This is a genomic window from Marinilactibacillus piezotolerans (genome assembly GCF_900114235.1).
Classification (GTDB): domain Bacteria; phylum Bacillota; class Bacilli; order Lactobacillales; family Carnobacteriaceae_A; genus Marinilactibacillus; species Marinilactibacillus piezotolerans.
Genome location: NZ_FOSJ01000002.1, coordinates 1 through 57,671, shown reverse-complemented (window position 1 = coordinate 57,671; position 57,671 = coordinate 1). Strand labels below are relative to the sequence as shown.

The 57,671-nt window shown below is 34.2% G+C and carries 61 protein-coding genes and 1 pseudogene (1 of these 62 running past the window's edge); 56 read left to right on the top strand and 6 right to left on the bottom strand.

Annotated features, from left to right (window positions below; genetic code table 11):
* The 28 genes from fliI to arcA form a co-directional block, all read left to right on the top strand.
* Positions 1 to 1,172 carry the 3' portion of a flagellar protein export ATPase FliI gene (fliI, locus tag BM212_RS01150; RefSeq protein WP_091895440.1) on the top strand. The gene continues 154 nt to the left of window position 1, outside the view, so the window shows 1,172 of its 1,326 coding nt (coding positions 155-1,326); its start codon lies off the left edge, out of view; its stop codon occupies positions 1,170 to 1,172.
* Positions 1,173 to 1,185: 13 nt separating this feature from the next.
* The gene (gene fliJ / locus BM212_RS01145) at positions 1,186 to 1,638 is read left to right on the top strand and encodes a flagellar export protein FliJ (protein WP_072695017.1); all 453 of its coding nucleotides are present in this window, start codon (positions 1,186 to 1,188) and stop codon (positions 1,636 to 1,638) included.
* A gap of 32 nt (positions 1,639 to 1,670) precedes the next feature.
* The gene (locus BM212_RS01140; RefSeq protein ID WP_091895437.1) at positions 1,671 to 3,107 is read left to right on the top strand and encodes a flagellar hook-length control protein FliK; all 1,437 of its coding nucleotides are present in this window, start codon (positions 1,671 to 1,673) and stop codon (positions 3,105 to 3,107) included.
* A gap of 27 nt (positions 3,108 to 3,134) precedes the next feature.
* A complete protein-coding gene (locus tag BM212_RS01135; RefSeq protein WP_091895434.1) occupies positions 3,135 to 3,569 on the top strand; it encodes a hypothetical protein in 435 nt (144 codons plus the stop codon).
* Entirely contained in the window at positions 3,562 to 3,951 is a 390-nt protein-coding gene (locus BM212_RS01130; RefSeq protein ID WP_091895432.1) for a TIGR02530 family flagellar biosynthesis protein, read from the top strand. The genes BM212_RS01135 and BM212_RS01130 overlap by 8 nt, the downstream gene beginning before the upstream one ends.
* Before the next feature lie 88 nt (positions 3,952 to 4,039).
* A complete protein-coding gene (locus BM212_RS01125; protein WP_091895430.1) occupies positions 4,040 to 4,921 on the top strand; it encodes a flagellar hook-basal body complex protein in 882 nt (293 codons plus the stop codon).
* A 50-nt stretch (positions 4,922 to 4,971) separates the two neighbouring features.
* On the top strand, positions 4,972 to 5,175 hold the full coding sequence (locus BM212_RS01120; protein ID WP_091895427.1) for a flagellar FlbD family protein: 204 nt from the start codon (positions 4,972 to 4,974) through the stop codon (positions 5,173 to 5,175).
* Complete coding sequence (locus BM212_RS01115) at positions 5,172 to 5,975, top strand: motility protein A (protein WP_072695011.1); 804 nt, start codon at positions 5,172 to 5,174, stop codon at positions 5,973 to 5,975. Before BM212_RS01120 ends, BM212_RS01115 begins: the two co-directional genes overlap by 4 nt.
* A 24-nt stretch (positions 5,976 to 5,999) precedes the next feature.
* Positions 6,000 to 6,794: a flagellar motor protein MotB gene (locus BM212_RS01110; RefSeq protein WP_091895424.1), complete on the top strand. Its 795-nt coding sequence runs from the start codon at positions 6,000 to 6,002 to the stop codon at positions 6,792 to 6,794.
* Positions 6,784 to 7,275, top strand: coding sequence for a flagellar basal body-associated FliL family protein (locus BM212_RS01105; RefSeq protein ID WP_072695009.1), 492 nt, complete (start codon positions 6,784 to 6,786; stop codon positions 7,273 to 7,275). Before BM212_RS01110 ends, BM212_RS01105 begins: the two co-directional genes overlap by 11 nt.
* Positions 7,276 to 7,310: 35 nt before the next feature.
* On the top strand, positions 7,311 to 7,703 hold the full coding sequence (locus BM212_RS01100) for a flagellar biosynthetic protein FliO (RefSeq protein WP_072695008.1): 393 nt from the start codon (positions 7,311 to 7,313) through the stop codon (positions 7,701 to 7,703).
* Between the two features lie 18 nt (positions 7,704 to 7,721).
* Entirely contained in the window at positions 7,722 to 8,384 is a 663-nt protein-coding gene (gene fliP / locus BM212_RS01095) for a flagellar type III secretion system pore protein FliP (protein ID WP_091895421.1), read from the top strand.
* 27 nt (positions 8,385 to 8,411) lie between these two features.
* Complete coding sequence (gene fliQ / locus BM212_RS01090; protein WP_072695006.1) at positions 8,412 to 8,675, top strand: flagellar biosynthesis protein FliQ; 264 nt, start codon at positions 8,412 to 8,414, stop codon at positions 8,673 to 8,675.
* A 5-nt stretch (positions 8,676 to 8,680) separates the two neighbouring features.
* Positions 8,681 to 9,439: a flagellar biosynthetic protein FliR gene (gene fliR, locus BM212_RS01085; RefSeq protein WP_072695005.1), complete on the top strand. Its 759-nt coding sequence runs from the start codon at positions 8,681 to 8,683 to the stop codon at positions 9,437 to 9,439.
* Between the two features lie 25 nt (positions 9,440 to 9,464).
* Positions 9,465 to 10,532: a flagellar biosynthesis protein FlhB gene (gene flhB / locus BM212_RS01080; RefSeq protein WP_072695004.1), complete on the top strand. Its 1,068-nt coding sequence runs from the start codon at positions 9,465 to 9,467 to the stop codon at positions 10,530 to 10,532.
* A gap of 24 nt (positions 10,533 to 10,556) precedes the next feature.
* Positions 10,557 to 12,641 carry a flagellar biosynthesis protein FlhA gene (gene flhA / locus BM212_RS01075; protein WP_072695003.1) on the top strand — a complete coding sequence of 695 codons (2,085 nt, stop codon included), beginning with the start codon at positions 10,557 to 10,559 and terminating at the stop codon, positions 12,639 to 12,641.
* Between the two features lie 22 nt (positions 12,642 to 12,663).
* Complete coding sequence (locus tag BM212_RS01070; protein ID WP_091895417.1) at positions 12,664 to 13,380, top strand: sigma-70 family RNA polymerase sigma factor; 717 nt, start codon at positions 12,664 to 12,666, stop codon at positions 13,378 to 13,380.
* Entirely contained in the window at positions 13,373 to 14,140 is a 768-nt protein-coding gene (locus BM212_RS01065; RefSeq protein ID WP_072695002.1) for a flagellar hook-basal body protein, read from the top strand. Before BM212_RS01070 ends, BM212_RS01065 begins: the two co-directional genes overlap by 8 nt.
* Positions 14,141 to 14,274: 134 nt before the next feature.
* Entirely contained in the window at positions 14,275 to 14,598 is a 324-nt protein-coding gene (locus BM212_RS01060) for a nucleotide pyrophosphohydrolase (RefSeq protein WP_072694984.1), read from the top strand.
* Between the two features lie 82 nt (positions 14,599 to 14,680).
* The gene (locus BM212_RS01055) at positions 14,681 to 15,904 is read left to right on the top strand and encodes a CCA tRNA nucleotidyltransferase (RefSeq protein WP_177206263.1); all 1,224 of its coding nucleotides are present in this window, start codon (positions 14,681 to 14,683) and stop codon (positions 15,902 to 15,904) included.
* A 34-nt stretch (positions 15,905 to 15,938) separates the two neighbouring features.
* Positions 15,939 to 18,740 (top strand): helicase C-terminal domain-containing protein, encoded by a 2,802-nt coding sequence (locus BM212_RS01050; protein WP_091895414.1) that lies wholly within the window; start codon positions 15,939 to 15,941, stop codon positions 18,738 to 18,740.
* Between the two features lie 97 nt (positions 18,741 to 18,837).
* The gene (locus BM212_RS01045) at positions 18,838 to 19,311 is read left to right on the top strand and encodes a cell wall elongation regulator TseB-like domain-containing protein (protein WP_072694982.1); all 474 of its coding nucleotides are present in this window, start codon (positions 18,838 to 18,840) and stop codon (positions 19,309 to 19,311) included.
* 40 nt (positions 19,312 to 19,351) lie between these two features.
* A complete protein-coding gene (gene asnS / locus BM212_RS01040; protein WP_072694981.1) occupies positions 19,352 to 20,647 on the top strand; it encodes an asparagine--tRNA ligase in 1,296 nt (431 codons plus the stop codon).
* Between the two features lie 22 nt (positions 20,648 to 20,669).
* Positions 20,670 to 21,386, top strand: coding sequence for a DnaD domain-containing protein (locus tag BM212_RS01035; RefSeq protein WP_245750910.1), 717 nt, complete (start codon positions 20,670 to 20,672; stop codon positions 21,384 to 21,386).
* A gap of 29 nt (positions 21,387 to 21,415) precedes the next feature.
* Positions 21,416 to 22,063: an endonuclease III gene (gene nth, locus BM212_RS01030; protein WP_072694979.1), complete on the top strand. Its 648-nt coding sequence runs from the start codon at positions 21,416 to 21,418 to the stop codon at positions 22,061 to 22,063.
* 194 nt (positions 22,064 to 22,257) lie between these two features.
* The gene (locus BM212_RS01025; RefSeq protein ID WP_091895408.1) at positions 22,258 to 23,529 is read left to right on the top strand and encodes an aspartate aminotransferase type Ic; all 1,272 of its coding nucleotides are present in this window, start codon (positions 22,258 to 22,260) and stop codon (positions 23,527 to 23,529) included.
* Positions 23,530 to 23,532: 3 nt separating this feature from the next.
* Positions 23,533 to 23,853, top strand: coding sequence for a YtxH domain-containing protein (locus BM212_RS01020; RefSeq protein ID WP_072694977.1), 321 nt, complete (start codon positions 23,533 to 23,535; stop codon positions 23,851 to 23,853).
* Positions 23,854 to 24,091: 238 nt separating this feature from the next.
* Positions 24,092 to 25,321 carry an arginine deiminase gene (gene arcA, locus BM212_RS01015; RefSeq protein WP_072694976.1) on the top strand — a complete coding sequence of 410 codons (1,230 nt, stop codon included), beginning with the start codon at positions 24,092 to 24,094 and terminating at the stop codon, positions 25,319 to 25,321.
* Between the two features lie 58 nt (positions 25,322 to 25,379).
* Here arcA and BM212_RS01010 read toward each other — a convergent pair whose 3' ends face one another.
* Positions 25,380 to 25,811, bottom strand: a complete 432-nt coding sequence (locus tag BM212_RS01010) for a DUF2188 domain-containing protein (RefSeq protein ID WP_091895405.1) — start codon at positions 25,809 to 25,811, stop codon at positions 25,380 to 25,382.
* Positions 25,812 to 25,928: 117 nt separating this feature from the next.
* Between BM212_RS01010 and BM212_RS01005 the strand changes: the two genes are divergently transcribed.
* The 3 genes from BM212_RS01005 (at position 25,929) to trmL (ending at position 28,899) form a co-directional block, all read left to right on the top strand.
* Entirely contained in the window at positions 25,929 to 26,768 is an 840-nt protein-coding gene (locus tag BM212_RS01005; protein ID WP_072694974.1) for a methyltransferase domain-containing protein, read from the top strand.
* A gap of 374 nt (positions 26,769 to 27,142) precedes the next feature.
* Positions 27,143 to 28,297: a tRNA epoxyqueuosine(34) reductase QueG gene (gene queG, locus BM212_RS01000; RefSeq protein WP_091895529.1), complete on the top strand. Its 1,155-nt coding sequence runs from the start codon at positions 27,143 to 27,145 to the stop codon at positions 28,295 to 28,297.
* Between the two features lie 92 nt (positions 28,298 to 28,389).
* Positions 28,390 to 28,899 (top strand): tRNA (uridine(34)/cytosine(34)/5-carboxymethylaminomethyluridine(34)-2'-O)-methyltransferase TrmL, encoded by a 510-nt coding sequence (trmL, locus tag BM212_RS00995; protein ID WP_072694973.1) that lies wholly within the window; start codon positions 28,390 to 28,392, stop codon positions 28,897 to 28,899.
* A 43-nt stretch (positions 28,900 to 28,942) separates the two neighbouring features.
* On the opposite strand, the gene argS is transcribed toward trmL, so the two are convergent.
* The gene (gene argS, locus BM212_RS00990) at positions 28,943 to 30,637 is read right to left on the bottom strand and encodes an arginine--tRNA ligase (protein WP_091895402.1); all 1,695 of its coding nucleotides are present in this window, start codon (positions 30,635 to 30,637) and stop codon (positions 28,943 to 28,945) included.
* Positions 30,638 to 30,917: 280 nt separating this feature from the next.
* Here argS and argR point away from each other — a divergent pair, with 280 nt between their 5' ends.
* Positions 30,918 to 31,385, top strand: coding sequence for an arginine repressor (gene argR / locus BM212_RS00985; protein ID WP_091895399.1), 468 nt, complete (start codon positions 30,918 to 30,920; stop codon positions 31,383 to 31,385).
* 80 nt (positions 31,386 to 31,465) lie between these two features.
* Here argR and zwf read toward each other — a convergent pair whose 3' ends face one another.
* Complete coding sequence (zwf, locus tag BM212_RS00980) at positions 31,466 to 32,935, bottom strand: glucose-6-phosphate dehydrogenase (RefSeq protein WP_091895396.1); 1,470 nt, start codon at positions 32,933 to 32,935, stop codon at positions 31,466 to 31,468.
* Between the two features lie 333 nt (positions 32,936 to 33,268).
* Here zwf and BM212_RS00975 point away from each other — a divergent pair, with 333 nt between their 5' ends.
* Positions 33,269 to 34,582 carry a DEAD/DEAH box helicase gene (locus tag BM212_RS00975; protein ID WP_091895393.1) on the top strand — a complete coding sequence of 438 codons (1,314 nt, stop codon included), beginning with the start codon at positions 33,269 to 33,271 and terminating at the stop codon, positions 34,580 to 34,582.
* Between the two features lie 66 nt (positions 34,583 to 34,648).
* Here the strand turns inward: BM212_RS00975 and BM212_RS00970 are convergent, their stop codons facing one another.
* A complete protein-coding gene (locus BM212_RS00970; protein ID WP_091895390.1) occupies positions 34,649 to 35,428 on the bottom strand; it encodes a DUF1189 family protein in 780 nt (259 codons plus the stop codon).
* A 288-nt stretch (positions 35,429 to 35,716) separates the two neighbouring features.
* Here BM212_RS00970 and BM212_RS00965 point away from each other — a divergent pair, with 288 nt between their 5' ends.
* Entirely contained in the window at positions 35,717 to 36,325 is a 609-nt protein-coding gene (locus tag BM212_RS00965) for a superoxide dismutase (protein WP_091895387.1), read from the top strand.
* 263 nt (positions 36,326 to 36,588) lie between these two features.
* The gene (locus BM212_RS00960; protein ID WP_245750909.1) at positions 36,589 to 38,739 is read left to right on the top strand and encodes a peptidoglycan D,D-transpeptidase FtsI family protein; all 2,151 of its coding nucleotides are present in this window, start codon (positions 36,589 to 36,591) and stop codon (positions 38,737 to 38,739) included.
* 94 nt (positions 38,740 to 38,833) lie between these two features.
* Here the strand turns inward: BM212_RS00960 and rpmG are convergent, their stop codons facing one another.
* Complete coding sequence (rpmG, locus tag BM212_RS00955) at positions 38,834 to 38,983, bottom strand: 50S ribosomal protein L33 (RefSeq protein WP_072694965.1); 150 nt, start codon at positions 38,981 to 38,983, stop codon at positions 38,834 to 38,836.
* A 259-nt stretch (positions 38,984 to 39,242) separates the two neighbouring features.
* On the opposite strand from rpmG, the gene BM212_RS00950 reads away from it, so the two are divergent.
* From BM212_RS00950 to BM212_RS00920, 7 genes are all read left to right on the top strand, one after another.
* Positions 39,243 to 39,599, top strand: coding sequence for a helix-turn-helix domain-containing protein (locus tag BM212_RS00950; RefSeq protein WP_072694964.1), 357 nt, complete (start codon positions 39,243 to 39,245; stop codon positions 39,597 to 39,599).
* Positions 39,600 to 39,651: 52 nt separating this feature from the next.
* A complete protein-coding gene (locus tag BM212_RS00945) occupies positions 39,652 to 40,185 on the top strand; it encodes a hypothetical protein (protein WP_091895381.1) in 534 nt (177 codons plus the stop codon).
* Positions 40,186 to 40,286: 101 nt separating this feature from the next.
* Positions 40,287 to 40,628, top strand: coding sequence for a hypothetical protein (locus BM212_RS00940; protein ID WP_072694962.1), 342 nt, complete (start codon positions 40,287 to 40,289; stop codon positions 40,626 to 40,628).
* 141 nt (positions 40,629 to 40,769) lie between these two features.
* Positions 40,770 to 41,474 carry a rhomboid family intramembrane serine protease gene (locus BM212_RS00935; protein ID WP_072694961.1) on the top strand — a complete coding sequence of 235 codons (705 nt, stop codon included), beginning with the start codon at positions 40,770 to 40,772 and terminating at the stop codon, positions 41,472 to 41,474.
* Positions 41,475 to 41,491: 17 nt separating this feature from the next.
* A complete protein-coding gene (locus BM212_RS00930; protein WP_072694960.1) occupies positions 41,492 to 42,469 on the top strand; it encodes an ROK family glucokinase in 978 nt (325 codons plus the stop codon).
* Positions 42,470 to 42,535: 66 nt separating this feature from the next.
* Complete coding sequence (locus tag BM212_RS00925) at positions 42,536 to 43,654, top strand: YqgU-like beta propeller domain-containing protein (RefSeq protein WP_091895378.1); 1,119 nt, start codon at positions 42,536 to 42,538, stop codon at positions 43,652 to 43,654.
* Positions 43,655 to 43,726: 72 nt separating this feature from the next.
* Positions 43,727 to 44,128: a rhodanese-like domain-containing protein gene (locus BM212_RS00920; protein ID WP_072694958.1), complete on the top strand. Its 402-nt coding sequence runs from the start codon at positions 43,727 to 43,729 to the stop codon at positions 44,126 to 44,128.
* A 65-nt stretch (positions 44,129 to 44,193) separates the two neighbouring features.
* On the opposite strand, the gene BM212_RS00915 is transcribed toward BM212_RS00920, so the two are convergent.
* Positions 44,194 to 45,006 (bottom strand): pyruvate, water dikinase regulatory protein, encoded by an 813-nt coding sequence (locus BM212_RS00915; protein WP_072694957.1) that lies wholly within the window; start codon positions 45,004 to 45,006, stop codon positions 44,194 to 44,196.
* Between the two features lie 132 nt (positions 45,007 to 45,138).
* Between BM212_RS00915 and BM212_RS00910 the strand changes: the two genes are divergently transcribed.
* From BM212_RS00910 to BM212_RS00840, 14 genes and pseudogenes are all read left to right on the top strand, one after another.
* Positions 45,139 to 45,561, top strand: a complete 423-nt coding sequence (locus BM212_RS00910) for a Fur family transcriptional regulator (RefSeq protein WP_072694956.1) — start codon at positions 45,139 to 45,141, stop codon at positions 45,559 to 45,561.
* A 241-nt stretch (positions 45,562 to 45,802) separates the two neighbouring features.
* Positions 45,803 to 45,985, top strand: a complete 183-nt coding sequence (rpsU, locus tag BM212_RS00905) for a 30S ribosomal protein S21 (RefSeq protein ID WP_072694955.1) — start codon at positions 45,803 to 45,805, stop codon at positions 45,983 to 45,985.
* A gap of 61 nt (positions 45,986 to 46,046) precedes the next feature.
* Positions 46,047 to 46,493: a GatB/YqeY domain-containing protein gene (locus tag BM212_RS00900; RefSeq protein WP_072694954.1), complete on the top strand. Its 447-nt coding sequence runs from the start codon at positions 46,047 to 46,049 to the stop codon at positions 46,491 to 46,493.
* Positions 46,494 to 46,721: 228 nt separating this feature from the next.
* A complete protein-coding gene (locus tag BM212_RS00895; RefSeq protein ID WP_072694953.1) occupies positions 46,722 to 47,693 on the top strand; it encodes a PhoH family protein in 972 nt (323 codons plus the stop codon).
* Positions 47,693 to 48,166: an rRNA maturation RNase YbeY gene (gene ybeY / locus BM212_RS00890; RefSeq protein ID WP_091895375.1), complete on the top strand. Its 474-nt coding sequence runs from the start codon at positions 47,693 to 47,695 to the stop codon at positions 48,164 to 48,166. The genes BM212_RS00895 and ybeY overlap by 1 nt, the downstream gene beginning before the upstream one ends.
* Positions 48,150 to 48,545, top strand: a complete 396-nt coding sequence (locus tag BM212_RS00885; RefSeq protein WP_091895373.1) for a diacylglycerol kinase family protein — start codon at positions 48,150 to 48,152, stop codon at positions 48,543 to 48,545. The genes ybeY and BM212_RS00885 overlap by 17 nt, the downstream gene beginning before the upstream one ends.
* Positions 48,546 to 48,560: 15 nt before the next feature.
* Complete coding sequence (locus tag BM212_RS00880; protein WP_072694950.1) at positions 48,561 to 48,965, top strand: cytidine deaminase; 405 nt, start codon at positions 48,561 to 48,563, stop codon at positions 48,963 to 48,965.
* Position 48,966: 1 nt separating this feature from the next.
* Positions 48,967 to 49,875 (top strand): GTPase Era, encoded by a 909-nt coding sequence (gene era, locus BM212_RS00875; RefSeq protein WP_072694949.1) that lies wholly within the window; start codon positions 48,967 to 48,969, stop codon positions 49,873 to 49,875.
* Between the two features lie 128 nt (positions 49,876 to 50,003).
* Entirely contained in the window at positions 50,004 to 50,780 is a 777-nt protein-coding gene (gene recO / locus BM212_RS00870) for a DNA repair protein RecO (RefSeq protein WP_072694948.1), read from the top strand.
* A 49-nt stretch (positions 50,781 to 50,829) separates the two neighbouring features.
* Positions 50,830 to 51,318: a hypothetical protein gene (locus BM212_RS00865; RefSeq protein ID WP_072694947.1), complete on the top strand. Its 489-nt coding sequence runs from the start codon at positions 50,830 to 50,832 to the stop codon at positions 51,316 to 51,318.
* 776 nt (positions 51,319 to 52,094) lie between these two features.
* Positions 52,095 to 53,024, top strand: a complete 930-nt coding sequence (glyQ, locus tag BM212_RS00855; protein WP_072694945.1) for a glycine--tRNA ligase subunit alpha — start codon at positions 52,095 to 52,097, stop codon at positions 53,022 to 53,024.
* Between the two features lies 1 nt (position 53,025).
* A complete protein-coding gene (gene glyS / locus BM212_RS00850) occupies positions 53,026 to 55,116 on the top strand; it encodes a glycine--tRNA ligase subunit beta (RefSeq protein WP_072694944.1) in 2,091 nt (696 codons plus the stop codon).
* Between the two features lie 115 nt (positions 55,117 to 55,231).
* Positions 55,232 to 56,085: pseudogene (locus tag BM212_RS00845) on the top strand (ABC transporter transmembrane domain-containing protein); the annotation flags it as partial.
* A 194-nt stretch (positions 56,086 to 56,279) separates the two neighbouring features.
* Complete coding sequence (locus BM212_RS00840; protein WP_091895368.1) at positions 56,280 to 57,515, top strand: transposase; 1,236 nt, start codon at positions 56,280 to 56,282, stop codon at positions 57,513 to 57,515.
* The last annotated feature ends 156 nt before the right edge of the window (positions 57,516 to 57,671 follow it).

Genomic DNA, 57,671 nt, shown 5'->3' with positions numbered 1-57,671 from the left:
CTACTAACAAAATTGTATTAAGTGAAGTCGTTGGGTTTGTTGATGAAACAGTCCTCTTGATGCCGCTAGATGAATTAGAAGGCATTGGACCGGGCTGTCTAGTTAGACCGACAAGAAAAACACTTAAAGTAGAAGTTTCTGATGATATGCTGGGAATGACTTTGGATGGATTAGGTAGGCCGTTAACAGAAAAACAACTTCTCAATGGAAAAATGTATCAAGTCAATCGTTCCTCTCCTGATCCTTTTAAACGAAAGAAAATCAGAAATATTTTAACTACTGGGGTTAAGGCTGTTGATGGATTGCTAACAGTTGGAGAAGGTCAGCGTATGGGGATTTTTGCTGGTTCTGGTGTAGGTAAATCCACTTTACTAGGCATGATGGCCCGTTATTCAGAAGCTGACGTAATTGTTATTGGCTTGATTGGCGAACGTGGTCGAGAAGTTCTGGAATTCATCGATAAAGACTTAGGTGAAGAGGGATATGCCAAGTCTGTTGTAGTTTGTGCAACCTCTGATATGCCTCCACTTGTTAGATTAAAAGGAGCATATGTAGCTACGGCTATTGCAGAATATTTTAGAGACCGGGGCAAGAAGGTTGTATTAATGATGGATTCAGTTACCCGTGTTGCAATGGCACAGCGTGAGATTGGACTGGCAACTGGTGAACCGCCAACAAGTAAAGGTTATACTCCTTCTGTATTTACTACACTGCCAAAATTACTGGAACGTAGTGGTACTTCGCAATTTGGATCAATTACTGCTTTTTATACTGTACTTGTTGAAGGTGATGATATGAATGAACCAATTGCCGATTCGGTTCGAGGCATCTTAGATGGACATATCATTTTATCCAGAAAAATCGCTTCGGAAAATCATTATCCGGCAATAGATATTCCTAATAGTTTAAGTCGATTAATGAAAGAACTCGTTTCCCCAGAGCAAGATGAATTAGCTGGTAAATTAAGAGAAAATTTAACGAGATATTCTGACTCCAAAGATTTAATAGATGTAGGAGCATATCAAAAAGGATCAAATCCTTTAGTAGATCAGGCAGTCAGACTTAATCGACCAATCAAAGAGTTTTTAAAACAGAAAACGACTGAAGAGTATAAATATGAGGAAACATTGGTAGAATTAAAATCTGTATTTTCTGCTCAGCCGCTAAGATAAGGAGAGTTAATATATGCAACCATATCATTTTTCAATGGAAAAAATTTTGGATTGGCGTGAGGATTTAGAAGAAATTGCACGTAAAGAAGTCAAAAATAGTGAGAATCGATTAATGAAGGAAAAGCAGAAATTAGAATCGCTTTTAAAAGAGAGTCGAAAACTGAAAAGTGATAATCTTTTTAAATCAAATATAGATTCTGTTAGACGTCATAGTTTATATAAAGAGATGTTGGATGAAAATATTATTCAACAGAAGCTTGTTATAAAAAATGTTGAAGCACAATTAAGTATAGTAAGAGAAAACTTGGCAAAAGCTAACAAAGATAAAAGGATTATGGAAAAGCTTGAAGAAAAAGAACGCTATGTACATAAAGAAGCAGAGAAAAAAGAAGAACAGAAACAGCTGGATGAAATTTCCACACTGCAGTTTGGAAGAAATTTCACCTTTAATCAGAAAGTTAAATAGAAAAGTTTTTGACATTGAAAGGAGGTGAGAAAATGAACAATCTGATACAAGTTCAACCCAGTAAAGCAACGATTTCGAAGACCGGAAATAAAGAAAAAAAATCAGATGAGAAGATGTTCGTTTCTTATTTAAAGAAACACTCTGATACAAAACAAGAAGCAACGAAAAACAAAAATAATAATAGTGAAGAAAAAAATATCAATAAACAAGAAAATGAATCAACAGAAAAAAATAAAAATCATATTGAGTTAAGTGCTTTAATTCCTCAACTAATCAAAATTTTACAAGAAACTCCTGACGCAGTCGCAAAGCTAGGGAAAAAAGATTTAAAACAAATTATTTCAGTAATCAGTAACTTTGATGAAACAGCAAAACTTACTCAAGAAGAAATCGAACATCTTAATAAGATAGTTGAGCAGTTGAAAAATACTGAAACAAACTCTAATGTAGTTAAATCTATACCAGAGACAAAATCATTTGAAATAAAGAATCAACTATCCAATTCAATAGTTCAAGAAAAAACAATCGAACAATCTGAAATTGCTCAACCTATAAATTCTTCCACATCAAAAATGCAGATGCAAGATTTGGAAACAGAGACTCTACAATTGATTAAACTTTTAAAAAATAGTGAAAATCTATCGCTACAAGATGATGTTGATCTAGTGGGTGATGCAAAGCAAAATAATGACCTTATCAACTACATAAAACAAATCAATTTGGTTGGTAAGCAAGAAAGTGAACCGCCAGTTTTTCAGACAATAGAGAATAGCCAAATAGAGAACGGTTTGATGAAGGAATCTCAGACTACACAACCTATAAATACTCTGGGAGTAGTAGAAGCAGATTCATTATCGGAACAACATTTGGTTAATAACATGGCTTCTGATGGAAAAAGCAAAGAGCATACTCACTCAGATTTAAGGGTAGAAATTGCTCAAACAGACGCTGCAGCGCAAAAAATGGGAACAAATGAGAATACATCAGTTGTCACCAAAGAAAATCCTACGGTTTTGAATAAAGAAGTAGCAGACCGATTGCAAAGTCTGGTAACGGAAAGGATACAAAATCCAGGAAAACCTGAAACGATTAAGTCAACCGTTCAACTAACTCCTGAAACACTTGGAAAAGTAACCATTGAATTAGAAATGATTGACAACAAGTTAGTTGGTAAATTAGTGGTTACATCTGAGGATGCAAAAAGATTGGTAGAACAGCAGTTGAAGAATTTTGGTGGAAACACGGCAGCTCAGTCAATAAAAATCGATAAACTTGAAGTACTTGTTACTCCAGCTCAAGAAGCTTTTGATGCAGCATTCAATTTTTCAGACCAGCAGCAAAGTGACCAGAAATTCCAACAAGCTATAAAAAATAAAAAGCTGTACTTATCTAAAAATGACAAAGAGATAGAAAATGAGACAGCAATCGATACGCATATTATCAAAGGAAGATTAAATGTAATAGCTTAATCAAAAATTTTGAAAGGAGTTTAGGAAATGGATATACCTTCTCAAATGACAATTGGTTCTTTAGAAAACGTAGTACCTGGAGAAGAAACAAAGCAGAATTCAGATTTGGATATGGAACAATTTTTATATATAATTTCGAATGCTATGAGCATGCCCTCACTAGATGGAAGTAGCGGCAGTGGCGGTGGAGAAACTGATTATATCGGTCAGATGGTGCAGTTTGGAATGCTGGATTCAATGCAGGAATTAACAGAAACTATGCAAACTACTATGTTAATGACACAACAACAACAAGCATTAGGTATGGTAGGTAAGCAAGTTTCACTAAAAACAGAGGAAGATCAGTTAGTAAATGGTGTTGTGGAAAAAGTTCGTTTTGATAGTGGCTACGCTACGATACAAGTAGATGGTAAATCATACTCACTCAATAATATAGTTGAAGTTGGGGAAACAAGTGATTGATAAACTTTCTAAATCTATAGAAACTTCACAACAATCTTTTAAAACTAAGCAGCCTTCCATTCAACTAGATCGCAAGTTTGGTTCATTTATCGAAGATGCATTAAAAAATGCCAACACAGAAGCTAAAGTTACCTTCTCTAATCATGCCCAGAAAAGATTAGATCAGCATGGTATTTCTTTAGATCAAACTGATTTGAATAATTTAGAAGAAGCTGTACAAACGCTAGCTGATAAAGGTTCTAAACAATCTTTGATTTTGTACGATGATTTAGCGCTGATTGCAAGTATTAAAAATCGAAAAGTAATCACAGCTTTGAAGTCAGACGAAATGAACGAAGTAACAAATATCGATAGTGCTATTCAAGTTAAAAGAGATGTATAAGCTGGACTGAAAAGAGGCTATTCTCTATTGACCGACTGATTTAGAGACATCTCAAACCACATAAAGGTAAATAATAGGAGGATTCAAAATGTTAAAATCATTATATTCTGGTATCACTGGCATGAAAGGTCAACAAACTAAAATGGATGTTATTTCTAACAACATTGCTAATGTGAACACAACAGCTTTTAAATCCCAATCAGTTTCTTTTCAAGATATGATTTCACAAACAAACGCAGTAGCCCAAGGGCCAAATAATAATGGACGAGGCGGTATCAACGCTCAACAGGTTGGACTGGGTTCACAAGTTGCAGCTACAAATATGCTGATGCAAGGTGGTTCATTGCAGTACTCAGGTAGAGGGTTAGATTTTGCTATTCAAAACGGGGATAATTCATTTTTCGTCGTTAGTGAAAATGGTACTGAAGAAAATGTCAACTATACTCGTGATGGCGGATTTACAATTGACTACGATGGAAACCTTACATCAGCGAATGGATATAAAGTTATGGGATATGTTCCTGCTGGAGGAATGACGCCTGAAGCAGGATACGATAGTGACGATTTACCGACTGCATTAACACCGATTCAAATCAATCAGACTATGAATGGACTTGAATTACAAGACTATAATATCGATAACTCTGGAACAATCATTGCTACATATAGTGATGGAAATACCTATGTTTTAGGTAGAGTAGCCTTGTCAAACTTTGCTAACCCTGATGGTTTAGAAAAAGCAGGTAGTAATTTGTATAACGCAACTACTAACTCAGGTGAGCCACAATTGGGAGGCCCTTCAGATGACGGATATGGAATTATTCGTTCTGGATTTACGGAAATGTCAAATGTTGATTTAGCAACTGAATTTACAGAGATGATCGTAGCGAGTAGAGCTTATCAAGCAAACTCTCGTAGTATAACAACATCAGATGAAATGCTGCAAGAATTGATCAACTTAAAACGTTAATCTAAAAATTAGTTGAATACTCAAGATCAAAAATAGAAAGAGGATATAAAATGATTCTTTTAAAATCTTTAGCTGGAAAAGAATTTTATCTTAATTGTGATCTGATCTATAAGGTAGAAAAAGAGTACGATACTTTGATTACACTGGTTGATCAAAAGACGATTTGGGTTCAAGAGACACCTGAAGAAATTAGAGATAAAGTTATCCAATTTAAAAATCAGGTTTATCGCAATCCATGGGAGGTAAAAGAATGAAACGAAGCTTTACACCTATCATTGGTATGATTGCAGGTATTGGATTGATCATATATGCTATGTCATCCAGTGGTCCGCTAGCAGGATTTTTTGATGTTCCATCTTTGATTATTACACTTTTAGGTTCTTTTTGCGCTTTGATGATTAGTTTTCCGATTGAAACGATGAAAAAAATTCCGAGTTTAGTAATGAAATTAATTATTGCACCAGATAACGATCGAGTAGCTTTAATAGATAAGATTATTGAAATCACAAAAAAATCTAGAGTTCAAGGAATCTTATCAATCGAAGGTGATATTAGTGAACTGCAGTATCCATTACTCAAATATGGGCTGGAAATGGTTGTTGATGGAACAGATGAGGATACCATTAAAGAACTTATGACTGTGCAGCTTGAACAAACTGAAAATAGACACTCTGTAGGGCAAGAAATCTTTAGTAAATGGGGAGAATATGCTCCGGCATTTGGGATGATTGGTACTTTAGTTGGATTAATTGCCATGCTTGGTGATCTTCAGGATCCTTCACTAATTGGTTCTGGAATGGCAACAGCCTTACTGACAACTTTGTACGGAAGTTTTCTGGCGAATATCATATTCATTCCTTTGGCTAAAAATCTTGAAATGCAGACTGATAATGAGTTGAAGACAAATGAGATGATTCTTGAAGGGGTACTTGCTCTTCAAAAAGGTGAAAATCCTCGAGTAATTGAACAGAAACTTCAAAGCTTCATTTCACAGAAAGACCTTAAAGCTGCTAAACAAGAAGACGAAACAGTAGCAGCAGTTTCAGAAAAATAAAGATGCAGCAAATGAGGGAATCCTATGGCAAAAAAACAGAAAAAACCTAAGTCAAGTGGAGCGCCTGCTTGGATGGCAACTTATTCTGATCTGATGTCTTTATTACTAACATTTTTTGTTCTATTGTTTTCAATGTCAGCAGTCAGTGAAGAACAATTCAGAGCAGTAGCTGAGTCACTTCGAGTTGCTCTGGCAGGAAGCAGTAATGATTCAATCCTGGAAGAAAATGGTAGTACCATCACTGATCTTAATACTGCTGATATGGAAGATATTGATCAAGCTGATCCAGAAGATTTAACGGTAGAAGATATTGAAAGTGCTGAAAATTCGAATGTGATTCCGCAAGAAGTACAGGAATTATATGAGACAGCAAATGAATATATGGCTGAGAATGGAATAGAATCTGATTTAACGATCACTCGTGATACCGAAGGCGTTTATATAGACATTCAAGAATCTATATTATTTACTTCAGGTAGCGCGGATATTACATCCTCTGGAGAAGAAACGTTAAGTAAATTATCAGGTTTATTTGATCTCTTCGATAATAAGATAGTGGTTGAAGGATATACGGACAATGTACCGATGAATACTTCTGAGTTTCCCTCAAACTGGGAACTTTCTACTGGTAGAGCAGTTTCAGTATTGCGCTATTTAAGTGAAGAAAGGGGAATTTCTCCAAGTAGATTATCTGCAAAAGGATATGGTGAACATTCTCCTTTAGTACCTAATGACTCTGATGCCAATAGAGCACTAAACAGAAGAGTAAATGTAATTATTATGTATGAAGATAGAGAGGAAGTAGAATATGGCGAATAATCCAACAGTAGCAGCCGATACTAAAAATAAGGGCAGTAAAAGCAAAGTTATTATTATTTCTCTAGCTGTTGTTATCCTATTGTTAGGAGGATTTGTCGGATATTCACTACTTAGTGATTCAAGTGAAATACCTTTCATCAGTAAACTTACAGAAGAACCTGAGCCAGTTGAAGTTCAAGTTCCACTAGAAGAATTTCTGATCAATGTATCAGATGAAAATGGTAATGATACAGCAATAGTGAAATTGGAAGTATCTGTCAGCAGTTATGAAGAAGGTGCTGAAGAGCTGATTAATCAAGAAATTGCTAAAGTGCGGGATGCAGTTATTCATGTTGTTTCAAACGAAAGTATCGACACATTGCTGAAACGAGAAAATGGTTCATTTATTATTAAAAATGATTTGAAAAATCGTATAAATGAGTCGTTTGGAGAAGACATTATTGATGAGGTCTATATCACTAATATTCTAACGCAGAATTAAACAGGATTTGACAATACAAGAATAGGAGGAATCAGATGCCAGGTATAGGTATAAGTCAATTTTTACAAATGCTGTTTGCCCTTTTCCTAATCATTATATTAGCTAATTTCTTATTAAAAAGATTAGATAGGATAAATCAAGTACGAAGTAAAGCAATTAAAATAATCGAACGTGTACCTGTTTCAAAAAGTTCCTCCTTATGTATCGTACAAATTGGTACACAATATATGCTGATGAGTTTCAGTGAGAGTGGTAATGAAGTTATTAAAGAATTTTCTCAAAAGGAAAAAGAGGATATTCAAAAGCGAATTCATCAACAAACACAAGATACCAAAAATATAACCGATTTAAAGAAAATAACAGGTGACTTAAAAGGCAAATACGGTCAATTAAAGAAAAAGTATGAAGACTCTTTTAAGCAAGACTAAGAAAGGAATTATCTTATCGTGGAAAATTTAGTAGATGTATTTTCAAATGCAGGTGAATCTTCCGAAGTCATCGATTTGTATCTACTCCTTCTATTAATAGCATTGATTCCTTCTTTCTTAGTATTAACCACAAGCTTTACTAGAATGATCGTCGTGCTTTCTTTTACTCGAAATGCTTTGGGGACACAGCAAACCCCACCAAACCAAGTATTAATTGGACTGGCTTTGTTTCTGTCACTATTTGTAATGCGACCTGTTTATGAAGATGTTAATGAAGTAGCCTTGACACCAATGCTAGAAGGCGATTTGTCCAGGGAAGAAGCATTTATAGAAGCAGAAAAACCAATTAAAGATTTTATGATAAATCAAACTAGAACAAGTGACATAGAGTTATTCGTAGACTTATCTGGAGAAGATTATCCTGAAACACCGCAAGACCTGCCGCTGACAACGATTATACCAGCTTTTTCTATTAGCGAATTAAGAACAGCATTTACAATTGGATTTTTGATATTTATTCCGTTTTTAGTTATCGATATTGTAGTTGCAAGTATCTTGATGTCGATGGGAATGTTCATGTTATCACCGGTCATGATTTCTCTTCCCTTTAAATTATTACTATTTGTGATGGTAGATGGATGGTATTTGGTTGTTGAATCTTTAGTCAGCAGTTTTTATTAATATATAAATTTGAGAGGGTTTTATGATATGACAACACAAAATGTACTAGATGTTTTACAAGATGCTTTTCTCGTGATGCTGCGTGTAGGAGCGCCTGTATTAATCATTGCACTAGTTATTGGTTTAGTTGTCAGTATCTTACAAGCTACTACTCAAATTCAAGAACAAACTTTAAGTTTTGTTCCTAAATTATTTGCTATACTGTTAACGCTAGTTCTGTTGGGTAATTTTATGTTAAACTCACTAGTTTCATTTACTGAACGATTATTCGATATTATTGCCGGGTTATGAATAGTATGATAGATCAACTACAGCACTTTTTACTAATATTAATTCGTATCACTACTTTTATCTCATTGAGTCCGGGATTTTCTAATAAAGCTTTTCCGCAGGTTGCCAAGTTAGGAATATCATTTGCTCTATCATTTACAGTAATGGGATTTATAGATCCAATCCAAACACCATTTACTATAGGATTATTTTTACTGTTGGGAATCAAAGAATTGTTTATTGGTATGGCACTAGCTTACATAACCATTCTCTTCTTTACAGCTGTAGATATTGCAGGATCTTTAGTAGATTTTCAAGTTGGATTTTCAATGGGACAAATATATGATCCTTCTCTTGGTGTGAGTGCATCAAACTTTGGAAAAATCTATTATTGGATCTCAATCGCTATTTTCTTTATTGCTAATATTCATCATATTGTGATTAGAAGTTTAGTAAAATCATTCGAGTATGTTCCTTTAAATCAGATTGTTTTTAATAGTTTTGGTGTTGAAGGAATAGTAAAGTTGTTTGGACATGTGTTTGAAATAGCTTTGAGCTTAGCAATTCCATTTATTATAGTAGCGCTATTATCAGAACTAACCTTAGCTCTAATTTCTAGAACTGTTCCTCAAATCAATGTGCTGATTTTAGGTATACCTATGAAGATATTAGTAAGTTTAGTATTCATGTTTATATTTTTACCTATGTTGATGGAAAATATTTCAGAAATCTTTCCGGAAATGATTAAGTATATGGATGAATTTTTAAATTCTTTAAGTAATTGATTTTTTAACAAGTGAGGTGAGTCTAGTGGCAGAAAAAGATGGAAAAACCGAAAAGCCCACGCCAAAGAAACTTAGGGATGCACGAAAAAAAGGACAAGTACCAAAAAGCCAAGATTTATCTTCTGCTTTATCTTTTGGTATTTTCGCTTTAGCTTTCACTGGACTGGCTACGTATGTATTTCAAAGAGCGTTCGTTTTTTTACGGAATATGCTGAAAAATGGTTTTAACATCCAAAACATACATAATGAATTAGGAAATATTGGATCAAATGCTATCTTATACTTTCTAATTTTATCTGCACCATTCTTAGTTATTGCTTTTCTGACAGCTATATTTGGAAATTTAGCACAAGTCGGTTTTATGCTTACCGGCGAACCGCTCAAACCAAGTCTGAAAAAGTTAAATCCAGTATCGGGGTTTAAAAATATTTTTGGTAAAAAAGCAGCTTTTGGGTTATTTAAAAATTTGGCCAAACTGTTTATCGTAGTAGGTTTTACTCTATATACTTTATATAAATCTGGATTTATGATTATGAATTCGGGGAAAATCGGTTCTCCAAATATTTTTCCGTTAATGATTGAATTAGTTTCCAGACTAGCCTTTAATCTTGCAATATTTTTAGCTGTACTAGGAGTTGCAGATTTTATTTTTCAAAGGTACTCCCATAATAAAGAATTAATGATGTCTATGCAGGAAATAAAAGATGAGTATAAAGAGATGGAAGGAGATCCTCAGATAAAATCTCAGAGGAAAGCCCGCTATAGAGAATTATTAAGCGGAAAAATCTCTGATGTAGATGAAGCAACAGTTCTCATAACTAATCCGACTCACTTTGCAATTGCTATTAGATATGATCAAAAAGTAGATCAGGTTCCAGTGGTATTAGCTAAAGGACAAGACTTGATGGCTTTTCGTATGAAAGAAAGAGCACGAGAAAAAGAGGTTCCAATGATTGAAAATAGACCACTTGCTAGGGCATTGTATAAAGATGTTGAACCAGGTGACCCAGTTCCAATAGAACTTTATCAAGCCATCGCGGAAATATTAGCGCTTGTATTCCAAGCAGAAAAACGTAAGAAAAATAAAATTTAAAAAATCATGAATAGGAGAATCAAGATGAATCAAGCTTCGACATCAACTAAATTTGGAATCAGCAATTATTTAAATATATTCGTCGCTTTTATTGTTGTTTCTATTATCGGAATCATTATGATTCCGATGCCAACTTTCGTCTTGGATCTTTTATTAGTCGTCAATATTTCGCTTGCGATTACAATATTAGTTCTAACCTTGTATACTCATTCAGTTTTGGACTTCTTAAGTTTCCCTACATTGTTGCTGATAACAACTATGTTCAGACTTGGCTTAAATGTAAGTTCAACACGTTTGATTTTGAGCGAAGGAGATGCAGGACAGGTAATTGATACTTTTGCTAATTTCGTTGCGGGTAACAACTACATTGTCGGAGCAGTGATTTTTGTTATTATTGTACTGGTTCAAATGTTAGTAGTAACAAATGGTGCAAGTAGGGTAGCGGAAGTATCGGCAAGATTTACTTTGGATGCAATGCCTGGTAAACAGATGGCAATTGATGCTGATTTGAACTCTGGACTAATTACAGAAGAAGCTGCCAAATTAAGACGGTCTAATTTAGAGAAAGAAGCGAATTTCTATGGTTCTATGGATGGAGCCAGTAAGTTTGTAAAAGGAGATGCCATAGCTGGTTTAGTTATAACAATCATCAATTTGATTGGTGGCATCTTGATTCATTCCATGCAAGGGAGCTATACCATAACAGAGGCTTTGGAGTATTTCGGTAAACTTACGATCGGTGATGGTCTGGTAAGTCAAATTCCCTCATTACTGATATCAGTTGCTTCAGGAATTCTTGTAACTAGAACTTCAAATGAAAAAGCATTCGGTGATACTATTGGTAGGGAATTGTTTAATGTTCCTCAAGTATTATATATCGTTTCAGCTTTAATGGTCATATTTGCAATCATACCAGGATTTCCAATACTACCATTTCTGATTCTTGGAGCGGCCTTAGGTGTTGCTGGATACTTAGTAAATGAAGGGCAGAAACAAGTTGCTGCAGATACAAAAATGCAGCAGCAATTATCTGAACAAAATCAGCCAGTTACTAAAGAAGAAGAATCGGTGGCTAGTTTCCAAGTTGACAGGATTGCAATTGAAATCGGTTATGGTTTGATTCCGTTAGCTAATGAAGACCAGGAATCAAACTTGACTACACAGATTGCTGCAGTAAGGAAACAATTATCTCATGAAAAAGGAATTTTATTAAATCCAATAAGAATTAGAGATAATTTACAAATGGGACAAAATGAATATGTCATTAAAATAAAAGGAAATGAAGTAGCAGCGGGAGAACTGTATCCGGATCGTTATCTAGTAGTAGAACCTGGAGGAGCTTCAGAGGAATTTGATTTTGAGGGTATTCCGGCGATTGAACCTGCCTTTGGGTTAGATGCTCTTTGGGTAACGGCTAAAAATAAAGAAATCGCTGAATTGCACGATTTTACAGTTGTTGATCCGCTCACTGTATTGATTACCCACTTAAAAGAAGTCATCAAAAGCAATGCTCATGATTTACTTGGAAGACAAGAAGTTAAAGAATTGCTTGAGGGAATTAAAGATCAGTACAATGTTGTTATTGATGAACTGATTCCAGATATCCTTCAGCTTGGTGATGTACAGAAAGTACTGCAGCATTTATTACAAGAGGATGTAGCAATTACTGATTTAGAAACTATTTTAGAAACATTAGCTGATTATGGAAGTTCGACTAAAGATCCGGAAACATTAACAGAGTATGTAAGACAATCTTTAAAACGTACTATTGTAAAACCTTTTTTTGATGAAAAAGGAACATTAAATGTTTTAACTGTCCATCCCGATACAGAAGAAATACTAAGTACTAGTATCCAAAAATCATCTGCCGGTTCAATACCTGTCCTGCAACCACAGATTGTTACTCGGCTGTTTGACAGTATTAATCAGCAACATTCAGTTTTAAATGCACAGGGAATTCCGCATGTTCTTCTAACGGCGCCAAAGATAAGAGCTGCAGTTAAGAATCTTATTACCTTTAATTTTCCAGAACTTACAGTAGTTTCATTAAATGAGGTGCCAAACGACTGTCCGATAGAAACTGTTGGGATGATTGAGATTAAAGAATGATGAAAGAAAGGGAGTTTATTAGTTGGAAGTAGAAGATCGAAACGAGATTATATTACAGTATATGCCATTAGTGCATAAAGTAGTTCACTCCATAAATGTCAGAAACAGAGATTATGACCACGAAGACATGGTAAACATTGGAGTGATTGGCTTAATGGATGCTTTGAAACGCTACGATAAAACTCAAAAGGTCCCTTTTGAAAATTATGCTTATATAAGAATCAAAGGTGCAATTATAGATGAAGTAAGAAAAACATCTAGGGTACCTAGATCAAGAATGGCAAAATTGAATATTTATTATAAGGCAAAGGAAGAACTAGAGGTTCAGCTTAAAAGAAATCCTACAGAAAAAGAAATTTGTGAAAAGCTGGAACTAACTAAGAAAGATTTAGAAGGGATTCATGACACAGTCCATCAACTGGCTTATGTCTCTTTGGATGAAGTAATAAATGTTGATTCAGATAACGAAGTAACAATGATGGATGCTATTAATGACCGTAATGAAGCAGCTGTTGATGATACGTTATTAAAAAAAGAACAATCCATTTATCTGACCAATGCAGTTTCAAAATTAAGTGAACGAGAACAACAAATTTTACAATTAATTTATGTTGAAAGATTGAGTATGAAGGAAGTTTCCTATATATTTGATGTAAGTGTTCCCAGAGTTTCTCAGATCCATGGGAAAACACTATTGAAATTAAGAGAGATATTGGAGAGTGAGTACGCTAATGATTAGAGGTATTGACACGTTATCAAGAAGCTTTAATGTTTTATCTGAAAAGCAAAAGAACTTAGCTACTAATACAGCAAATGTAACCACTCCAGGTTATAAGTCACAACAATTATTAACAAGTGCTACAGAACGAGTCGATGTACATAACTATACAAGAGGTCCTGAACTTAATCTACGTAGAGAAACTGGACAAATTACCTTTGGTAATCAATTGGACGAAGCATATCGGGATCTTAGTGGCGGAGCAGTTCAATCTACCAACAATCAGACGGACCTTGCTTTAAACGGAGATGGGTTTTTTACTGTTCAGAGTCCGACAGGAGAAATTTTTTATACTCGAAATGGTAATTTTAGTGTTAATAATCAAAATCAGCTTGTTACTCAAGAAGGGTATACAGTTTTGGGGATACTCCCTGGTGGTGGAACACAACCTATCACTGTTGATTCGGATTCATTCACTGTAGATCAGAATGGATTTGTTCAGACAGAACAAGGTGCGGAACAATTTTTATATATTACCAACTTCGAAAATCAGGCTGCACTGACTAGTGTAGGAGACACTATGTTTCAAAGTGAAGCTGGTATACCTATGGGCACAGGTTTTACAGTACTGCAAGGGCAGGTTGAACAATCTAATGTAGATATGGTAGATGTTATGAGCGATATGATGCAGATTTCAAGAGAGTTCGAAGCGAATCAGCGAATGTTGCAGTCAACAGATGAAACATTGCGTCGAGCAACTCAAGAAGTCGGAAAGGTTTAGGAGGATATTAAATGAGAATACCATATAGCATCAGCAAAATTAGAGAATAATGGAGTGCAATTGGTTAAGATAGATTGATTGTACTCTATTGATTCTTATAATTCTGATATTTAAATGAATTGAGGTGTTTTGTAATGACAGATATTAATAAGATGCAAAATGAAGTTGATGCGTACATAAAACAGTTTAAAGCAGGTTATTTTTCACCTTTAGGTCAGCTTGCAAGGTTAACAGAAGAAGTTGGAGAACTTGCCAGAGAAATTAACCATATACATGGTGATAAACAGAAGAAGACTGAAGAAAGTGAAAAATCTATTGAAGAAGAATTAGGAGATGTGTTATTCGTAATTATTAGTCTAGCGAACTCCTTAAACATAGACTTGTCTGAAGCATTTAAAATCGTAATGAATAAGTTTAATACAAGAGATTATGATCGATTTGAAAGAGTTGAAGATTAGAATATATCTTTGAATTAGTAAAGGAGCGAGCTGGCGAGACACTTCAAGTAATAAGATTGAAGATCGTTGTCGCACGTTTAATATGGTAAACAATAGAATCGAATTAAATAAAGTATTTATTGATGCTCTACCTGTTTTAGATAAGCTTAATACCGCTGGTTTCGAAGCTTACTTTGTAGGCGGTAGTGTCAGAGATGCTTTATTAGGGAAAGAAGTAAATGATGTAGACATAGCAACTAGTGCTTTTCCCCTTGAAGTAAAACATCTCTTTAAGAAGACAATTGATGTAGGAATAGAACACGGTACAGTAATGATTCTATCTGGAAATAATTCTTATGAAATAACGACTTTTCGAACCGAATCAACTTATCAGGACTTCAGACGTCCGGATTCGGTTACTTTTGTGCGTTCATTAAAAGAAGATTTGAAAAGAAGAGACTTCACGATCAATGCTCTGGCGATGGATCGTGAAGGAATAATTCATGATTATTTCAAGGGTAAAGAGGATTTGAAATCCCGGCTTATCAAAGCAGTAGGTATACCAGATGAACGTTTCAATGAAGATGCTCTTCGTATGCTGAGAGCGACTCGTTTTGCATCACAGTTAGATTTTGAAATAGAAGAAAATACTGTTAATGCAATTAAAAAACATGCTCGTCTGCTTGAACATATTGCAATGGAAAGGATTCAAATTGAATTTGTCAAGATGCTTTTAGGAAGGTCAAAAAATAAAGGTCTTATTTATTTTATAGAAACTGACTTATATGTATATTGTCCGGGACTTGATAGACAAGGACTTGAAGGTCTTATTAATATAGAAGAAGATTTTGAGAATGAATTACAAATTTGGGTATCATATTTATTGCTTTCATCTCTAAAGTTTAATCAGCATAGAGGTTTTCTTCGTTCATGGAAACTTTCAAATAAAATGATTCAAGACATTGAAATAGTATATAACACAATTCAAGAGAGACTGCATAAGCAAATCAATGTAAAGACAGTTTACAAAGTCGGAATAAATTTATCACTTGAAACAGAAAAAGTTTTAGATTTATTGGGATATCCTTCTAATCTAGGTTTAGTCGAAAGCACATATAACAGTCTTCCCATCTATTCAAAAAAAGAATTAGCTGTTTCAGGAAGTGATCTCTTAAAATTAACTGATCATAATGCAGGGAAATGGCTTGGAGATTTGTTAGAACAAATAGAACAGGCTGTGCTGGACAAAGAAATAGAAAATGACTATTCTCAAATTTTAGAATGGATAACTGATAAACAATTAATACCTGAACAGAAAGAAATTTAATTTTAATGTTTTTGGTGTTAGAAAGGAGGCTGTTATGAGGGAAAATCAGGTTTATGCTATTGTAGATATAGAGTCAACGGGTGGAAATATAGAAAATGACAGAATGATTCAATTTGCTTGTGTACTTTTAGAAAATGGAGAAATTTTGGAATCCTTCGATACCTATGTTAACCCTTTAAAAAGTGTTCCAAAAAGAATCCAGGAACTTACAGGAATAAGTCCCAAAGATGTTAAGGAAGCACCTTATTTTGAAGATATTGCTCCTGTTCTTTACTCGATGCTTGAAGAAACGATTTTTGTTGCCCATAATGTAGGCTTTGATTTCCAATTTTTAAATGAGGAATTTAAAAGAGTCGGCTTTCCCAAATTAACTATTCCAGCAATCGATACAGTTGAGCTTGCACAAGTTATTTTTCCGACATCAAATAGTTATGCTTTACAGGAAATCGTAGAATGGCTGAATTATGACTTGGATCGCCCTCATAATGCTTTATTTGATGCTGAAGCGACAGCATTTTTACTTAATAGGATGGATGAAAAACTACAAACACTTCCATTAACAACTGTAGAAAAATTAGCTGAGTTATCATCTTATTGTATTGCAGAAACACATCTTTTTTTTGAGCATGCATTAGAGATTATGAAAAATGCACCGAAGGATTTAAGTGAAGATCTTGTGATCGCCGAAGGAATTGCTTTAAAAGATCCTTCTAAAAATTCCAATTATTTAAATGAGAGTAGAAATACATTTTATCCTGAAACTTCTAGTGGCAAAACTGATTTTTTTGATGATTCTTACTTAAAAAGAACAACGCAAGAAGAGATGATGGATACAGTTTATCAATACTTTAGCAAACCTGAAAAGATGGATGGATTAGCTATTGAGGCCTCCTCTGGTTTAGGTAAATCATTAGGATATTTGTTTCCTGTCAGTTTTATTGCCTCTTCAAAGAGCCCTATTTTAATTAGTACTAAAACAACGATTTTACAAAGACAAATGGTAGAAGAAACACTTGCCTATTTAGATCGATTTCTACCATTACCTTTGAAAGTTGCTTCAGTAAAAGGGAAATATCACTATCTTTCTTTGGCGAATTTTGAATATAAAATGAAGCATGTTGATCTTGAGGACATTGAATCGTTATTTTGTATGCGAATTTTAGTTTGGTTAACTGAAACTGTTACTGGAGATTTGGATGAATTAGGTGCTGGAGGAAATAACAGCCACGATTTCTGGACAGATATCAGAATAGGACAAACTGATATTCCAATTCAATCAATTGAAAAGTGGACCGATCTCGATTTTTATCATCGTGCTCAAGAAGCTCTTAAGCATGCTGCTATTATTGTTACAAATCATGCTTTTTTGGTACAAGACTGGAAGAAAAAAGAAAACAGCTTATTTACTAATGTCAAAAAAATTCTGATTGACGAAGCTCACTTTTTCCCTGATGTTGTTCAAGATGCTGCTACAGAGACGATTTCCTACAATTCATTTATATCAATTTTTAAAAGATTTGGTACAATTGAAAAAGAAAATTCTATTATAGCAACTTTGTATGCATTATCTAAAAGAAAGGTAATCAAAGAATATCAAGTACAGTCTATCGAAACGAATAAAGTGCTTTTTGAATCAGAATGGGAAGCATTTATAGATTATTGGCTTGATCAGTTAAACATACCCATAGAAAAAAATTCTCGTGTTATTAAGTGGCAGGAAAATTCTGTTGAGTTTTCTCAATTAAGTCTACCTCTTAAGAAGACAGTGAAAGAATTAACTAGACTAGTATATGAGATAGCCTATGTAGGAAATCATATCGTACAAAAATGCTTAGAAGCCACGGAACAGTTGTCTTCTTCTGAATTGTTTAATATACTTATGTTTAATGATTTTCTAGAAGAAATTACCGATAATGCACGAGCATTTAAAACTGTATTTGACCAGAGCTGTCACGGGGATCATTCTTGGGTTTCTTACTATTCAAAAAATCCAAGCGTTACTTTCAGATTTAATAGAACTAGTCTTTTTATGAAAGATAAACTATTGCATTCACTAGAGCGATATAGTCATGTTCTGTATACTAGCAGTACGCTGTCTTATAATCAGTCAATCGACTTTTTCAAAAGACAATTAGAACTAGATAAACTTGATTTTGTAGAACTCATATCATCTTATCAGTATGAGAAGCAGACTAAAGTATATTTACCTGATAAGCAGTTAGCCGTAAAAGAATCAACTAATGACGATTACCTAGTGTATCTAACTGATTCAATAGAACTTTTAGCAAAAGAAGTAGATGATAATGTACTGATTTTGTTTAGATCTATTGAATCATTGCAAAAGGTTTACCATAACTTACAAAACAGAAAATCACTTGCTGATAAATTAATACTTGCTCAAAATATATCTGGAACTAAGTCTAAACTGATAAAGCAATTCAAAAAGAACAGTAATGCTTTACTTCTGGGAGCTGATACATTCTGGGAAGGGATTGATCTACCAGGAGAATCCTTAAAAATTGTTATTGTTACAAGGCTGCCTTTCGATTCTCCAGAGCTGCCAACAGTTAAAATGCGTCATAAAGAATTGCTGACGCATAATCAAAATCCTTTTATACAAGATACCTTACCTCGAGCTGTTCTCAGAATGAAACAAGGCTTTGGACGTTTGATTCGTTCTGAAAAAGATAAAGGGATCTTAATTATATTAGATAGCAGATACGTTGATTCAAGTTATGCTTCTGTATTTCAGCAATCTCTGCCATCTGGAGTAAAAATCGAACAATTACCTTTAGAGGTTATCTCAGAATCAATCAATGAGTTCCTGAAAGATTAACTTTTATAAATAAGCGAAAGTTTCTAATAATATTTATTTCTAAACCTTAATTTGATATACTTAGATAGTTGAACTTTAAGACTGTGAGGGAAATAAATTGAAAAAATTTTTTATTGGCCTTACCGTATTCTTGATTATGCTGATAATCGGATCAATTGTATTATACAGGAGATCAGTTGCGCCATACAATAACTCTAAAGAAGAAGCTTTTGAATACGCAATTGCTCATTCTGACATCATTACACCTGAAGAATTTTATTGGTATAACGATACCGAAACGTTTTTTACGGTTGTTGGAAAGACTGAGGAGGATACTGAACTTGTTGTATTGATTAATCAAGATAACGGTGATGTGACTTCTATTCCAATAGAAGAAACAATATCTAAACAATCAGCCATTCAAAAAACACGCGAAGCTCGTCAACCTGATAAAATTTTGGAGGCTCGTATTGGGATGGATAATAACATACCTATATGGGAAGTTAGTTACCGGAATGAAAATGGTCGTTTGGGTTACTACATTCTATCTTTAGAAGATGGCGAATGGTTACGAACTATAGATAATATATAAATAAACTATTAAATAGCATTTTGGATAAGGAGATTAAACAGTGGAAAAAATTAGAATTATTGAAGCTTCTAAACATATAGGCGAAATGGTAAGAATAGGAGGATGGATTTCAAATAAACGTTCAAGTGGTAAAATCGCATTTCTTCAGTTGCGTGATGGATCAGCATACTTTCAAGGCGTAGTGGTCAAAAGTGAAGTTGAAGAATCTATATTTGATTTGGCCAAAAGCCTTACTCAAGAATCTTCTGTCTGGGTAACTGGAATTATACAAGAAGATACCCGTTCAAAATTCGGCTATGAGATCCATGTAAAAGAAATTGAAGTAATCGGTGAATCTAAAGATTATCCTATTACGCCTAAAGAGCACGGCACTGAGTTCTTGATGGACCATCGCCATTTGTGGTTACGTTCATCTAAACAGCACGCTATTATGCAGATTCGTAATGAAGTGATTCGTGCGACTTATGAATTCTTTAATAATGAAGGTTTTTTGAAAGTCGATCCACCAATTTTAACAGGGAATGCTGCAGAAGATACTACAGAGCTTTTCCATACACAATATTTTGAATATGATGCTTTCTTATCACAAAGTGGACAGTTATATATGGAAGCTGCTGCAATGGCTTTAGGAAAAGTATTTTCTTTCGGTCCTACATTTAGAGCAGAAAAATCTAAAACTCGTCGTCATTTGATCGAGTTCTGGATGATTGAACCAGAGATGGCCTTCATGGATCAAAATGAATCTTTAGAAATTCAAGAAAAATATGTTGCTTATCTTGTCCAAAATGTTTTGGATAATTGTGATATGGCATTAGATATTTTAGAGCGAGACAAAGAACTATTAAAAAAATATACAACATTACCTTACCCACGGATTTCTTATGATGAAGCAGTAGATTTACTTCAGAATAACGACTTTGATATCGAATGGGGAGAGGATTTCGGATCTCCACAAGAAACATTTATTGCAAATCAATACGATCAGCCAGTGTTTATCTTGAACTATCCAAAAGCAATTAAACCGTTTTACATGAAGCCTCATCCAGATAGAGATGATGTAGTATTATGTGCAGATATGATTGCTCCTGAAGGTTATGGAGAAATCATTGGAGGAAGCCAGCGTGAAGATGATTATGAAGCTTTGCAGACTCAATTAGAAAAACATGGTTTAGATATCAAAGACTATGACTGGTATCTAGATTTGAGAAGATATGGTAGTGTTCCGCATTCTGGATTTGGTTTAGGTTTAGAAAGAACAATTACTTGGTTATCTGGAACTGAACATATTCGCGAAGCCATTCCGTTTCCACGCTTATTGAACAGAATCTATCCGTAAGGTTATAAAATAATATGAAAGGGTGAGACCGTTGAACGAAGAGTTGTTTAAAGAGTGGTTAAAATCTGGACACGTAACGATTTCTACCCTTTTATTACAGACTTACAAACAGCTTGGTCTTACAAATGATAATCTGGTATTTCTGATCCAGTTAAAATCATTTGTTGATCAAGGTGAAGGGTTCCCGAATATTAATGTGATCGCTGATAGAATGAAGATTTCACGAGATGATGCATTTAAAGAAGTCCATGCACTTATTAATAAAGATGTTTTAACGATTGACACAAAAGTAGATGAAGATGGTAAAAGTAAAGATGAATTTTCCTTTGATCTTCTGTGGGAAAAAGTACTGCTTTGCTTAAAACAAAATGATAATGACAAAGCACGAATGCAGACAGAGATTGATTCTAAAGAATTATATCAACTATTTGAAAAGGAATTCGGCAGGCCTCTTTCACCTATTGAAATCCAAACGCTTAATATGTGGATTGATGAAGATCATTATAAACCAGATCTTATCCAAATGGCTCTAAGAGAAGCGGTGTTAAGCCAAGTTTATAGTTTGAAATATATTGATCGCATTTTATTGAGCTGGGAAAAGAAAAATATCAAAAGCAAAGAACAAGTTGAAAAAGAATCAAAACAGTATCGTAATAAGAAAGTTCAAGATACCATCCCGACTAATCAGCCTTCTAAGCCTGTTCCGATGTATGACTGGTTAAAAGAATTTAAAGACTGATTTACTGATTATCCAGCAAGGGGGATTAGATGTCAGACAAAGAAAAATTATTAACGAGCAAAGAGACTGTTGAATTAATAGAAGCTATGGGAAAAATATTCCCAGATGCAAAAGCCGAATTAGTTCACAAAAATTCCTTTGAATTATTGATATCTGTTATATTAAGTGCTCAAACAACAGATATCTCTGTCAATAAAGTCACTCCTGCATTATTTCGGGAATATCCGACTCCCGAACTTTTGATGGAGGCCCCACTTGATGACATTATGAATAAAATTAAAACAATTGGTTTATATCGAAACAAATCAAAATTCATAAAAAAATGTTCTAGAGAATTAGTTGAAAATTTTGGAGGAGTAGTCCCTTCTACGCATAAAGAATTAGAAAGTCTCTCTGGAGTAGGACGAAAAACTGCGAATGTAGTTATGAGCGTTGCTTTTGATAAACCAGCTATAGCTGTAGATACACATGTAGAAAGAATCAGCAAGAAATTTAATATTTGTTCTCAAAAAGCTACTGTCAGACAAGTCGAAAATACTTTAATGGAAAAACTCCCTGAAGATCTTTGGAGTATAGCACATCATCGTATGATATTTTTTGGTCGCTATCAATGTCCTGCCAGAGCACATGATCATAATGTATGTATAGAGAAGATAAAGCAGCAAATTAAATCTTGATTTAAAGATAGAGCAGTTTGTTTGCTCTGTCTTTTTTTAATATTTAAATAGTTTAGAAATGAGATAATTATAGTATCAATTCGGATTAATGGTTTACATTTCTCAATAAAGTAAGCTATACTTTGAAGTAACCTATTAATATGCAAGAATAAGAGTGCTCAACATAACTTAGCGATAAATGAGGGACTTAATATATGAATAACAAACAGTTGGACTCAAGATTAGAACAAGTTCGTATGCAATATAATCTTTATAAAAAGCGTCCATTTGATATAAATATGTCAAGAGGAATACCTTCCAGAAAACAACTAGAATTATCTAGTGCTTTATTAAATAAATTGGAATTGCCCGACTGGATGAGTGAAGATGAACAAGATATTCGTAATTACGGAGGTCTGCTAGGCATTAGAGAAGCGAGAAAGCTCTTCGGCGACATTTTAAAAACTTCTATAGATGAAACCCTAGTAGGAGGAAATTCCAGCTTACAGCTGATGTATGCAGTACTTGTGATGCATATGTTCACAGGGGATAATAAATGGAATAAAGAAACAGTAGTAAAGTTCCTATGCCCAAGTCCTGGTTATGATCGTCATTGGGCAATGCTCGAAAGGCTTGGAATTGAAATGATTCCAGTAGAATTAACTGGAGAGGGACCTGATATGGAACTTGTTGAAAAGATTGTTTCTCAAGATTCATCAATCAAAGGAATATTTTGTATCCCAACTTATAGTAATCCAACAGGAGAGACTTATTCTGATGAAGTGGTAGAAAGATTAGCACAAATGCATACTGCAGCTGAAGATTTTTTGATTATGTGGGATAATGCCTACGCTGTTCATCATTTAAACAACGAGCACGAGGAAGCACAAAGTATACTGGAGGCTTGTAAAAAAGCTGGAGTTCCGAATCGTCCTTATATGTTCGTTTCTACTTCAAAGATAACTTTTCCAGGAGCTGGTGTTGCTGCTGTGGGAGCATCAGAGAAAAATATACTTAGATTAGCAGAAGAACTCAGCACACAAATCATAAGTTTTGATAAATTAAATCAGAAAAGACATGTTCTTTTTTTAAAAGATTCTAACACGATTCAAGCCTTGATGGAGCAGCATGCAAAAATTTTAAAACCGAAATTTGATTGGATTCAGTCTATTTTTAAGGCTTATTTTACTGAAGACAGGGAAAAATTTATTAGTTGGACTAATCCTAATGGTGGTTATTTTGTTCATTTAACAACGATGGATGGCTGTGCAGCCGAAATAGTAGACAGAATGGGTGAAATTGGAATACAATTAACACCAGCGAACGCAACATATCCATATGGAATCAATCCTTTAGATAATAGTATTCGGCTGGCTCCGAGTTTTATAGAACTTGATAAATTGGAAGTCGCGCTAGAAGCATTATGTACCTGTATTGAATTAGTTACACTAGAAAAATATGGAGAAAATTTTATAGGAGGCGAATAGAAAATGTCAAAAGGAAGTTTTGGCTTCGGAATCGCACTTGGAAGTGCATTGGGAGTAGCAGCAGCTTACCTGCTCGCTAAGCAATCAGGAGAAGAACTGCAGCAGAAGTTTAAAGAGAAAGCAGATGACTCAAAAAATAAACTGGTGATTAAACTTGATAATATGGTAGAAAATGCTGAGATCAAGTTTTCTGAAAAAATGACAGATAATGAATTTTATAATCCCCCTGTAGAGTATGAGGCAGTTCCTGAAACCGTCGCTGCTCCTCCAGAACATAATGCTCTGGAAGATGATCCGGTAACTAGTTTAGATACTCAACTTTAAAACCGGTATTTTTATTAATTAGCTTATGAAAATAGAGAAACGTCAGGATAATATAAAATAATTCCTTTTGATTATTCCTGATTTCTCTATTTTTTATTGTTTAAATTATCATATTGCAGTATAAAAATCCATATTTCTAATATAAATTGAATTTTTTACCAATTAGTTAATATGTTTGTTTTTCATTTAAAAAGTCTTTATTATTATATCTATGAGTGTATACCCTAGGAGGACAAACATGAGCTTGAACATTAATGTAACATCTGAAATATCAAAATTGAATTCTGTATTGTTGAAAAGACCGGGGCGTGAAGTTGAAAACCTTACTCCTGATACAATGCATGGTTTATTATTTGATGATATCCCTTATTTACCCATAATTCAGCAAGAACATGATGCTTTTGCAGACGTGCTTAAAAATAACGGTGCACAAGTATACTACCTTGAAAAGCTTGCTGCAGAAGCAATAGAGCACTCTAAAAATAAAGAAAAAATTGTTCAGCAATTTATAAATGAGTCCAATATCCATGAAAAAACTATTGCTGATGAATTAACTGGCTATTTATTTTCTATGGATACCCAGTCTATGGTAGATAAAATCATGGCAGGAGTGCGTAATGATGAAGTAGACATTCATTCAACTTCTTTAGCATGGAGCGCAGATCATCAAAAAAAATCATTATTCCTAATGCAGCCAATGCCTAATTTATATTATACACGCGATCCTGCAAATATTCTGGGTAGTGGAATTTCTATCAACAATATGACTTACACGGCTCGTAAACGTGAATCTTTATTCATGGAAGTAATTGTTAAATATCATCCTGATTTTAAAGATTCCGGGCTGAATATCTGGAGAGATCGTATGGTTTCCACTTCTATTGAAGGAGGAGACGTATTAGTACTGAGTGATGAAGTATTGGCTATTGGTATTTCTCAAAGAACAAGCGGACGTGCCATAGAAGAATTGGCTAAAACGCTTTTCTCCAGTAATAGCACTTTCAAAAAAATATTAGCTATCGAGATTCCACATGTTCGAGCTATGATGCACCTGGATACAGTATTTACAATGATCGACACCGATAAATTTACGATTCATCCGGGTATACAGAGTCTAGATGGAAAAATGTCAGTATATATTCTTCAACCAGGAAAAGCTAAAGATGAAATTGATGTTACGCACCAGACTGATCTTTCAGCAGCTTTAAAAGCAGCATTGAATCTGTCAGAGATTGCATTGATTCCTTGTGGTGGAGGAGATGCTATTGCTGCACCTAGAGAACAATGGAATGATGGCTCAAATACTTTAGCAATTAAACCTGGAGTAGTAGTCACCTATAATCGCAATTATGTTTCCAATGAATTAATGAGAGAACATGGAGTAAAAGTTCTGGAAATCCCATCAAGTGAGCTTTCAAGAGGTCGTGGTGGCCCAAGATGTATGAGTATGCCATTATCTAGAGATTAGTTAATAAAAAGCAGGGAAACTCAGTAATTGAAGAGTTTTCCTGCTTTTAATCTTAGTATCAATCTTGTTTCTTGCCATCTTTTGTATACCTAATTACGTTATTATTTTTATTCTGAGCAATTTCTTTGGCTCTATCAACGGCATCTTGTTTATGTTCAAAAGTTGAATCAGGCCTTTTAGCGCCTTTTGTCTTTACTTTCCATTCATTCTCTTCAAAGTAGACTTGAACATCATTATCGAGCAAGTCTGAATTGCTATCATCATCATGTTTATCACTTTTCTTGGGATTTTCTTGATGTTTGTAGGATCGTATCTCCTTTTCTGAAGCATCATTATACCATTCTTTAGCTTGGCTGATTGCAATAGGAATTGCACGATCTTCAGGATAGTTACTATCCAACAGTGCATTTCCAATATCAATTGCTTTTTTACGCACAACATCATCTAAATTCTTCATTGATGCTGGATAGTCATTTGTATTCCATGGCATGTAAATCATCCTTTCTTATTTTCTAATTTCGTTATATCATGAATTAGACATCACTACTAGAATATAGACTTGTAATGAGTAAAAAGTATTAGAAATTATAGAATGAAAGAGGATCTAATGAAAAAAATAGAAAAAGCAAAAATGTTTATAAATAATCATTTACACTTATTCCAATGCCCAGTTTGTAAAAATCAATTTATTGATATCAAAGGATATCAACTCACATGTTCAAATCGACATTCATTTGATTTTTCAAAAAAAGGTACACTGCACTTTCTGCTCAAACAATCACAAAATGAATATGATAAAGATATGCTACAATCCAGAAGATTAATTGCGCAAGAGGGTTTATGGTATCCTGTTCTTGAAAAAGTAATTTCGGTAGTGAACAATAAAAACGGTGTCCATCTGGATGTAGGGTGTGGAGAAGGATCTCATTTGCATCATTTAATTCAAAAGGGACTAGGTGGTACAAATATAGGGTTTGATATTTCTAAAGATGCTATACAATTAGCTGCTGCAGAATATACAGATGCCTTCTGGTGTGTAGCAGACCTAGCACAGTCACCGTATGCTTCGAATGCTTATGACACAATATTCAATATTCTTTCTCCATCTAACTATGGAGAATTTGACCGAATTCTGAAATCAGGCGGTCAAGTAATTAAAGTTGTTCCAGCAGAAAAATATTTAATTGAAATTAGAAATTTTGTTGGTAAAAATAATACACCCTATTCTAATAAAGAAGTACTAGATAAATTTTACCAGCATTATCCTCAGGCTGATAGAATAAGTATTAGTTACGAGCATAATTTAAATTTCACTATGTGGAAACATTTGCTTAACATGACTCCCTTAAGCTGGAATATTAATGATTCGATTAAAGAAAAATTAATTTTAGAACCATTTAAAAAAATTACGGTAGAAATGGAAATTTTGATAGGAACTAAAGAATAATGTTTTTTAGATTAAAAATAATCTCTAAGTTTAGCTTTTTTCTAAAATGTAAACCTATTTACGAAAATTTCACAATATTGTTAATATTTCCTTTGTTTTCGAGATTTTATTTGTATAGCGCCTTGCAATGCGTATAGTCCAATGTTATCATATGGAACATAAGCTGATTTGGTTCATTGGTTTTTATCAGTCACCCCATCAGAAGCTGATAAAAAAATGTGAAAAACAACAGCTTAATTAACGTATCGTTTCGCAGTGCATGACACCGAGGCGATACGTTTTTTTTTGTGAAAATTTATTATAGCGAACTATACTTAATTCTAGTAAAATTTACTGTAACCCAACTATTATTGGTTAGATTGGAGGAGAGTTCAATTAACCTCAAGTTAAAAGAAAAAATAAAACAAAAGGCCAATGAAATCGGTATTGATAAGATTGGATTTACTCATGCTGAACCTTTTTACGACTTAGAAGATAAATTACACAAACAAAAAGAAAAAGGGTATACTTCAGGGTTTGAACACGATGTTATTGAAGAACGAATATATCCGGAAAAAATTTTTTCAAAGCCACGTTCAATTATTGCAATTGCTGTAGCTTATCCATCAAAAATGCGATCAAAACCACCTAAAGTCAAAGGAGAAAGAAGAGGAGAGTTTGCTCGTGCTTCCTGGGGAACAGATTATCATGATGTCTTGAGGAAGAGGATGGATCTACTGATTGAGTTCATACGAACGGAAACTAGTGAAGAGACCTCATTCAAACCAATGGTTGATACTGGTGAACTGGTAGATGTAGCTGTCGCTCAAAGGGCCGGATTAGGATTTATTGGTAGAAATGGCTTATTGATTACTAAAGAATATGGTTCCTACGTATATTTAGGTGAAATTATAACTAATCTAGAGTTTGAACCAGACGAGGAAGTTCCTTTCGGCTGTGGAGAGTGTACTAGGTGTGTAAAAGCATGTCCAACTGGTGCACTGCTTGGAGATGGTAGAATGAATGCACAGAAATGTTTATCTTATCAGACTCAGACAAAAGGATATATGCCTAAAGAGTATCGTCGTAAAATGGGACATATGATTTACGGATGTGATATTTGCCAGATTGTCTGCCCCTATAATAAGGGAGTAGACTCGCACTTTCATGAGGATATGGAACCTGATCCTGAGAAAACTATGCCTTTACTCAAACCTATACTGACAATTTCTAATCGGGAATTTAAGGATACTTATGGAGAAATGGCTGGGTCTTGGAGAGGGAAAAAACCTTTACAAAGAAATGCCATTATCGCTTTAGCAAATTATCGTGACCGAACTGCTATTCCTGATTTATTAAGGGTTATTGATCAGGACCCAAGACCAATGATTAGAGGCACTGCAGCCTGGGCTATTTCTGTCATTTTAAAAAGAGAAGCAAATGAAGACGTTGTTTCTTTTTTGGAAGAAGCATTATCTAAAGAAACAGATTTAGAAACTATCGAAGAATTTCAAATCGCAATTTCTTTAATGAAAGAAAATTTAACATAGGAAAGTACTGCATTTACTTGGTTAATTGTGTTAAATATATAAAAATAAAGAACCTTATATAAATTAAGGAGTATTGAACAAGGAGTATAATTATGCCAAATCATATTGTTTTATTTGAACCACAAATCCCTGCAAACACGGGAAATATTTCAAGAACGTGCGCAGGAACGAATACACATTTACATTTAATTAAACCGCTTGGATTTGAGACGGATGATAAACATTTAAAAAGAGCGGGATTAGATTATTGGAATGAAGTAGAAATCACATATCATGAGAGCTTAGACGCCTTTATTGAGTATTCAAAGTCTGGGAAATTATATTTAATTTCTAAGTTTGCTAATAAAATATATTCTGATGAACATTTTACAGATACAACTATAGATCACTATTTTATTTTTGGAAAAGAAACAACTGGGCTTCCAGAATCTTTTATGCGCGAGCATGAAGAAGGTTGTCTTCGTATTCCGATGAACGATGAACATGTTCGTTCATTGAACTTATCCAATACTGCCAATATACTAATTTTTGAAGCATTAAGACAACAAGGTTTCCCAGGTTTAGAATTAACTCATGCTTATGAAAATGATAAATTGAAGTAAAAAAAGCAGGCTTTCCTTAAAAAGGAAGCCTGCTTTTTTATAATCACATCTGGTCGGGTGATTCTACTCCAAGGATAGTCAGATCTTGTTTTAGAAGTTCAGTTACAGCAAAAACAAGCGCTAATCTTGCTTCTTTTTCAGCATGTTCATCTAATACACGAATATTAGCATAGAATTTATTAAAAGCTTGAGCTAAATGGATGGCATGCTTAGCTATAATGGATGGTTCATATTGTCTATATGCTCGATGAAGTGTATCTGGAAATTCTTGGATCAGTTTTAAAACTTCCCAGCTATAATCATCCCTCAGTGAATAGTTTTCAGAAGAAGAGAAGGTGGACTTCTCAGCTTTTTTAAGAATACTCAAAGCGCGTGCACGTGTATATTGCACATATGGTCCAGTTTCGCCCTCGAATTGTACTACTTCTTCGATAGTAAAATCAAAGTTATTTAAACGATCATTTTTAAGATCATGGAAGATAACAGCACCGACGCCTACTTGTTCGGCAACAACTTCTTTATCATCAAGATTAGGATTTTTAGCTTCAATTTGATTTAATGCTAATTTAGAAGCTTCATTTAAAACCTCTTCTAATAAAACAACTTTTCCTTTTCTAGTAGATAGTTTTTTACCGTCTTTTGTAATCAAACCAAAAGGAATATGATGAATGTTTTCTGCCCAATCGTAACCCATCTCAGACAAAACAGCTTTTAATTGTTTAAAATGATTGGCTTGTTCTTGGCCGACAACATAAAGAGCTTGAGAAAAGTTATAGGTGTCTTTACGATAAAGAGCAGCAGCTAAATCACGAGTAATGTAAAGAGTAGCTCCGTCGGTTTTTTTGATCAAAGCAGGGTTAAGATCATATTTTTCTAAATCAACGATATGAGCACCTTGGTTTAATTTTAATAAATTTTTATTATCTAATAGTGATACGACTGAGTCCATTTTATCATTATAAAATGCTTCACCATTATAAGAATCAAAATTAATATTTAAACGATCATAAACTTTCTGGAACTCGGCTAGAGATTCTTTTCTAAACCAGTTCCATAATGCAAGGGCTTCTTCGTTGCCATCTTCAAGTTTTTTGAACCAGGCACGTCCTTCGTCTTCAAGTTCTGGATGTTTTTCTGCTTCTTCATGGAAGGTGACATATAGACGGAGTAGTTCTTTTATCGGATTTGCACGAACTTCCTCTTCATTTCCCCATTTTTTATAGGCAGAGATCAATTTGCCAAATTGAGTTCCCCAGTCACCAAGGTAATTGATACGTATTGGATTATAGCCCATTTTCCGCAAAATATTAGATAGAGCATTTCCGATAACTGTTGAACGCAGGTGACCCATTGACATTGGTTTAGCGATGTTAGGGGAAGACATATCGATCGGAACATTTTGTCCTTTACCCATATCACTTGAACCATAATCATCTTTTTCTTCTAAAATCTTGTTAAGAATCTGGCGACTTACTTGATCTTTTTTTAAAAAGAAATTCAAGTAGGGTCCTACAGATTCGGCTTTTTCTATAATTGGAGAAGATACTTTATTTTCTAAATCTGCTGCAATCTGAGCAGGGCTCTTACGTAATATTTTTGCCAACTGAAAAGCAGGGAATGCTAAATCTCCATGTTCAGCCATTTTAGGTTTTTCTAATAAATGGCTTATTTCATTTAATTCTAATTGATCTTTTAAGACCTCGTGCAGCGCTTGGGCTACAAGTTGTTTATATTCCAAAAAAATCCTCCTAGTAGTGTAGTAATATTTGATAGCAAACACGTATAAATGATGGAATGATTATTAATTATAAATCTGGTGTAATCATCTGATAATCTATTTTTTCGTTCATACATAAGCATTTGTATTATAGCAAAGGTCGGTAAAGCTAGCAATAGTATAATGCTTACCAAAAAGAAGTAAGCGTTTTAATAAATATTTAATGAATTTCTATACGATATCAGTTATAGTTAAGTTAACAACAATAGAATCTTAATAAAGTACAAACAGGAGTGTCCTTATGAAAAAATCTGAAAGGCAAATGATGATCAAACAAATGGTGTTGAATGAAGAAATCAGCACACAAGATGAATTACTGAACAAATTAAAAAACAAAGGAATTGACGCTACTCAAGCTACTATATCTAGGGATATCAAAGAATTGAATTTAGTTAAAACACCTAGCGCTAATGGAGGGACTAAATATACGATTTATCAGAATAACCAATTAACGATTGAAGATAAATTGTCTTCAACATTACGAGAAGTAGTCGATAATATTACTCAAGTCCAGTTTATGAATGTCGTCAAGACAATACCAGGAAACGCTCATGTCATAGGAGCTTTGATGGACGATATTCCATTTACAGAAGTAGTTGGAACGGTTGCTGGTAATGACACGATTATGATTATTTCAAAAAACGAAACAGAAGCAACAAAAATGTATAATTACTTATCTGAACGTATGAATACAACATTAAAAAGCTAAAAAATTGTTACCACAAATCTCATTACAATAGAGTTTTCTAGATGCTCTGTGTAACGTTTTTTGTGGTAACTTAATTTTTATCAGTGTTGATCTGGATTCCAAATCCATTTATGTCCATTTTTTTCCAGTAAATTATTGGCTGCTTCAGGACCTGCAGTACCTGCAGGGTAGGTAGCTAACTTATTAGTAGAAGCATCCCATGTTGTTCTGATTTTATCAACAAACTTCCATGAAGCAGCTACTTCTTCCCAATGAGCAAAATGAGTTCTATCACCATTTAAACAATCCAGAAGAAGCTTTTCATATGCTTCAGGACTTTCCTGTATCATACTTTCTGTTCTCAGATGATCGAACTGCATGATATCTGTATCCATTCCTAACCCGATTTTCTTTTCATTTAATGTGATCGAGAAGCCTTCGCTTGGTCCTAAATAGATCGTTAAAATATTTGGAGCAGTATCCCCTTTACTGAAAAGCGAACTTTCTATTTGCTTGAAGACGATGTTAATCTGTGCCTCTTTTTTCGCCAGTTTTTTACCTGTACGTATATAAACGGGTACACCATTCCAACGCTCATTGTTAAGTTCCAATTTACCAGCTACATAAGTTTCGGTTGTAGAATCATCTGCAACTTTTTCTTCTTCACGGTATCCACATAATTTATTATCCAATGATCGAGTATACTGACCACGAACAAAATCACTTTGAACTGTCTCAGTAGTAAGTTCTTTAAGTGCTGATAAAACGAGCATTTTTTGTTTGCGCACTTCATTAGTACTCAACGATTTCGGTGCATCCATTGTCAGCAAACTGAAAATCTGCATGATATGGTTTTGTATCATATCTCTTAAAGCTCCGCTTTTATCATAGTATTCTGCACGCTCTTCTACACCCAGTTCTTCACTCAAAGTAATCTGCATATTAGAAATAAAATGATTATTCCACACCGATTCAATCATTGGATTAGCAAATCTGAATGTTAGAATATTTTGAACCATTTCTTTGCCTAAATAATGATCGATACGGTAAAGTTCATCAGACTCAAAAGCTTCTAAAATTTCATCGTTCAAAGCTTTAGAGCTTTCATAATCAGTTCCAAATGGTTTTTCAATGATAACTCGATTAAATCCATTTTCTGTTACTAAATTCTGACTTTTCAGATGTTTTGTTATCGTTCCGAAAAAAGTAGGTGACATAGAAAGATAAAAAATTCTATTACCATCAATTTGATATTTACCATCTAATTGATCAGCTAACTTTTTAAGCGTATTATAGTGTTCTGTGTCCTTGACATTATGAGCTTGATAATAGAAGTGACTTGAAAACTCTAAGGCATGTTCATCAGAAACTTTTAAAGAGTGAATAGAGTCACGAACAACTTCCTGATAGTGAGCATCTGACCACTCACGTCTTGCAGTACCAATCACTGCAAAATTTTCTTTTAAGAAGCCTTTTGTATATAAACGATACAATGAAGGATACAATTTGCGTTGTGCGAGATCACCAGTACCTCCAAATATTATAAAAAGTGCTTTGTTAGCTTGATTCATACTTTCCCTCTTTTCTATCTACACACGAATGTATAAAGATTACTATATACTATTTTACTTTTTGTTAGCCATTCAAGCAACTGAATTGTTGCGCTTCTGTAATTTTGATTATAAAATATCAAAATTTCCTTATCAGAAAACTGATTTAACCCGTCTAGTTAATATCAAATTATATAAAAATTATTATTTTTTATAAAATTTATTGCTCTTTTAAAGATAATTACTTTAAAAATGTGCCAAGAATAAGGATAATTAATGAGAAAGATAGAATAAATATGGATTGCCAAGGCTAGCTTTGGTACAATACTATGAGTTAAAGAAAGAGGCGAGATAATGACACACCCATTTGAACAATATAATTTGAAACCATACCTTATCGAAGCAATAAAAGAAATCGGCTTTCAAGAGCCAACTGAAATTCAAAGAAAAGTTATTCCTGAAATTAAAAAGGGAAGAGATATTATAGGCCAGTCACAAACTGGATCAGGTAAAACCCATGCATTTTTACTTCCTTTATTCAATCAAATTGATCCAAGTAGAGAACAGGTTCAAATTGTAATTACTGCTCCAAGTAGAGAACTATCTGATCAGTTATTTCAAGCAGCAAGTCAATTAGCTGCTCATTCTGAAGAAGAGATTATTGTTCAGCAATTTATTGGTGGTACTGATAAACAAAGGCAAATCGATAAATTAACTCAAAAACAACCACACGTTGCAATCGGAACACCTGGACGGATGAATGATCTAGTAAAACAGAATGCTTTGTTGACTCACACAGCAAGTTATATGGTTATGGATGAAGCTGATATGACGCTAGACATGGGATTCTTAGAAGAAGTAGACCAGATTGCTGCCAGATTACCAGAAAATGGACAAATGCTTATTTTTTCTGCCACGATTCCACAGAGTTTACAGCCTTTCTTAAAGAAATATATGAAAAATCCAATCAATATTGTAATTGAAAATCAGCAAGTTATTTCTGATAGAGTTGAAAATTGGCTGATTTCGACTAAAGGAAAAAAACGTGTTGATGTTATCCATCAACTACTAACACTCGGACAACCTTATCTCGCATTGGTATTTGCTAATACAAAAGATAAAGTAGATGAAATTGCTAAAGGTCTGGGAGATAGAGGGCTTGATGTAGCGGTCGTACACGGTGGTATTTCTTCTCGAGAACGCAGACGAGTCATGAGACAAATTCAGAATTTAGACTATCAATATGTGGTAGCATCTGATCTTGCAGCTAGAGGAATCGATATCAAAGGAGTTTCTCATGTTATCAATGCGGAAATTCCTCATGAATTAGACTTCTTTATTCACAGGGTTGGCAGAACAGGTCGTAACGGAATGGATGGTATTGCTGTTACTTTGTATTCTCCTGGTGAAGAAAAAGCAATCGAGACCCTTGAAAGTATGGGTATCAGTTTCCAGCCTAAAGAAGTTAAACAAGGCGAGGTAATCGATACTCATGATCGTAACCGAAGAGAACAGCGCAAAGATCAGAATAGTAAAGAAGCTTTTGACTCTGAAATTCATGGTATGCGCAAAAAGGCAAAGAAAAATGTAAAACCTGGATATAAACGAAAAATTGAACGTAAAAAAGAAGAAAAAAGAAGAAAAGCTAGAAAATTAAATAAAAAATAACAGAAAATGAGATCGTCTATTAAATATATTAGACGGTCTCATTTTTTACTTGTATTAAATTGTTAGTCAGGATGCTTTTGGTTTTATTTTACTCATTTCTTTTATAGTCAGATAAAAGAAAAACAAGGATAAAAGAATTTTAAGTTCAAAAGTATAGGTAGACAGTAAATTTGATACAGATGCGATCTCTACTGCCAGCGTAGGCATAAGAGCCGACACGATAGCGATTTTTATATTCTCTTTAAAAGTAAGATTAGATCTCAACACTCTTGAAAATAAATTAGCGAACAAGATAATAAACAATAAATCAAATAGTGTAAATAAGCCGAGCCCAATATACAGGATCACAAAGCTAATTATATAAGAAATAATTGAAAAGTCACCAAGTTCATTGAAAATTCCTTGAATGGTTTCATTATCGAAGTCATCCATTTGAGAATAAGGGGTTTCCATTACAAATCCTGAAAGGTTCACATAAACTTCTTCTTCAAACAACCCTATACCGATTGGTACCTGTAATCTTTCCATGTTCTGATCAATTTCATTACTACTTGTTTGATTATCAGGATCAAAAAAGAATAAAAATGTGTTTGTCTGATGTATATAAGATTCGCCTTCTTCAGCTTTAAGAGTACCATCAGCAACAGAAAATTCTGGTAAATCATTAGCGATTTCCTTACCATCTGATTTAATTGAATTGATTGTTGGAAAAATCAGTACCATATTCAGAATTGTAACAAAGAAAATCAATAGTGCTACAATAGCAGCTAAATGTCTTTTTTTCATGTCTTTAGCTTTATAAATTTCTTTAGGACGTCCAAATGCTAGTTTTAAATAGTAAATCAATGGGTATCTTCCTTTATATAATAGATTCTATAAATTCGTTCTACTTCATTTTACATTCTTATTGCTTAAATAACAACGACTGTTCGGTAAAGAATTATACCGTCAAAAAAAGTTTAAGAAATACTATAGAGCTTTAATTTTATTGGGTTTATTCAAAAACATAACTAACCATAAATAAGTAAAGTGTGTCTAAAAATTGAATAAATTTCTTGAATATGCTTTGATAATAACGTGTTCAATGTTAGAATAATGAATGTAAGAAAAAACAAAACAGGAGGAATGTTCATTATGGCTTACAATTTACCTGAATTACCTTATGCTTATGATGCATTAGCACCACATATCGATGAGGAGACTATGCGTATTCATCACGACAAGCACCATGCTGCTTACGTGACGAAAGTGAATGCTGCTCTAGAAAGTCATCCGGAACTTGCTGAATTAAGTATTGATGAATTAATGCAAAAACTTGATTCTGTACCTGAAGATATTAAAACTGCAGTTCAAAACAATGGTGGGGGGCATGCAAATCACAGTTTATTCTGGGAAATCCTATCACCAAATGGTGGAGGAAAACCTTCTGGAGAATTAGCTGATGCAATCGATAACCAATTTGGTAGCTTCGATGAATTCAAAGAAAAATTCAGTGCTACAGGTGCTGGACGCTTTGGTTCAGGTTGGGCATGGTTAGTTTTGACTGACGGAAAATTAGAAGTAATCGATACATTGAACCAAGATTCACCTCTTTCATTAGGAAAAACTCCTATTTTAGGACTTGATGTATGGGAACATGCTTATTACCTAAACTATCAAAACAAACGTCCTGAATATATTTCAGCTTTCTGGAATGTAGTAAATTGGGATGAAGTTGCAAAACGTTACGAAGCAGCTAAATAACTCAATTAACTTTTCATTGCCAGGTACTCAAACAGTACCTGGCTTTTTGTTTGATTAATATTACCTTAAAGAAAATTAACATACTATAGAGCTTATTAATCAATAAATATTATGAACACAAGAAATCTTCACACAATTTTACTCTTTATCATATAGAAATTCTCCTGTCTATTTGGTAAACTGTTTTAAGTCTATTTAGAAAATAATATAAATCAAATTAGTAAACTGTAAACTTTGTATGAGAAATATTTGGAGGCTTTATGTTGAGAAAAACTATTAAAAAGACAAAGGAAAGAAAAAAATCCCATATTCCTTTCCGTTTAAATCTACTATTTTTTATTGTGTTTATGCTGTTCTCGGCTTTGATACTTCGCCTTGGTTATCTACAAATCATCAGAGCAGATGAGTATCGTGCAGAAGTAGAGAGAACAGAACGTACCACGATTACTGGAAGCGTACCTAGAGGAGAAATATATGATGCTAACTTAACCAAATTAGTTGGAAACGAAGCAAGAAATACAATCACATATACTCGAGGAAAAAACACTTCAGGAGCGACTATGGCTGAGATCGCTTTAAATTTAGCAGATTACATTACAATGCCTAGTGTTTCTCCATTCGACAATGAAGATAGTTCTGATATAACAGTTAGAGATATGCAGGACTTTTATATAGCAATGAATCAAGACGAGGTTAATGAGAGACTTTCTGATGAAGAATTGAAATTATCTGGTTCTGAATCATATCAGGCTATGCTGGATAAAGTTACAGAAGACGAGATTGCAGACTTTTCTGAAAAAGAAAAAGCTGCTACTGCTATATATAAAAGTATGAATGCTTCTTATTCCTTAAGTACCGTTAACATTAAAAATGAGAATGTTTCCCAAGAAGAGATTGCAAGAGTAAGTGAAAATCTTGATTCTCTTCCAGGTGTTGGAACAGGTACAGACTGGGTACGTGTATATCCCCAAGGAGACATGTTGAAAAGCGTTTTAGGACGAGTTACTTCTGAAGAGCAAGGTATACCAAGTGAAAAAGTCAGCAAATATCTTGCTATGGGATATTCCAGAAATGATAGAGTCGGACGAACTTATTTAGAAGAACAGTATGAATCGGTATTAAGAGGAACAAAATCAATTATTGAAACTGAAACTGACAATAACGGAGAGATAATTAATCAAGTAGAAAAATATTCAGGTAGTAAAGGTGATAATTTAATTTTAACATCTGATATCTCTTATCAAGAAACAGTGGAACAGATCGCCAAAGACTCTTTGCAGAAAAGAGAAGGGCGTAATGAGGAAATATATATGGCTGCTATGGACCCGCAGACTGGAGATATTTTAGCTATGACCGGACAAACAGTAGGTGACGATGGAGAAGCTGTAGATGATGCACTGGGCACAATTACGAAAGCATTCATTCCTGGTTCATCTATAAAAGGTGCAACAGTATTATCTGCTTATATGGACGGAGTACTAGATACAAGTAATAATGTTATTGAAGATACACCACTTCTATTTAAAGGCTCTAACCCTATTAGATCAATTTTTAATCAAAGTGGTTCAATAATGATTAATGACATCACAGCGTTAGAACGTTCTTCTAATGTTTATATGTCTCGGCTTGCAATGAGGATGGGGGGAGTATGGGACTATTCTCCTTATAAATCGTTACCCTTTAATGGACAGGAGTTACTGGATAAGCAAAGAGAGTATTACGCTCAATTCGGGTTAGGTGTAGAAACAGGAATAGATTTACCATCTGAAATGACCGGATATAAGGGATCTAATCCTTCAGCAGTAGACGGGTTATTTCAAGCCTTTGGGCAATATGACACTTATACTACTATACAACTATTACAGTATGTATCAACAATAGCCAATGATGGTGTTAGGGTAGCGCCCAAACTTGTTTCAGAAATTAGAGATACCGATCCTGACACCGGTGAAATTGGAGCACTTAAAACTGAAATTGAGACTAAAGTATTAAATAAAGTTGCTGTTTCTGATGAAGCAATGGACCGTGTTCAGCAAGGTTTTTACCAAGCAGTACATGGTGATCAAGGGACTGCAAGATCATTTTTTGCAGATGCACCATATGATGCCGCTGGTAAAACCGGAACTGCCCAATCTTTCTGGTATAATCCAGAAACAAAATCAAGTGAAACCACTGTGAATTTAACCTATGTGGGTTACGCTCCTTATGATGATCCTGAAATTGCTGTAGCAGTTATCGTTCCATATTTGCCAGAATCAAGTTCCGAACGAACTAACAAGGAGAATTTAGCAGCAGCAAAAAGAATGATGGATGCTTATTTTAAAACTGGAGAATTTGAAGAAGAACAAAAAAGCAATACTGAAACAGTTGAAGAATTACAAGAAGCACAAAACGCAGCAGAAAATGTTGAATAATGAAAAGAGTGCGGGGATCCAGTAAAAGATTCCCGCACTCTTTTTGTAAATTAAAAAGCCAAAAGTTTAACTTTTGGCTTTAATACATGAATGATTATTTAGTTTCACGGTGCAAAGTTACTTTTTGCTCTCTAGGGCAATATTTTTTAACTTCCAAACGTTCCGCATTATTACGTTTGTTTTTAGAAGTCAAATAGTTGCGTTCTTTGCAGTCTGTACATTCTAAAGTTACGTTAACTCGCATGATGGTCCCTCCAAATCTTTCCTGAATTAAGACCAAACATAAGTGTCTAGTCTTTCGCCTTGACTAGGATAACACGTTTAGACAAAAATTACCATCTTTTTATTGCTTAAATAAAAATTTCATAGAAGAGAGTCCTATATTCTAGAATGTACTATAGTCATTTATATTACGCTTTATTACGAAATTTATCAGGTCCTTCCTGTTTTTTATTAAGTATGGTAAAATTTATAAGGCTATTAATAAGAGGAGGAACACACATATGGAACTATGGGTAATAACAGGGATCCTATTTGGGATATCTGCAATTTTGATGATCTATTCTTTTCTTAAAAAAGAAGAAAAAGATCGCACTTATAAAGAATTAGAAGATGTTTCATTGGATTTAGTCCAAATTATTTACGGTTTAAACAAAAGAATTCAGAATCTAGAAAATGAACTGAAAATCGAAAAACCAGTAGAAACATTTCCTGATCGTGTTACGAATATGACTCAAACCCATATTTTGACTTTATTTACACAAGGTCTTTCTGCTAAAGATATTTCAGAACACCTGCACGTATCGGAAGCATCCGTTCAACACACGATCGATGCCTATATTTCTGAAGGAGTACATTAAGTAGAAAAATAGATGGACAGAGTAACTAGCTATTAAGGAAAGGAATAAAAATATGTCGAAAAAAAATATAAGAATTCTAGCTCTAGGGTTCTTTATTTCCGGTATTATTCTTGTATTGACTTCTTTATTGATGCCGGGAAACCAGTCAGCGAACGGTCAAACTGGGAATGTTGAAGAACTAGAATCTGAAATTACTTATTTAGAAGAAAAAATTGCTCAGCTAGAAGTTGCTCAAACCTCACAAGCAGAAACAACTTCAGAAGAAGTTGAACAACCTGCCAATGAAACGGAAACTAGCGATACAGAAGAAGATGCCTCTAGCAATGAAGACGAAGTTAAAGATGAAAGCAAAGAGGAGGAGCCTGAAGAAGATCCAGTAATTAAAGCAACAATTACAATTGGCGAGGGTGAACCTAGTAGTGTAGCCGCACAACAATTAGAGTCAGAAAGCATTATTGAAGATCGTTATGATTTTGACAGCTTTTTAGAAGATAACGACTATGCTCCGTTAGTTCGTCCTGGCAGCTATGAAATCAATAGCGAAATGACTTACGAAGAAATAGCACAAAAGCTTATGGGAAATTAGTTTTTAGCAAATATTACTCTGTGACTATGCATATAATTTCAGTATCTTACCTTATTCCTATATGATGAATTTAATAAAACATATTTGAAAGGATGAGCAAGATGAGCAGAATGTCCAAGGTTAGTATGGTAAATGGTGAGCTTTTTATGATTCAGATACCTCCAGAAGAATTGCACAAAATATTATCAAATTCAAATAAAGAATCCGGCAATTTATTTCATGAATTTGAATTAAAATCTGGAGAAATAATTTATCTACAATCATTGCATGTAGTTTCCATAGAAGGAACTGGTGAGACAACCAGTTTGACTGATTCACTTGATAAAACTTCAATTGAACAGACCGATGAGAATAATAAATCTAATAATGAAAAGAATAGAGCCGCATCAAATCTAGAAGCTGCTAAAGAGTTCAAAAAAGATTTAGATGGCAATATGGAATGATGTAAATTCAAATTTGAAGCTTTGAAACCATTTGGTCATTATGGTTTCAAAGCTTTTTTTGTTAGCGATTAATTTTAAACATTTAGATGATAAAATTTATGATATACTAAATATAAATTGCATAAAAAGGAAGGATTATAAATGAGTCCTCAAACTAAAATGAAAATGAGACGATGGCAGAGAAAGCCTTTTGTAACTTATGGATTATTAGGCTTAACTGTGTTTATGTTTCTCTTACAAACACTTAGAGGAGGCAGCCAAAATCCTTTCGTTCTATATGAATTAGGTGCTAAAGTTAACGAACTGATCGTGCTTGGAGAATGGTGGCGCCTTATTACACCTGTTTTTTTACACATAGGGATTGAGCATATTCTTCTCAATGGGCTGATTATTTACTTTCTAGGGATACAGGTAGAAGCGATCATAGGTCATTGGAGATATTTATTGCTCTATATGCTTAGTGCTATAGCGGGAAATGCTGCAAGCTTTGCATTCAATCAATCCATCTCAGCAGGTGCTAGTACAGCATTATTTGGCCTTTTCGGAGCAACACTTGTTTTGCCTAAACTATTTCCAAATAATTACCAGGTTAAAGAAATGTCTAAAAGTTTCTTATTGCTGATCATCATCAATCTCGTATTTGGTCTTTTCAGCAATGGAATCGATATGGCTGGTCATGTTGGTGGTTTAGCTGGCGGCTACTTGACTATGTATGCATTATCAGCACCGAAAGCTTGGATCAGTGGGGTTAAAGTTCAAGCTAAGTATGGTGGTATTTATATCATTTTACTTAGTATCATATTAATTATAGGCTGGCGAACAACAACTATGCTTTATTTCAATTAAAAAATGGAGGGGAAAATATGCTTGAAAAAAAATTGATTGGAATTGATCTAGGTGGAACGACTATCAAGTTTGCAATTCTAAATATCGAAGGTCAAATTCAAAATAAATGGAGTTTAGTAACAGATACAACTGAAAAAGGTGCGAAAATCGTACCTGCAATTATTGAATCAATCAACCATCATTTAGATTTATACAATATGACTAAAGAAGATTTCTTAGGAATCGGCATGGGTTCTCCTGGAAATGTAAGTCATGTTGAAGGAACTGTTATTGGTGCCTATAATCTAAACTGGAGAACGATCCAATTTGTCAAAAAACTTGTTGAAGAAGGTACAGGAATTCCTTTCTTCATTGATAATGACGCAAATGTTGCCGCTTTAGGAGAACAATGGATTGGGGCTGGAAACAATGAGCCTAATGTAGTTTTTATGACATTAGGTACTGGTGTCGGTGGTGGCATTATTATAAATGGAGAACTAGTCCGTGGTGCATCTGGTGCAGCCGGAGAAATTGGACACATTGTTGTTGAACCTCACGGATTTGATTGTACATGCGGTAATAAAGGATGCCTCGAAACTGTTGCAAGTGCTACAGGAGTTGTTAGATTAGCTAGAACAATGGCTGAAGAATTTGCAGGAGTTTCTTCTCTGAAAGAAAGCATAGATAATGGTGAGAGCGTTGATGCTAAAAGTGTTTTTGATGCAGCTAAGGATGGCGATATTTTCGCAGTAAGAGTAGTGGATAAAGTTTGTGATTATTTAGCTCTAGCTTGTGGTAATATCTCTAATATGCTGAATCCTTCTACAATTGTTATTGGTGGTGGAGTATCCAGAGCCGGAGAATTTTTGGCTGAAAAGATTAGAGAAAAATTTGTGAATTATGCTTTTCCGCCCATTTATAATAATACTAAGATCAAAATTGCCGAACTAGGAAATGATGCAGGAGTAATTGGTGCTAGTTCTCTAGTCCTTAATGACTCATTCTCTGAGTCATGATAGATGATTTAAAAACTTCTCTTATGTTAATATAGAATTAATATATTGGATAAGAAGGTGATCAGAATGCATTCAAGAAATAAGCTGAAATCAGTTAGTCTATTTCTCATGCTTTCTGGTCTCTTTTTTCTATATGCATGTTCTGCTTCTGAATCAATGTCAAAAGAAGAACCATCTAATCATCCAACTATTGAAGAATCTAAATTTATTCAAATTGATCAATCAAAAGAAACTTTACAAAAAATAGTAGGGTGGTTAGACAATGATGAAGTGCTTGTTCATCTTGGAGACCAAAAAGGCCAGCAATTGATCCAATTAAATATAAAAAATGGAGACCGTAAAATGCTATATTCTACAGAAAAACATATTTTAACTGTCAAAATCAATAATCAACTAGATAAGATATTGTTTCAAGAGGGTTCTGATCAATCAGTTGATCTCGTGGTAGTAAATTTAGTAGGCGATGAATTAAACCGAAAAAAAATTGATTATAGTGGTTATCTAACTGTCAATTGGAACCCTGTAGAAGATCATTTGGTATTTTTATCCTATTATCAAGTCGATTCAAAGACATCGGTTGAACAAGCTAAGGTAAGGATCTGGAATCTTGAAAACAATCAATTTCAAGAAATGCCTATTCAAAGTGTTGAACCTAACTGGTATTCATCTCATCTTTACTTGTACATAGATGAACTATCAAAGCAGCTTTTTATAGGAGATGTTAGAAAAGATGAAACTCCTGACCGAATCAGTAATGAAACAATAGGGTTTTACCTGAATCAGGATACTGTAGTTTCTATTTTGGAGTCAGATATTAATGACCATGAAGTTCATCTAATGAAAGATTATCCTCTTTTGGTTCATAAAGGAACGATCACAATTCCAAAAGTTACGATGGGAGAAAGAATCATACATCCTTATCTATCACAAAGCAACAGAGATGGTATGATTGTTGGCAATGTAGCTGATGAACCTACTGACTTAAATCAAAATTTAGGTTCTTTCACTTTGTGTATATTGGATTTCCAAAATAGTCAGCTGCATCCAGTCATCTCACTCCCTGAAAATGCACCAATCTTACTTTCACCTGATGAAAAATACGTATTATATGGTTGGCAATTTGAAAAGGTTATCGATTTAGAAGGAAATTCTTCAATTCACTCGTTAATATCTGATTCTATCTAAATAAGTACTAGAAAAAAACGCTTTTCTACTGTAAACTATGTAGATGAGAACAGTTAGAAAGGAAGTATAGAATTGGATGGATGGACAATATTTACTATAATCTTGTGGATTGGAATTATTGGATGGGGGATTTGGGAACTCATACAATATTTTAGAAGAAAAAACGCTGCTACTATTGTTTCCAAGGAAGAATTTAAAGAAAATATGCGTAAAGCACAGGTAGTTGACGTTAGAGGTAAAGACGAATTTGATGCTGGACATATTTTAGGAGCTAGAAATCTTCCTTATCTACAAATGAAACAAAGAGCGAATGAACTTCGTAAAGATCAGCCAATATATTTGTACGACGAAAAGAAAACCCTGAGTGCAAGATCTGCAATTATATTAAAAAAACAAGGTTATCAGAATTTGTACATTCTTAAAGGCGGATATGCTGATTGGGATGGTAAAATTAAACGCAAAAAAATGAAATAATTACAATAATAAATGCACATGGCTCCTTAACCAGGAGCCATGTGCATTTTTATTATAAAAAGGGATCAATGCGCTTGAAATGAATTAACAATAATAGCTGCTGTTTCTTCAATTGATTTATTTGCAACATTAATGATCTGACATCCTAGTTTGGCATACAAGGTCTCTGCATACCTAATTTCTTTTTGAATGCGTTCAGTACTAGAATAAGGGGTATCTGGGTTCATACCATAAGAAATCATTCTCTCTTTACGAATGTTTGATAAAATACTTTCATCATTTGTTAACCCAACAATTTTTTTAGGATCTACACTCCACAATTCACTTGGAATTTCAGCTTCTGGCATAAGAGGAAGATTCGCTACTTTGTAATTCTGGTTCGCTAAATAAATACTTAAAGGTGTTTTAGAGGTTCTGGAAATGCCTAGTATGACGATATCCGCTTCTAAAAAGCCTTTTGGATCTTTACCATCATCATAAGTAACAGCAAACTCCATAGCTCCAATACGGTCAAAATAGTTTTCATCTAATTTATGCATAGCTCCAGGTTTAAACTGTGGTTGCAGATTGGTTCGTTTGCTAATTTCCCGCATAATTGGATTTAAAATGTCAAAACAAGTTAAATCATTCTCACTACAGAAATCATGAATCGTATGAATAAGTGTTTTGCTGACAAAAGTATGCAGAATGATTGCATTCACTTCCTGCGCTTTTTTTAAGATATTCATAAGCTGATTTTTTTCTCTAATGAACGAAAATATTTTAAAATTACATTCTAGCTGAGGAAATTGTGATAATGCTGCGTTACTAATGTTACTAGCGGTTCCTCCTACAGAATCTGATAAGACATATATGGCTAATTTTGAGTGTTCATTCACTATGTTTCATCCTTTCTAGAGTACAGAGCTATTATACAGGACAAGAGATATTTAGTGAAGTAACAAGCGATTCTTGATATTTTTACGAATCTCAGCTATTATATACTAAACTAATTAAAAGGAAGCGATATTTTGTCTGCTTTTGATCAAGCTGTTACGACTTTAAAAAATAAAGGATATAAAACTACTGGAAAACGCCAAAAAATATTAGAATTATTATTTAATCATGATAAATATATGACTGCTAAGGAAGTACAAGATAGCCTGAAAGGGCTATTCCCTGGAATTAGTCCAGATACGATTTATAGAAATCTAAATACTTTTGTGGATCTAGCAATAGTAGAAGAGACTGAGTTGAATGGCGAAAAACTGTTTCGTTTCAGTTGTGAGATGCACGGTCATCACCATCATCACTTTATTTGTACAAATTGCGGAAGAACAGTGCCTCTTGAGAACTGTCCAATCGATATGTTTTCAGATCAATTACCCGGCTGTAAAGTGACTGCCCACAGATTTGAACTTTTTGGAATCTGCAGTAACTGCATGGCAAGTTAAGTTCAGAAGGAATAATTTAATCTAACAGGTAAGAAATCAATTTTTATAAAAATTTAATTTTTTTACTTCTAACGGTTGACGTAAAAATGCTTGTTGTATATAATGAGCAAGAACTGTTTTTATACATCAGCTATGTATATGAAATCAGTTACATCATTTATTGATAGGGAAGACCAATTGTGAGGAATTATTTTATTAAACAAATGGAACTCCCTGAACGTACGAGGGGAGGGGAAGAACGATGACTAAAACAGATATCAAGAAAGGTGAGAGTCTTGATGATGCTCTTCGTCGCTTCAAACGTTCCGTTTCTAAAACTGGCACTTTAAAAGAAGCCCGTAAACGTGAATACTATGAAAAGCCAAGTGTTAAACGTAAAAAGAAATCTGAGGAAGCAAGAAAACGTAAAAACAAGAAATTTTAATTTACGTATTGCTTTTGAACAAAAAATATAATACCACTTTTCTTTAAAGAAGGTGAACTATTTGACAGTGTTAGAAGAACTTAATCAAGATATGAAAGTTGCGATGAAAGCTAAAGATCGCGAAAGCCTTACTACGATTCGTATGTTAAAATCTGCTTTGCAAAATGAACAAATCAACAAAGGAGACGAATTGACTGAAGATGAAGAGTTAACGGTGCTTGCTCGTGAGAAAAAGCAAAGAGTCGAATCTCTTAATGAGTTTAAAGATGCAGATCGTAAAGATCTAGTTGAAAAACTTGAAAAAGAACTTTCAATTGTTGACCAATATCTTCCTGAGCAGTTATCTGAACAAGAAATTTTTCAAATTGTTCGTGATACAGTTGAACAGACAGGTGCTGACTCTATGAAAGATATGGGCAAAGTAATGGGTGCTGTCTTGCCTAAAGTTAAAGGAAAAGCAGACGGTAGTCTTGTTAGCTCGATTGTAAAACAAGAATTAAGCAAATAAAGATTAGAGGGAGTTGAGATCACGGATCTCGCTGCCTCTTTTTTTGTGATATCTTTATATTTATTGGCTTAAAATAATTATGTTTTCTGATAGTACTTTAATAAGTTTTAAATGTTGTAAATAGCTATTATACTTGTATTTATAGAGATTATTTACTTTTTATGCTATGATTTATAGGAAGTATAAAAACTTAACTAAACTAAACCTTTCAAAGGAGTTGGCATTTGTTTGACTGACAATGCACAAAAAAAGATTCGTATCTTTGATAATTCAGAAAAAGCTATCGCCTTATTTGGTGCTCAAAATAATCATCTTAAGCTACTCGAAGAAGAGTTATCAGTATCTATCAGCAGCCGCGGCAGCCAGATAGAAATCACAGGTGAAACACAAGCGGTTGAACAAGCTGATGGTATTTTAAGTGAGTTAGAGCATCTAATCAATAAGGGAAATAGAATCAAGCGCTCTGATATTTTGTCTGCTATTCGTATGGCACAGCAAGGTAAACTCTCACAATTTTTAAAAATGTATGAAGAAGAAATCGGCAAAGATAGAGATGGACGTCCTATACGAATAAAAAACGTTGGTCAAAGAAACTATGTTCATTCCGTCAAAAATAATGATATTGTATTAGGAATTGGTCCTGCCGGAACTGGTAAGACTTACGTGGCTGTTGCGTTGGCAGTCGCTGCTATGAGAAAAGGAGACGTTAAAAGAATTATTTTGACAAGACCTGCAGTAGAAGCTGGAGAAAAACTAGGATTCTTACCAGGTGACCTCAAAGAAAAGGTTGATCCTTATCTACGACCTCTTTATGACGCTCTTTATAATATTTTTGGAACTGAGCATACAAATCGATTAATGGATAGAGAAGTAATTGAAGTCGCTCCTCTTGCCTATATGAGAGGAAGAACTTTAGATGATGCATTCGTCATCTTGGATGAAGCTCAAAATACTACAGTCCCACAGATGAAAATGTTTTTGACAAGACTTGGTTTTGGATCAAAAATGATTATTAATGGTGATAAAACTCAAATTGATTTACCGGCAGGTACAACGAGTGGCTTAATTCATGCTGAACGGGTACTAAAAGGAATCCCTGGAATTGGACATGTACACTTTGAAGCAGAGGATGTAATCAGACACCCTCTTGTTGCCAAAGTAATTAAAGCTTATGAAAAAGAAACGGATTTGAAAAAATAATGGAAATCTTATTATATGATGAAACGAATCGATTAAAAAAATCAGAGAAAAAATTGATTGATGAAATTCTAGAATTTGCAGCTGAGAAGTTATCCTTGGAAGAGGATGCTGAGATTTCAGTAACGATAGTCGATAATAATAGAATTCAAGAAATCAATAAAACTTATCGTAATAAAGATTATGCAACAGATGTCATTAGCTTCGCGATGGAAGATGAAACGGAAGATGACTGGTTAATCTCAGATGAAGATGAAATTGATTTACCCCGAGTGTTAGGAGATCTTTTTATTTCAATCGATAAAACAGCAGAACAAGCAGAAGATTATGGACATTCATTTGAACGTGAACTGGGGTTTCTCGTTGTGCACGGACTGCTGCATCTTAATGGATACGATCATATGACTGAAACAGAGGAAAAAGAAATGTTTACTTTACAAGAAAAAATCTTGAAGGAGTATGGACTTGAGCGATAAAAATCAGCTGCCACATAAAAATAGACAATATAGCGACTCTTTTCGTTATGCATTTGAAGGAATCAAAACAACCTTCCAGGAAGAACGGAATATGCGTACTCATGTGCTAGCGGGAGTACTAGCATTATTACTCGGTATTGTTCTTTCATTATCTATAACAGAGTGGCTCTGGATCGTTTTATCTTCATTTCTAGTTTTTGTCATGGAAATTCTGAATACAGTCATTGAGAATTTAGTAGATCTTGTAACGGAAGAATATCATCCTTTAGCAAAGAAAGTAAAAGACATGGCAGCAGGTGCAGTATTGAGTACAACCATATTTGCTGTAGTGACTGGACTACTTATATTTGCACCTAAAATCATTAAGTTATTTTCTTAAGAAAGGTTGCTACTTATGAATGAAAATCAAGAAATAAAGCTAATAAGAACTGCTACAGATATGCTTGAGCGAGCATATGTTCCTTATTCAAAATTCCCAGTAGGGGCATCATTATTAACAAAAGAAGGTACGGTCTATTCAGGATGCAATATTGAAAATGCTTCTTTTGGACTTACAAACTGTGCTGAAAGAACAGCAATTTTCAAAGCAGTTTCAGAAGGCGAGAAAAATTTCGAATACTTGGTTGTAACGGGAGATACAGATGGACCAATATCCCCTTGCGGAGCTTGTAGACAAGTTATGGCTGAATTTTTTTCTCCTGAAATGAAAGTACTTCTTACAAATAGAAAAGGGCAGAAACAGGAAACAACTGTACAAGAGTTACTTCCTGGTGCCTTTACATCAAAGGATATGGTTTAATATGTCAGAAGAACAAGTATTTAAATCTGGTTTTGTTTCACTTATCGGAAGACCTAATGTTGGTAAATCAACGTTGTTGAATCGAATTATCGGACAGAAAATTGCGATTATGAGTGAAAAAGCTCAGACTACTAGAAATAAAATCCAAGGAATCCATACAACGGATAAAGAACAAATTGTTTTTATTGATACTCCAGGAATTCATAAACCGAAACATCGTCTGGGAGATTTCATGGTTGATTCTGCATTAAGTACATTCAACGAAGTAGATGTTATCTTATTCTTAGTAAATGTTGCTGAAAAACGCGGCCCCGGAGATAACTTTATTATTGAAAAACTGACACATATTTCAACCCCTGTATTTCTTGTATTGAATAAGATTGATCAAGTACATCCAGATGAGCTATTACCGATTATAGAAGATTATCAGAAACAATATGATTTTGATGAAATCATTCCTATTTCAGCGATTGAAGGAAATAATGTAGATCGTCTTTTAAAGGTTGTAAATGGATATTTAGAAGAAGGTCCTCAGTATTATCCTGAAGATCAGGTATCTGACCATCCAGAATATTTTATCGTCTCAGAACTTATACGGGAAAAAGTACTTGAAATGACTAGAGAAGAAGTCCCTCATTCAGTTGCAGTTGTTGTCGAGAGAATGCAGCGTGATGAATATGATAAGGTAAAAGTAGATGCTACGATTATTGTGGAGCGTAAAAGTCAAAAAGGAATTATTATCGGTAAAGGCGGTAAAATGCTGAAAGAAATCGGTACTCGAGCTAGAAAAGACATCGAAGCACTGCTTGGTGATAAAATTTATCTAGAAACATGGGTTAAAGTCCAGAATGACTGGCGAGATAAACAGACCTATCTGCAAGATTATGGCTATAAGAATGAAGATTATTAAAAAGATTATTCCAGTAAATAATCCACTAGTTATCTAATTTATTTAACGAATTGTATGAAATTAAAGCAAGTATTCCAGACGTTTTCTATTTTAAAGAGAACGTCTATTACTTTTTTTGGAGGAATCTTATGGCTCATCTAGAGGAAGTCGAAGGCATCGTAATATCCGTTAGAAAGCATAGAGAACGAGATTTTCTTGTTAAAATATTTACTGATCGATATGGTAAAATGATGTTCTTTGTTAGAGGTACAAAAAATCCTAATAATAAACTGAAACGGGCAATTCAGCTATTTTCTCATGGAACATATATTGCAGATATAAGGGATCAAGGTCTGAGTTTTTTAAGAGACGCAAAAGATATAGCGCCTTATTCACAAGTTCAACTTGATATTTTTAAGAATGCCTATGCCACTTATGCTTGTGGATTGGCTGATGCTGCATTAGTAGATCGAGTTCCAGACTTTAATTTATTTACCCAGTTAAAAGAAGGCTTGAATCTAATGGATGAATTAGAGGAACCTGAAGTTATCTTAAATATCCTGGAAATCAGATTTCTTAGATACTTTGGAGTAATGCCGGAACTTCGAGGTTGTGTTATCTGTGGAAAAACAGAAGGTGCATTTGATTATTCTAGTAAATTTCATGGATTATTATGTCCAGAACATTATTTTGAAGATGAAAGACGTTATCACGCCAATCCTAAAGCAATTCACTTCATCCGTTTGTTTTCCGTTATTTCCTTTGATAAAATAGGAACCATATCGATTTCAGAACAGACAAAGAAAGATATAAGGTATGTAATCGATATGCTTTATGAAGAACTAGTCGGTTTAAAGTTAAAGAGCAAACGATTCATTGATCATATGCATGAATGGGACGGAGTGTTGAAAAGGCCAGAAGAATGATCTGCTTCTTTCTTCCATGCTGATTACTTTTTAAAAAGGAGAAATAGTAGTGGATACCATTTTTATGCTAATTTTCTTTATACTTTTTGCGAGCGCAATCTATAAAATGATTAATCAAATCAGAACAATTGTAATCAGACAGCAAGTTACATCATTGATGAAATGTCTGCAGCCATTAATTATTCTATTATTTTTAGCTATTTCTTGGTTTGGTTCTGCGCCTTTTTTAGGGTACATATTGTCCTTAACTGCTGCTGTTATGTTAATTTTATCCTTGTATAACAAAGGGTTCACCAAAGACGGTATTATCCCCAATATGCCTGGTAGCTACTTACATGGACTTTTAAGCAGAAAGTTCTCGTTTGAAAAAACTTCTGACTGGTTAATGATTGAAAAGAAAAATAAAATTAAAGTTCGTTTCACAAATAATCACTATAAATCCGTCTATTATATCGATTTTCCTTTAGCCGAGAAAGAAAATGTCATTCAATTTGTTGAACTGCATAACGAGATCATTGATATTGAACCTTATAAATGAAAGGAACAGTCAGTTTGATGATTCTATTATTCAAAATTATACTACTGGTCTTTGCAGTAATGTTACTGGCGCAATATTTGTATCAAAAGAAAAAAATAGTGATACGAACAAATTTTTTTAAATCAGGAATACTTTTTCAACTATTACTCGTAAGTTTTATCCTTTATTCTACTTTTCTTGACTACATCATAGCTATACTATGGATTTTCATCTGTCTTTTGCCTTTGAATAGTAGAGGATTGACTCAAAATGGTCTTTATCACGATAAGCAGAAAACTTATGGCAGTATCTTCATCAGCAGTGAAGTTCCCTTTGAAGAAACCAGAAACTGGGAACTTTATGAAAAAAGACGATGTTAAAATGTCTAGTTACCGTTGGAGAAGACCCCGGCACAGGTATACATTTTTATCTTGAAATAAAGATAAACACAGATTTCTCGAACTAATTGAGAGTAAGGGATTCTATGTTAAAGTTCACTAACTCATGATTGACTTTCTATTTAGTTCGTGTAAGATAGAATTTAACAAATGAAAAGCACAATGAAAGAAAGAGTAAAAATGTTCAGTCTTTTATAGCGAGTTCGGAATAGTGAAAGCCGAGTGAGATGACATTTTGAAAGGCATCTGGAGTGCAAAATCAAAGCGCTGATTTAGTTAAAGGCTGAATCGGAAGTAGGGTGGAACCGCGAGAAAACTCGTCCCTATACTGGTAGATTCTATCAGTATAGGGACGAGTTTTTATATTTTACAGAATAGAAAAAGAAAAGAGGAATAATGATGAAAAAAACTTTAACGTTTCAAGAAATCATCTTAACGCTGCAACAATACTGGTCAGAACAAGGATGCATGCTGATGCAGGCTTACGATACTGAAAAAGGCGCAGGTACCATGAGCCCTTATACTTTTTTGAGAGCAATTGGCCCTGAACCATGGAACGCGGCATATGTAGAACCATCTAGGAGACCGGCTGATGGACGTTATGGAGAAAATCCCAATCGTCTTTACCAGCATCATCAGTTCCAAGTTGTAATGAAACCTTCTCCAAATAATATACAAGAATTGTATTTGAAAAGTTTAGAAATTTTAGGCATTGATCCATTAGAACATGATATCCGCTTTGTAGAAGATAACTGGGAAAATCCCTCCCTTGGCTGCGCAGGACTTGGTTGGGAAGTCTGGTTAGATGGAATGGAAGTTACACAGTTTACCTACTTCCAGCAAGTTGGAGGCTTAGAAGTAGATGCTGTTACCAGTGAGCTGACATATGGATTAGAAAGACTAGCTTCTTACATCCAAAGTGTTGAAAGTGTCTATGATATTGAATGGGCACCTGGTGTTAAATACGGAGAAATCTTTAAACAGCCAGAATATGAACAGTCAGCTTATGCGTTCGATTATAGTAATCAAGAGATGCTATTCAACCATTTTAAAGATTATGAAACAGAAGCACATGCTTTAATTGAAAAAGGATTAGCTCATCCAGCTTATGATTGTGTATTAAAATGTAGCCACACGTTTAACCTTTTAGATGCAAGAGGAGCTGTTTCTGCTACTGAACGTCCTGACTTTTTAAGACGTATCCGTAAAATGGCTCATAGTATTGCTAAAGCATTTGTATTGGAACGTGCGAAATTAGGATTCCCTTTATTAAATGAAGGCAAAAGCCAGACATGGATAGAACAATATATTAATAAGGAGGAAAAATAATATGAACCATACATTTTTATTAGAAATCGGCTTAGAAGAAATGCCGGCTAAAATCATCGAACCTTCCGTTGAACAATTAAAAAATAACGTCGAATCTTTTTTAAATGAAATGAAGTTATCTTTCGAATCGATTAAACTATTTTCAACCCCAAGAAGATTAGCTTTAATGATTGAAGGTCTGGCTGAAATCCAACCAGATGATGTGCAAATGGTCAAAGGACCTGCAAAAAAAATTGCACAAGATGCTGAAGGGAATTGGTCAAAAGCTGCAGTCGGCTTTACTAAAGGACAAGGAGCATCTACTGATGACATTGTATTTAAAGAAGTCAAAGGCGTGGAATATATCTTTATAGAAAAATTTACAAAAGGGAAAAAGGCTGTAGAAGTATTGCCAGGAATCGTTGAATGTATTATTTCAATGAACTTCCCGGTCAGCATGAAGTGGAGCACACACTCTTATAGATTTATTCGTCCAATACATTGGGTAGTTGCTATGCTGGATCAGGAAATTGTGCCTTTAGAAGTTTTCAATGTACGCTCGGGTTCAACTACTCAAGGTCACCGATTTTTAGGAAAAGAAATACAACTGACGCATGCGTCAGAATATGAACATATCCTAGAAAAGCAAAATGTGATTGCAGACCGTAATAAAAGAAAATCTAAGATAGTAAATCAGATTACTGATCTTTGTCAGGAGAAAGGGTGGAAAGTCCCACTTGATAACGAAGAACTATTAAATGAGGTAACTGATTTAGTAGAATTCCCTACTACGTTCTTTGGTTCATTCAACGAAGATTATCTTCAAGTGCCTGAAGCTGCTCTAGAAGTATCAATGGCAGACCATCAGAGATATTTCCCAGTAAGAAAGCAGGATGACACACAAGCATTTCTACCTTATTTTATTGCTGTCCGTAATGGTTCAGAAGAACAAATTGAAACTGTTATAAAAGGTAATGAAAAAGTTCTGGCAGCTCGTTTAGCTGATGCAAAATTCTTCTATCTAGAAGATCAGAAGAGTTCAATTGATGCGTGTGTGGATAAATTAAAACGAGTATCTTTTCATGAAAAACTTGGTTCTCTATACGATAAGCAAGAACGTGTTAGTGTGATAGCACAAATTTTAGCGAATGAATTTGATTTATCTAAACAAGAAAAAGATGCACTTAATAGAGCAAGCGAGATTTTTAAATTCGATCTTGTAACGAATACAGTCATTGAATTCACTAAATTACAAGGAAAAATCGGAGCAATACTAGCTAAAGAAAAAGGAGAAAAAGAATTAGTAGGGGATGCTATTTCTGAACAATACCTGCCTTCTTCTGCTACTAGTGAACTCCCATCCACAACAGTCGGTACGGTTTTATCTTTAGCAGACAAATTAGATACTTTAATCATGTTCTTTGCAATCGGTCAAGTACCAACTGGTTCAAATGATCCTTTTGCATTGAGAAGACAAGCAATGGGCATTGTGCGGATAATTGAAAATTCCGGTCGCCATTTCTCACTGAAAAATTTAATGAATCAGATAGAAGAATCTTTGAATATCAATGTTGAATTAAAAGCTGGTGTTGCTCAGAATCAAACTTTGGTACTGCAGTTCATTAAGGACCGTATAGATCAGCAGATGCAAATCTCTAATGAATCAGGAGGGATTCCTTTTGATATTAGACAGGCCGTTTTAAAAGCAGACCAGGATGATATTGTCTTTACTTTTGATGCAGCATTAACTTTGAACAAATATAAAGATACTGCTGATTATAAAGCAACTATCGAATCACTTACACGTGTTTCAAATTTAGCCGACAAAGCATCTGAAGAGATCTTAGTTAATGAAGAATTATTTGAAAAAGATTCTGAAAAGGATTTGTATCTTTCTGTTAAACAAACTGAAAATATATTTAACAACACTATTGATTCAAACAAAAGATATCAAGCTTTAAAAGAATTAAGTCCAATAATTGATACCTTTTTTGAAGAAAATATGGTTATGGCAGATGATGAAAAAATCAAAAAAAATCGTTTAGCTATGCTTAAATCTATTAATGATCTATTAATGACATTTGCTGATTTAAGCCAGCTGTTAATTAAATAGTACTGTTAGACTTTAAGAGCAGAGTGAATTCACTCTGCTCTTGAAGATTATTTCAAGGATTATTCTTGATCAGATGTGACAGTTTGTCATGATAAATTATATTGGAGGTATTGAAGTGCTTAAAAAATTTTTTAATTATTATCGACCCTATAAATGGTTGTTTACTCTAGATTTCACTTCGGCAATTATTGTTGCTATTTTAGAGTTAGCTTTTCCGATTATTGTTCAGCGGGTGATTGATTCAATTTTGCCTACTGAAGAGTGGCCAATGATCGTATGGGTATCCATTGGCTTGTTATCTATATATGTATTAAATACTATTTTACAATTTATTGTTACTTATTATGGACATAGATTAGGTACGAATATAGAAACGGATATGCGCCAGGACTTATATAAACATATTCAGAAACAATCATTCAAATACTTTGATAATAGAGAAACAGGAAAGCTCATTACTCGACTGACATCTGATTTATTTGAAATTGCTGAGGTTGCTCACCATGGGCCCGAAGATATATTTATTACTGTTTTTACTTTACTTGGCGCTTTTGGCTTGATGCTAACCGTACATGTTCGTCTTGCAGTGATGACATTTATACTTGTTCCATTAATTGCTGTTGCAGTTATAATTTTCAATAAAAAAATGACCTATGTGAATAATAGGATCTACGATGACCTTGCCGGCTTTAGTGCGGGTATAGAAGCTTCTGTAGGAGGTATTCGAGTCGTACAGGCTTTCGCCAACGAAGACTATGAAGATAAGCGTTTCGGATCATTAAACGAAGCATATAAACGTTCAAAGTACTATTTTATAAAATGATGGGGTTAAGTAGTTCATACAATTATCTGCTCATGCGTTTGATTAGCTTGTTTGCAATGTTCTTTGGTGCTTATTACACGATCCAAGGCGAATTAACATACGGTGATTTTGTAGCATTCATTTTATTTGCCAACATTCTGGTTCGTTTGAATTTACCCAAAATTTTATGATTTCCTGAACGGTGACAAAAGCCCGAGGTATACACATGTGGAAAACATGGTATCCTCGGGCTTTTGAGCAGTCCACAGCTTAAATCTGTGGACTAATTTCATCCTGTTATCTGTTATAATTGAATCACTACAAAACAAAAAAACAAAACAGGAACTGAGGTTATTTTACCATGAATTCTACAGAAATTTATCAAACAAAGCGAAGTTTAATCACTTTTTTAGAAAAACTGACCGAAGGTCTTTCTAAACCACGAAAGAAATTTTACAGTGATATTTTATATGGCATGTCTAAGGCTCAAAATACCCTGTTATCAGATATTGCACGAGCGTTAGAAGAAAATATTGACTTGCAGTACACCATTAAACGCTTATCTCGTAATGCTTCTGAAGAGAATGACTTGAAAGAGCTCCATCATAATTATTTAAATGGCTTAAGAACATCTATACCGGATAACCCTTTGGTTATCGTTGATGAATCAGAAATTGTTAAACCTTATGCCGAAAAGATGGAACATTTAGCTTTAGTCCGTGATGGGTCAAAGAATGTTTTAGAGAAAGGCTATCCTACAATCAATTTTTCAATGGCTACACTGAAAACGAAACATCCCTTGCCTCTGTATAATCATTTGTATTCTTCCAAGGAGAAAGATTTTCACAGTCAAAATATTGAAATAGCCAAAGGCTTTAATACAGTCACTTCGTTTTTAGGAAAGAAAAAGGCTACTTTCGTTATGGATCGTGGTTATGACACCAATACGATATATGAGTATGTCCAAGATATCGGCCATCACTTCATTACGCGACTAAAGGATAATCGTTATTTACTACATAGAAATCGTCGCGTGAAAGTCCCTGACTTAGCGCATCGTCGGAAAGGAAAAATCAACTTTAAGACGGAAATTCAAGGTGATGAATATAAATTAAAGGTTAGTCATATTAAAGTTAAGTTGCCTGTGTTAAAAGATTCCCCTCTTAATATGGTTGTTGTCTATGGCTATGGCGAAAAGCCAATGAAACTATTAACGAATCACTCCATCAATGGGAAGGACGATGTCCTTCGAATTCTGAAAAGTTATATTACTCGCTGGCGAATTGAAGAACTCTTTCGTGTTCAAAAGGAAGAGTTTCAATTAGAAAAAACGCGAACAATGACGGTCAGTTCATTACGCATTCTGTATACACTGATGAATTGTCTTGTTGGGCATTATTCGTTGGCCATTGAAAAGAGTAACTACCATACACAAACAGTCTTAGCACGGGCACGACCTTCAAACAAACGAAAGAAAATAAAGTTCTATCTTTATCGGTTCATACGAGGTATCTCTAAAATCCTCTCGTTTGATACGGTAGGTATCAGATACTTTTACAAAGTAGAAAAGCGTTCGAATCAGTTATCTTTACTGTGAATGAATAAACTGAATAATTTTTTAAAACGCGCATATGGGCGTTTTATTTGCATGGCTATTTTTAAACATAATTGCTAAAAATGAGGAATTAACGAATACAGGTTTTCTAATTACATGCAATAGTGGATATTTAATGTAAAAAGGGTAAATTCAAAT

Bases quoted from the DNA above. Each gene is read 5' to 3' on its own strand.
- BM212_RS01105 (WP_072695009.1), top strand. From the start codon at position 6,784: ATGGCGAATAATCCAACAGTAGCAGCCGATACTAAAAATAAGGGCAGT.
- BM212_RS01055 (WP_177206263.1), top strand. From the start codon at position 14,681: ATGGTAAACAATAGAATCGAATTAAATAAAGTATTTATTGATGCTCTA.
- ybeY (WP_091895375.1), top strand. From the start codon at position 47,693: ATGGAAATCTTATTATATGATGAAACGAATCGATTAAAAAAATCAGAG.
- BM212_RS01060 (WP_072694984.1), top strand. From the start codon at position 14,275: ATGACAGATATTAATAAGATGCAAAATGAAGTTGATGCGTACATAAAA.
- BM212_RS00975 (WP_091895393.1), top strand. From the start codon at position 33,269: ATGACACACCCATTTGAACAATATAATTTGAAACCATACCTTATCGAA.
- fliQ (WP_072695006.1), top strand. From the start codon at position 8,412: ATGACAACACAAAATGTACTAGATGTTTTACAAGATGCTTTTCTCGTG.
- BM212_RS01025 (WP_091895408.1), top strand. From the start codon at position 22,258: ATGAATAACAAACAGTTGGACTCAAGATTAGAACAAGTTCGTATGCAA.
- era (WP_072694949.1), top strand. From the start codon at position 48,967: ATGTCAGAAGAACAAGTATTTAAATCTGGTTTTGTTTCACTTATCGGA.
- argR (WP_091895399.1), top strand. From the start codon at position 30,918: ATGAAAAAATCTGAAAGGCAAATGATGATCAAACAAATGGTGTTGAAT.
- BM212_RS00880 (WP_072694950.1), top strand. From the start codon at position 48,561: ATGAATGAAAATCAAGAAATAAAGCTAATAAGAACTGCTACAGATATG.
- glyQ (WP_072694945.1), top strand. From the start codon at position 52,095: ATGAAAAAAACTTTAACGTTTCAAGAAATCATCTTAACGCTGCAACAA.
- BM212_RS00925 (WP_091895378.1), top strand. From the start codon at position 42,536: ATGCATTCAAGAAATAAGCTGAAATCAGTTAGTCTATTTCTCATGCTT.
- BM212_RS01005 (WP_072694974.1), top strand. From the start codon at position 25,929: ATGAAAAAAATAGAAAAAGCAAAAATGTTTATAAATAATCATTTACAC.
- BM212_RS00950 (WP_072694964.1), top strand. From the start codon at position 39,243: ATGGAACTATGGGTAATAACAGGGATCCTATTTGGGATATCTGCAATT.
- BM212_RS01065 (WP_072695002.1), top strand. From the start codon at position 13,373: ATGATTAGAGGTATTGACACGTTATCAAGAAGCTTTAATGTTTTATCT.
- zwf (WP_091895396.1), bottom strand. From the start codon at position 32,935: ATGAATCAAGCTAACAAAGCACTTTTTATAATATTTGGAGGTACTGGT.
- BM212_RS01115 (WP_072695011.1), top strand. From the start codon at position 5,172: ATGAAACGAAGCTTTACACCTATCATTGGTATGATTGCAGGTATTGGA.
- nth (WP_072694979.1), top strand. From the start codon at position 21,416: ATGTCAGACAAAGAAAAATTATTAACGAGCAAAGAGACTGTTGAATTA.
- recO (WP_072694948.1), top strand. From the start codon at position 50,004: ATGGCTCATCTAGAGGAAGTCGAAGGCATCGTAATATCCGTTAGAAAG.
- arcA (WP_072694976.1), top strand. From the start codon at position 24,092: ATGAGCTTGAACATTAATGTAACATCTGAAATATCAAAATTGAATTCT.
- flhA (WP_072695003.1), top strand. From the start codon at position 10,557: ATGAATCAAGCTTCGACATCAACTAAATTTGGAATCAGCAATTATTTA.
- BM212_RS01140 (WP_091895437.1), top strand. From the start codon at position 1,671: ATGAACAATCTGATACAAGTTCAACCCAGTAAAGCAACGATTTCGAAG.
- glyS (WP_072694944.1), top strand. From the start codon at position 53,026: ATGAACCATACATTTTTATTAGAAATCGGCTTAGAAGAAATGCCGGCT.
- fliR (WP_072695005.1), top strand. From the start codon at position 8,681: ATGATAGATCAACTACAGCACTTTTTACTAATATTAATTCGTATCACT.
- BM212_RS01110 (WP_091895424.1), top strand. From the start codon at position 6,000: ATGGCAAAAAAACAGAAAAAACCTAAGTCAAGTGGAGCGCCTGCTTGG.
- BM212_RS00935 (WP_072694961.1), top strand. From the start codon at position 40,770: ATGAGTCCTCAAACTAAAATGAAAATGAGACGATGGCAGAGAAAGCCT.
- BM212_RS00930 (WP_072694960.1), top strand. From the start codon at position 41,492: ATGCTTGAAAAAAAATTGATTGGAATTGATCTAGGTGGAACGACTATC.
- BM212_RS01010 (WP_091895405.1), bottom strand. From the start codon at position 25,811: ATGCCATGGAATACAAATGACTATCCAGCATCAATGAAGAATTTAGAT.
- BM212_RS00840 (WP_091895368.1), top strand. From the start codon at position 56,280: ATGAATTCTACAGAAATTTATCAAACAAAGCGAAGTTTAATCACTTTT.
- trmL (WP_072694973.1), top strand. From the start codon at position 28,390: ATGCCAAATCATATTGTTTTATTTGAACCACAAATCCCTGCAAACACG.
- BM212_RS01135 (WP_091895434.1), top strand. From the start codon at position 3,135: ATGGATATACCTTCTCAAATGACAATTGGTTCTTTAGAAAACGTAGTA.
- BM212_RS00965 (WP_091895387.1), top strand. From the start codon at position 35,717: ATGGCTTACAATTTACCTGAATTACCTTATGCTTATGATGCATTAGCA.
- BM212_RS01120 (WP_091895427.1), top strand. From the start codon at position 4,972: ATGATTCTTTTAAAATCTTTAGCTGGAAAAGAATTTTATCTTAATTGT.
- BM212_RS00885 (WP_091895373.1), top strand. From the start codon at position 48,150: ATGGACTTGAGCGATAAAAATCAGCTGCCACATAAAAATAGACAATAT.
- BM212_RS00945 (WP_091895381.1), top strand. From the start codon at position 39,652: ATGTCGAAAAAAAATATAAGAATTCTAGCTCTAGGGTTCTTTATTTCC.
- BM212_RS01020 (WP_072694977.1), top strand. From the start codon at position 23,533: ATGTCAAAAGGAAGTTTTGGCTTCGGAATCGCACTTGGAAGTGCATTG.
- BM212_RS01050 (WP_091895414.1), top strand. From the start codon at position 15,939: ATGAGGGAAAATCAGGTTTATGCTATTGTAGATATAGAGTCAACGGGT.
- fliJ (WP_072695017.1), top strand. From the start codon at position 1,186: ATGCAACCATATCATTTTTCAATGGAAAAAATTTTGGATTGGCGTGAG.
- BM212_RS01100 (WP_072695008.1), top strand. From the start codon at position 7,311: ATGCCAGGTATAGGTATAAGTCAATTTTTACAAATGCTGTTTGCCCTT.
- BM212_RS01125 (WP_091895430.1), top strand. From the start codon at position 4,040: ATGTTAAAATCATTATATTCTGGTATCACTGGCATGAAAGGTCAACAA.
- rpmG (WP_072694965.1), bottom strand. From the start codon at position 38,983: ATGCGAGTTAACGTAACTTTAGAATGTACAGACTGCAAAGAACGCAAC.
- rpsU (WP_072694955.1), top strand. From the start codon at position 45,803: ATGACTAAAACAGATATCAAGAAAGGTGAGAGTCTTGATGATGCTCTT.
- BM212_RS00940 (WP_072694962.1), top strand. From the start codon at position 40,287: ATGAGCAGAATGTCCAAGGTTAGTATGGTAAATGGTGAGCTTTTTATG.